This is a genomic window from Pseudomonas mendocina (genome assembly GCF_003008615.1).
Classification (GTDB): domain Bacteria; phylum Pseudomonadota; class Gammaproteobacteria; order Pseudomonadales; family Pseudomonadaceae; genus Aquipseudomonas; species Aquipseudomonas mendocina_C.
The window spans coordinates 4079239-4133039 of record NZ_CP027657.1 but is presented as its reverse complement, the minus strand read 5'-3'; the positions used below and the strand labels follow the sequence as shown (position 1 = coordinate 4133039).

The window sequence follows — 53801 nt, the reverse complement described above, 5'->3', positions numbered from 1 at the left end:
TGGAGTTCATCGCGCGGTTCTCTGGCTGCTGAGCAGACCGAAGCAATCCAGGCTGAGATAACGCCCCTCCTGGTACTCGCACTCGCGGCGCACACCTTCGTGGGCAAAGCCCAGGCCCCGCAGCAGGCCGCTGCTGGCCAGGTTTTCCGTGTCCACCACGGCCTCGATGCGGTGCAGATCCATCGCTTCGAAGCCATAGGCGATCACGGCCTCCAGGCTCTCGCGCATCACCCCACGGCGCCAGTGCTCGGGCATCAGCCAGTAGCCCAGCTCGGCACGACGGTGGCGGCGCTCCCAGTCGTTGTAACCGCAAGCGCCGAGCAGTTCTGCCGGGTTGTCCGGACGGCAGATGCCCCACCAGATGCCCGTGCGTTCGAGCAGCAGTTCGCGGTACCAGTCCATCTGCGCCTGGGTGGCTTCCAGCGTGGCATAGGAAACGCCGTAGTAGCGGATCACCTGCGGGTCGGAAAGGCCAAGGAAGATGGAGCGGATATCCTCCTCGACGATCTCCCGTAAACGCAAACGCCCGGTCTCCAGAACAGGAAACCGGGCGTCTTCGCTGGCTCGAACGCTCTTCGCCGGCTTGCTCAAAGCAGCGCCTCCGCCGCCTCGGCAACGAACAGATAGCCCTTGCTGCGCACGGTCTTGATCAGGCGCGGGTGCATTGGATCGTCACCGATCTTGGGCCGAATACGCGAAATGCGCACATCGATGGAGCGATCCTGGCCGTCGTACTCGATGCCACGCAGGGCGCCGAAGATTTCCTCGCGCGACAGGATGCGTCCGGCGTTGACCGCCAGCAGCCACAGCAGATCGAATTCGGCGCTGGTCAGCTCGATACCCTGCTCACCGAGCCAGGCCTCGCGCATCGCCTTGTCGATGGCCAGCGGGCCGAACTGCAGCCGGCGCGGCCCACCATCATCGCGCTCAGCCTCGCCACCCTGGCGACGCAGCAGTGCACGGATACGCGCCAGCAGCACACGGGGGCGCACCGGCTTGCACACATAGTCATCGGCGCCCATCTCCAGCCCGAGCACCTGATCCATGTCGTCGGTGCGCGCCGTCAGCATCAGGATCGGCCCCTTGTAGCCAGCGCGCACCTTGCGGCAGATGGTCAGGCCGTCCTCGCCCGGCAACATCAGGTCGAGCATCACCAGATCCGGCTGCTCGGCGAGAATCCGCGCCGCCGCCTTGGCACCATCGGCTTCGATGGCGACACGCAGGCCATTACCCTCCAGGTATTCCCGGGTCAACTGCGCCAGGCGCTGGTCATCCTCGACGATGAGGATCTGCCACGCTTCTTGTTCCACACCCACTCCCCTCTGCACCAGGCCACGGTCGGAAAACGACGCCCATTCTAGGGTCTGGCCCTGCTCTGCGCGAGCGGCAGGCGCAGCGACCTGCAGAACCATCAACGGTAAGCACAGCACATGCCAAAAGCACTATATATAGTGGTAGTCTGTGCGCTGCCGAACAGCTTCGACATCGCACTGAAATCCACCCGTCATGGGCGACGAACGGTCACCCACAGGCAGAGCCAGAAATGACGGGGGCTTGCCCGCCAACACCCACAAGGCACTCACACCTTATCCACAGGTTGTTCTTCGCCGAGTACCTTGCATTGCCTCACACAGCGCACTATCTTGTATCCCCATCGCGAAGCACCCACCAGATATTGGGTTGAAGCGAAATACCGGATACAAGAATCACGTATCGCGCAAGCCCTTTTCGCAGCGTTTTCCAGTGATTACACCGACAGATTCAAGCAAGCCCAGGCCAAGCCTGGGCTACAGCCGCGGAGCATTTCCTCGAAGGTGCCCGTGAGCTGGTCAGGCAACGGACATATTCGTTGACCGACCACTATATGTAGTAGGCGGGGTGTGGTAATGCCCCGCTTTGACTTTTGCGCCAGGACGGCATCCGAAGTCGTGCCCTACCTGCCCGCTCTTGCAACACCCCGTGCCCGGCCTCGCTGCCGCGTGCGGCTCAGTTGTTAATGGAATGAACGGCGGACAGGGCGCGGTTTCTAATCGTGACGTCCAACCAGAAAATTACAGAACACGGAGATCCCCATGCAGACCGACATCACTCGCGAGAACCCGCAGGCCGTGGCGCCGCAGACCGACGATTCCTCCCAGAATCTGGCTGCAACCGCTCCCGGCCAGCTACGCGTGATCAAGCGCAACGGCACCGTCGTCCCCTACACCGATGACAAGATCACCGTCGCCATCACCAAAGCGTTCCTCGCAGTGGAAGGCGGTACCGCCGCTGCCTCTTCGCGCATTCACGATACCGTCGCGCGCCTGACCGAACAGGTCACCGCCACCTTCAAGCGCCGCATGCCGTCCGGCGGCACCATCCACATCGAAGAAATCCAGGATCAGGTCGAACTGGCCCTGATGCGTGCCGGCGAGCAGAAAGTCGCCCGCGACTACGTGATCTACCGCGAAGCCCAGGCCAGCAAGCGCAAGAACGCCAATGCCGGCAGCGAAATCGCCCAGCCGCACCCGAGCATCCGCATCACCGCCGCCGATGGCAGCCTGCAGCCGCTGGACATGGGCCGCCTGCAGACCATCATTCGCGAAGCCTGCGAAGGTCTGGCTGAAGTCGACGGTTCGCTGATCGAGCGCGAAACCCTGAAGAACCTGTACGACGGCGTGGCCGAGAAAGACGTCAACACCGCCCTGGTGATGACCGCCCGTACCCTGGTCGAGCGTGAGCCGAACTACAGCTACGTCACCGCCCGCCTGCTGATGGACAACATCCGCGCCGAAGCCCTGACCTTCCTCAACATCACTGGCAGCGCCACTCACCACGAGATGGCCGACCTGTACGCCAAGGCCCTGCCGGCCTATGTCGAAGCTGGCTCGCAATTCGAACTGCTCGACCCGAAACTCAAAGAGTACGACCTGGAGAAGCTGGGCAAGGCGCTGAACCACGAGCGTGACCAGCAGTTCACCTATCTGGGCCTGCAGACCCTGTACGACCGCTACTTCATCCACAAGGACGGCATCCGTTTCGAACTGCCGCAGGTGTTCTTCATGCGCGTGGCCATGGGCCTGGCCATCGAAGAGCCGAAGAACCGCGAAGACCGCGCCATCGAGTTTTACAACCTGCTGTCCTCGTTCGACTACATGGCGTCGACCCCGACCCTGTTCAACGCCGGCACCCTGCGTCCGCAGCTGTCGTCCTGCTACCTGACCACCGTCCCGGACGACCTGTCGGGCATCTACGGCGCCATCCACGACAACGCCATGCTGAGCAAATTCGCCGGCGGTCTGGGTAACGACTGGACTCCAGTGCGCGCGCTGGGCTCCTACATCAAGGGCACCAACGGCAAATCCCAGGGCGTCGTGCCCTTCCTCAAAGTGGTCAACGACACCGCCGTGGCGGTCAACCAGGGCGGCAAACGCAAGGGCGCGGTCTGCGCCTACCTGGAAACCTGGCACATGGACATCGAGGAATTCCTCGAGCTGCGCAAGAACACCGGTGACGACCGTCGTCGTACCCACGACATGAACACCGCCAACTGGATTCCGGACCTGTTCATGAAGCGCGTCTTCGAAGACGGCAAGTGGACCCTGTTCAGCCCGTCCGAAGTACCGGATCTGCACGACCTGACCGGCAAGGCCTTCGAAGAACGCTACGAGTACTACGAAGCCCTGATCGAGTACGGCAAGATCAAGCTGTACAAGACCATCCAGGCCAAAGACCTGTGGCGCAAGATGCTCTCGATGCTGTTCGAGACCGGCCACCCATGGCTGACCTTCAAGGATCCGTGCAACCTGCGCAGCCCGCAGCAGCACGTGGGCGTGGTACACAGCTCCAACCTGTGCACCGAGATCACCCTGAACACCAACAAGGACGAGATCGCCGTCTGCAACCTGGGTTCGGTCAACCTGGTCAACCACATCGTCGACGGCAAGCTGGACATCGAGAAACTCGGCCGCACCGTGAAGACCGCTGTGCGCATGCTCGATAACGTCATCGACATCAACTACTACAGCGTCGACCAGGCACGTAACTCCAACTTCAAGCACCGTCCGGTCGGCCTCGGCCTGATGGGCTTCCAGGACGCCCTGTACCTGCAGCACATCGCCTATGGCTCCGACGCTGCCGTCGAGTTCGCCGACAAGTCGATGGAAGCCATCAGCTACTACGCCATCCAGGCTTCCTGTGACCTGGCCGAAGAGCGCGGCGCCTACAGCACCTTCGAAGGCTCGCTGTGGAGCAAGGGCATCCTGCCGCTGGATTCGCAGCAGATCCTGATCGAGGCCCGTGGCCAGAAGTACATCGACGTCGACCTGTCCGAGTCGCTGGACTGGGCACCGATCCGCGAGCGCGTGAAGAAAGGTATTCGTAACTCGAACATCATGGCCATCGCGCCGACCGCGACCATCTCCAACATCATTGGCGTGTCGCAGTCCATCGAGCCGACCTACCAGAACCTGTACGTGAAATCGAACCTCTCCGGCGAATTCACCGTGATCAACCCCTACCTGGTTCGCGACCTGAAGAACCGCGGCCTGTGGGACAGCGTCATGGTCAACGACCTGAAGTACTACGACGGCTCCGTGCAGCAGATCGAGCGCATCCCGCAGGATCTGAAAGACCTGTACGCCACCGCGTTCGAAGTGGAAACCAAGTGGATCGTCGACGCTGCCAGCCGTCGCCAGAAGTGGATCGACCAGGCTCAGTCGCTGAACCTGTACATCGCCGGCGCCTCGGGCAAGAAGCTGGACGTGACCTACCGCATGGCCTGGTACCGTGGCCTGAAAACCACCTACTACCTCCGTGCCCTGGCCGCCACCAGCACCGAGAAATCCACCATCAACACCGGCAAGCTCAACGCAGTGTCCGCTGGTGGCGACGAAGGCTTCTCGGCCAAGGCTCAGGCTCCGGCTCAGCAGGCCGCACCGGCCCCGGCGCCAGTACCGAAAGCGTGCGCCATCGATGAACCCGACTGCGAAGCTTGTCAGTAAGGCTGGCGCGTGGATCTGAGCGGCATTCGCGGCGTTACCTGCTAGAGCGGCCCCCATCACGTACATGCGTACGCTCAGGGGCTCCACTCCAGCAGGTGCCTTGCGACTACTCGCTCAGCTACACGCTCGATAGCTGAATGAAAAGCTGAAGCAACACACGGTTAATCCCCTCTCCCGCTTGCGGGAGAGGGTTAGGGAGAGGGCAAAGCTCTTCCGTAGGAGCGGCTTCAGCCGCGAAATTCGCGGATAAATCCGCTCCTACAGGGCCACCCCTCCCCACCAATTCCCGCCCCTCCTCCTCCGGGTCGAGTGGCAACGGTCAGCCAGCAATCCATCGCCTGCTGACCAGTGGTACCCGTTTACCCTTGCGCGCATCACGCAACGGAACATAATTCAAATTATCTGTATATCCATACAGGCCGGTTTATTCACCGGCCCTCACGCAGGAGCCAAGCCATGCTGAGCTGGGATGAATTCGACAAGGAAGACGGCGCAGAAGCAGCCGCCGCAAGCAAAGCCACCGCACAAAGCGCCGGCACCAACTTCGACAAGCTCGACAGCGAAGCTGCCGGCTCGGTCGAGCAGGCACGCGCCGTTGACGCCAACGACTCCGACGCCGTCGCTCGCGCCAAGAAAGCCCTGAACGACCTCGACATTCAGGAAGGCCTGGACGACCTCGAAGGCGCCTCCGCGCGCGTACAGGTCGGCGACAAGCAGATGATCAACGCCCGCGCCGACCTCAACCAGCTCGTACCCTTCAAGTACGACTGGGCCTGGCAGAAGTATCTGGATGGTTGCGCCAACCACTGGATGCCGCAGGAAGTGAACATGAACGCCGACATCGCGCTGTGGAAATCCACAGACGGTCTCAGCGAAGACGAGCGCCGCATCGTCATGCGCAACCTCGGCTTCTTCTCCACCGCCGACAGCCTGGTTGCCAACAACCTGGTACTGGCCGTGTACCGCCTGATCACCAACCCCGAGTGCCGCCAGTACATCCTGCGCCAGGCCTTCGAGGAAGCGATTCACACCCACGCCTACCAGTACTGCATCGAATCGCTGGGCATGGATGAAGGCGAGATCTTCAACATGTACCACGAGATCCCGAGCGTCGCGAAAAAAGCCTCCTGGGGCCTCAAGTACACCCGCTCGATCTCCGATCCCAAGTTCCAGACCGGCACCCCGGAAACCGACCGCCAGTTCCTGCGTAACCTGATCGCTTACTACTGCGTACTGGAAGGCATCTTCTTCTACTGCGGCTTCACCCAGATCCTCTCCATGGGCCGCCGCAACAAGATGACCGGCACCGCCGAGCAGTTCCAGTACATCCTGCGTGACGAGTCCATGCACCTGAACTTCGGCATCGACGTGATCAACCAGATCAAGATCGAAAACCCGCACCTGTGGGACGCCCAGATGAAGGACGAAGCGACCCAGATGATCCTGCAGGGCACCCAGCTGGAGATCGAATACGCGCGTGACACCATGCCGCGCGGCGTACTGGGCATGAACGCCGCGATGATGGAGGACTACCTCAAATTCATCGCCAACCGCCGCCTGACCCAGATCGGCCTGAAGGAAGAGTACCCGGGTACTACCAACCCCTTCCCGTGGATGAGTGAGATCATGGATCTGAAGAAGGAGAAGAACTTCTTCGAGACCCGAGTGATCGAGTATCAGACTGGTGGGGCGTTGAGCTGGGATTGACACAGTAGATTTTTATAAATAAAAAAGGCCGCTTTAAGCGGCCTTTTTTATTTCTCAGGAACTGGAACACCACGAACATGGAAAGCGAAGCAAAAAGACTGCTAATTAAAAAGATAGAAGAACTGCAAAATATAGCTGCCTCTCAATGGGAAGGCCGCGAGCAAGAGGCAGTTGTCTATATAACTCGCGAATTAGAAAAAACTGTAGGAATTGGCCTGAGCAGAGAGACAAAACAGTCAACTGCCACACAAGAAGGCTACTTCTATGTGGCAAGAGGCGCTGCAGCCGCATTCAAATTACTGCTACCTAAAATACAGGATATCCCAGGTCCAATCCCTTGGATGCCAAGTGACGCAAGGCTAAGCGCGCACACTTACTCCTACCTCACAAGCCTAGGAAAACTATCCCACTTATTAAGACTCGCCTCGCTGGAAGCCACAGGTCTATCGAAGACGCATGTCAGCGAAGACAAGTCTGTAGTAGAAATATCAATAGATACAAAAGCCTCTTTGGTAGAACGCGCCCAAACAACGCTTCAAAAGTTAGCACTAGCGAGCGAAGCGCCAAAATCTAAAAGCGGCGAATTGTTAAAAATTGAGAACAAAAAAATAACTCGAAAAATGTACAGCTACGTGGACTGCGCTAACGAATGGTTTATCAAATATGACAACGACTTTGAGCTAGTGAATTTATATAGAAAAAAAGCCGCTATTTACGGACATAACTTCCTAGAGCGCGAAGCTCTTCCTGACGACTCAATCATTGGAGACAGATCGTTTAAAGAGTGGAAGCTTATTTGCGAACAAGCGCTGGGAAGAATCCTGAGCCATATTGACTTTGCAAAAACCCTGAAAACTAAACACCCACATATCTCGTTAGAAAACGTAAACACACTGTATGTTAGAAAAGAAGATATATCAGACGTATGGATAGAAGCAGGGTTAAAGCCTGAACTAGTAAAAACAACCATTGAAGCATTGACGGTCACATCTCAAAGCATTACCGAATGGGAAAGAGACTTTGAAACACCCTGTCCTTTTTACATTGAGTACGGTAAGGACTTCTTCCTCTTGCCCTGTTTTGGCGCTCTCTCAAATCCTTATTACGCATTATTTAGGCATTTGCGAGCCACATACACGGCTGATTGGGATAGAGCTGTAGACCGTAGAGAGGATCAATTTAGATCCGACTTGGAAAAAGCATTCCCCAAGTCCCATTACTCAATCCCCGCCACAGGATTCAAGCTAAAAAGAAAAGATAACTCAACACTAACTGACATAGATGCAGTCATTATAGACAGGCATAGCGGCGACATTGCCCTTATCCAATTAAAATGGCACGACATATACGGCCGCTCAACCTCTCAGCGAAAAAGCAGAAGTACGAACATTTTACAAGCAAACAAATGGGTTGATTCTGTAAACACCTGGGTAGGTTCCAGAACCAGCACTGAAATAAAAGGTTCGTTAGGAATCAATGTAAACTCACATTCCAACTCAAACTCACGACCCATAATATATGTCATAGCTAGATATACAGCTCGTTTCGGAGACATTACCAACCAAGATGAGCGCGCAGTGTGGCTAGGATGGCATGAAATATTGTTTGCATCGAAGAAGCTAGAAAAGAAAAATAGACTAACGAACATCCCGTTATTCATAAATAATATTCAAAATGAATTTACTCACTCGCCAACAAATGAAGAATTCCACTTTCAAGATATAACCGTGAAATTAAAAGAAAAATCATAATCGCAAGAGCTACCCGAGAAAGGAGATGGGGACAGACCGCCGTGAAAAAGGGGACAGATTTATTTTCTCTGTCGTTCACACTTACCGGTTTCGCCCTTACGGCGAGTCACTTGACTCGCTTCGCTCGCCCTTCGGGCCAGCCTGCGGCTGTTACTCCGCTGCGCTCCGTTTCTCTTTGCTCGCGCGAAAGAGAAAGTAACCAAAGAGAAAGCGCGCCCGGCATCCGGGTTTCGCTGCGCTCAACTCCCCTCGCTCCGGCACTGCTCCGAGGGTCGTCGCGAAGGGCCATCCCTGGCCCATCACTCCTCGTTTGGCATCCATGCCAAACGCCCCTCTCCACAGCACCTCCACTCGGCCTCCTGACGGGATTCGGGGATCGCGGTGCATGAGCGTTTTGTGGAAGGCAGAGCAACAAACAACAGCAGAGGGCTCACTCCAGCAGCAAGAAAGCGGCCCGGATAGCCATCACAAAAGAGGATCTGCTATATCTTCGTTGTGGTTCGTTGAATGACCTTCGCCGGAGGATGTTATGCCTGGATGCAAGAAGTGTGGGATCGAAATCGCCCTGAGCTTTTTTTACCGGCACTTGTCGAAGTGTGCTCCAGACACCTTCGCGGAACTCCCTCCGCACGCAAAGTATTGGGCTCCGCACGAGTTCGTCAAGAGAGGCTACTTCAACCAGTTCCCAGGAATTCAGGATCCGCTCAAGCTGAAAAAGGACGTCATCTGGGAGGCCCTCGGCGAACCCTGGATTCGCAAGAGCGTCGATACGGCGCTTACCAAAATCCTCTCATCACCCCACAAGCTTCAGGACTTCGATCACGTCGCCTTCAAAACTCGCATATTCATCTCGCAGGACGTGATTCAGCCTAGCGTCTACTACCGCAAGATGAGCCAAGGGGAGTGGGACGCGGTCAAGAATCTCCCTAATCCATTCCAGGGCACGTTCAACCATATCAATACCGACCATTATCGGTACTGGATGTCGTCTTCTCTGCGAAAAGTTTCCGCATTCGGCAACGCGAACGCCACGGATGCTGAGGGCATAATCGTGAAAATCACGTTCAGCCAGGATCCGCTCCTCAAGTTCGCCCTCAGACTCGCTGCTCACCAGAAGTCCGGCGTCCAGGCAGATGCCAGCAAAGTAGCCGTCCACCGAGAAGGATTTGCCGAGATCGGCAACATGAGTACCGATACCGATCTGGCAGAGGTGCTAGTGCCAACGAGGTTGCACCACAACCTGGGCTTCACGAGTGCGCAGGCAGCCGAGCTGAATGGAATCAAGCAATCATTTGTAAGCCTGTAATTACGGGTCTGTAGATATAACTCTGCCGTAGCGTGCGCATCTGCCAGTCCGAGCAATCAAAAAATGGGACAGATTTATTTGCTACGTCGCCCTCTTCTACTGGTTTCGCCCTTACGGCGAGTCACTTGACTCGCTTCGCTCGCGCAGAAAGTAACCAAAGAGAAAGCGCATCCGGCATCCGGGTTTCGCTACGCTCCACTCCCCTCGCTCTGGCGCTGTTACGAGGGTCGTCGCGAAGGGCCATCCATGCCAAACGCCACTCTCCACAGCACCTCCACTCGGCCTCCTGACGGGATTCGGGGATCTCGTCGTCTGATCTGGCGGTGCAGGTAAATCAAAAGAAAAAGCAGAGCCAAGGAACCCCTGAAAAAGTCGTCATTCCCGCGCAGGCGGGAACCCAGAACCTGCGAGCGTCCTGGGCTCCCGCCTTCGCGGGAGTGACGATAAATGACATTTTCAGAACATCCCGAAAGCATCGTGGCGTTGCCGCGATACTCGGGCTCTTTAATGTTGGAACGCCAATCTCACAGACGACGCCAAACGCCCCGTCAGGAGGCCGAGTGGAATCGTTGTGAAACGAAGCGCAGCGCAGTAAAAACCGAAGGCTGGCCCGCAGGGTGAGCGCAGCGAATCAACCCGACGAAGTCGGGCCGGATGCCAGGGGCAAAGACCTCTTGGTTAATTTTGGCGGGGCCGGCCATCTAGGCGTTTGCCAGAAGTGACCCGCCGTAAGGGCGAAACCGGTGTCAAGAACCACAAATCAGCGGCGGGTTCACTCCGTAGCTAGTCGCCAGAACAAACGCAGAGCGTTTTCCTCCATCGAATGCCCTGCCTACATTTTGCGGAGCAGATCCAGCAGCACCGCGAACAGATGCAATACGCTGTTCCAGCTCCGCAGCAATAGCCCTCCAGGAAAATGATGCATGGAAGTTCGCTTACTGTCCGAACCGGAGTTCGGCAACGTCCAGTTCTACAGAATCATTACCCTCCTCTTCCTGCTGGTCATGACAGGCATCACGCTGAAGGGAGTGGCAAACGATGAATTCGCCCTTCTTTCTGCCCTACCCTGCGTCATATTGGTAATGGCGTGCCGCTTCATCGTGGAATGGCTCAGGGTCGACAAAAGCCAACCGGCGTTCATCCACGCGGACGAACTGGTGCTGTGCGGCGAGACCAACAACCGCCGGATTCCTCTGGCGAAGATCAGCTCGATCAAGGCCAGACACAGCATCTTCATGGTGCGCCGCTATCGCTCCTGGTCGGAGCACGTAGCATTTCTCGAACTAACCCTGAATAGCAGCGAGCGCCTCTACACCCTCGCCGAAAGTGCCGTCTTCGAAATGCCTCCGGCCAAGGGTACGGTGAAGGCAATCGAAGCGGCGATCCTCTCCGCCAAGATGAAAGACACCGCCCAGCGCCAGCAGGACGGTAGCAAATAGACCGCACACCAGCCGCAGCGGATGAAAAAGTACCTCTCCCCCTACGTAACGATTCATTCGGCGAAACGATCAAGGCTCTTCAGTCGCCAGAGAAACATTGATGTAGAAAAACGTTATCTCTGGCCAGGAATCACGTTTGTTTACAGGCGTCTCCTCGGATCCCATGCCGAGCATGTACCCCAACTGCGTCGTTTCATCACGATAAAAGTAAGGCGTTGAATCCCAACCACAACAGATGTATCGAAGCGCTGGCTGACCGAAGTGACGACTCATGTACTGTTCGGCCTCACGTGCATCCGAGCCCTTTACGCGATAGCGGGCGACGAAAGGCTTTCCCTGAGCATCGATATCTTGAGTGCACTCCAGAAGCTCCACAAACCCGGGTTTATCACTGAGCTTCGCGAGAAAGTCCTCGCAGCGCAGTTCCGCTTGCGCACAACCAACCAGCGCCGACAGCACCAGAAAAAGAAGCCCGCTGATCAACCGATTCATTCACTTATCCATAACCAGCGTTCCAATAGATTTCCCTTTTCCTTCTTTCATGCCCTTATCAACAGACAGGTAGCCGTGCGTAGCAAGCAGCCCGGACTCCACCCTGCAAAGCGTTACAATGACGCCCGCCGATTCATGAGACCTGCCTTGCCATGTTCACCCTCACCCACCTGAACACCCCACCACCCGAATCCCTGAAAAGCCAGGTGCTGCAAATGGTGGTGGATTACTTCAGCGATATCAGCCCGGTGCCGCTGACGCCCAGCAACCCGCTCTATCAGTTGTACCAGTACGTGATCGGCTACGAAGTGCATCTACATCTTCAGGCCATGAATGGTGAAGCGGATAGCCCCGCGCAGTTGCTGCTGGCTCTGGATGATGAAGACCCGTCCCAGGTGCTGGGTTTCACTCTTTATCTACCCAGCCAGGATGACCCCGAAGCCTGCACCCTGAGCTATATGGCCGTACAGGCCAGCCACCGCCAGCTTGGTGTCGCAAGGGCCATGCTGCGGCAACTCATCGAGCGCAGGCCGCATGTCGAACTGACGTGCGTGGCAAGCAAGGTGCCCTACTTCGAAACGATGGGGTTTCAGGTGCTGGCCGCGCATGGCTCGCAGGTGCTGATGAATACCCGTGACCAGCGCTCCGACGGTATGGTGGCGGTGCAGGATCTGGCTCCGGTGTTTCAGTCCACCGAAGTGCGTCAGATTCACGCCTACCTGCTAAAGCAGCACGGTAAGCAGGCAATGAGTGAGGCAGAAACACAGCGTGACCATTACCTCGATCAGTTGGCCTACGAGGCTCAACAACTCGTACGCGAGCGTCTCACGCCAACCGTTCACTAGCAGAGTTTGGCACCGTCATCTGCATCAGCCGCCGCGGTCGGTAGCAGGCAGCGCGGGAACGACCGCCAGCTCGCGCAGGATATCGACGCTAGGTATCCGTAGAACGCCCGAACGATACGCTTTGAAGCCATAGGCAGTGGCCCGATAAACACAGGGCACTGACTGCCTGGCGTCCAGCAGCTCACGCAGCTCCTGCGCCTGCAGAACGCGCTGGCTACGCCCCTCATTAAGGTTCTCGACGAACATGATCGACGAGTGAAAGACGAAGGGGGAAACAGTCGGCCCTGCTGCAAGAAGAAGAAATAAGTCCCGTCGCTACATACCGCTCAGAGCTGTGCACGTTGGTACTCGTGACGCGGTGCGTCACGGGCTGCATTCCTACGCGGAGCGTGGGAACGATCATTGACCGCTAGCCTTTGCCTTTCTTCTTGGCAATCGCCTTCACCCGCACCGCAGCCTTCTGCACGCAGGCCATCTTCTCGGGGCGTTTCATGCCCCGCCATTTGCGGATTTCCTCGCGCGTGCGCCCGCAACTGACGCACAGCTCGCTGTTGAGCTGACACAGCGACACGCAGGGGTTCTCAATGTCCTTGGCCACGTTTGCCCCTTGCCGGCTGCTCGACCGAAAACGCGACATGCGCGGCGACACTGGAAACGCTGATGCCCACTTCATCAAAGGCGGCCAACGTCAGGGCCAGCATTCTCTCCTTGTCCGGGCTGGCGAGTGCCCGTGCCTTGTTGGCCTCGGTATCGAACATCCAGGTCACCACCAGGCTCTGCGGAAACTGCTCGTAGTCGACATCATGGGTCAGCCACTGGAAGCCGACGATTTCGCTTTTTGCCGTTTCGCAGGCAATGGTCAGGGTGCGGATAAGCTCGCGCTCGATGCCGGCGTATTTTCGTTTCGACGATGCCATAAGGCCCTTCTGGGTCTGAGTTCGTTGCAGCGCCATGTTACCCGAGGGACTTAACGCCAAAGGAAAAGGACACGGATTGATTTTCACCCGAGCCCTTTCGACTTATGCTCGCGCGCACAGCGGCGCAACGCCCGAAACGGCCCTGATCATTCAAGGAAGAAAAGATGCGAAATATCATTCTATTGAGCCTGTGCCTCGGCCTCGTAGCCTGCAGTGCCAACCCACAGCACCTGTATCAGGAACAAGTCGTCAACGCCTCGACTCCGCTGGCGAAAACACCGGAGGAGGCCCTTCGCAATACCTCCGCCCAGCCCATGCAGATTGCGCCCGGCTGGCGCCCCGAGCAGTGGAAGATCACCGCCGAGGAACCTCGCCTGCTGATCAACGGCACGCCATCGAACTACCGGGTATTTTCGGTTGACCTCAAAGCCGGCAAGCCCTTCCAGATCAAGGTGAACTCGTGGTGCGTGAACGCCTGCCTGGGCTTCAGCAAGTACGTGCTGGCACCCTATCTGATTCTGCTGGACGACGAGTCGAAGGTGGTGGGTCAGGGCTTTGGCCAGGTGCGTGGCATCGTCGGTGTCATCGATCAGGATCTGACTGGGCAGGTCGACCGCGACGGCACCTACTACCTGATCGTCGCGGCAGACAACCGCAACCCTGGCAAACAGGTGCTGATCGACAACGTCATGGTGGTGGGCAGCAGCGTGCCGGCCAACGGCCCCCGCATCCAGGTCGGCATGGGCAGTTATCCCTTCGGCAGCGTCGCCCCCTTTCTGGTCGCGCCGCAATAGCGAGTGGCTCGGATAACGGCAGGATTAGAACCGCGATAAAACGCCCCAGCCCTCACTAAAGACATCAGCAATGTATTACCCACGAGAAGAAAAAAGAGATTTCCTCGCCACGCTCTCCACACTGTCGTTGATCGCGATCGTTCCCCTGGCCATTCTTGCCCTCATGAGCAACCACGGTGCGACCTCGCTCTTCATGCTGCTCGGCAGTCAGCAGGCGCAGGCCAGCATTACCGAGATACAGAGCACACCCAACCCTGACCTGAACATCATCACCTACAGCTATGACGCTGACGGAACAACGTTCACGGATACCTACACCCAGAACAGGCAGAACGACCCCGCGTCATACGCCATCGATGACACGATCGCGGTGATCCACTCCACCTGGTCACCCTCGATCAAGATGACGCAGGCCAATTACGACGCCAGCGGTACGGACGCCAAGGTTTTCATCGGCTGCACAACGGCGATCATCCTGTTGCTGTGCCTGTCTTTCTTTGCCCTGACGCGGCAGAGAAAGCATGCAGCAGAAGATTTCTATTATTGACCGCCCATGCGCCGCTCATGGCCGCACAGCCAAGCGCCACGCCCCTTGCACAGCCATCCATACGACGGGAGTTCCGATGCCCGGCATTACACATGTCGCCGATACCTTTCAGGCGTTCCTGAACGATCTGCAAGATCGCCGCACCCCAGCCCTGAAGCAGCTATCCAAGCTGCGCAACGGCTTCGAAGGCTGGTTCAAGATCGAGCTTTATCTGTGGCTGGCTGAACGCTACGGGCTGCAGCCTCAGACGGATGTCGGGGTCGAATACAAAGTCTGGCTGGATCAGCGGCGTGGGCAGATGGATCGCGAAACCAAGCAATGCGACTTGTGGGCGCGTGATGCTGAGACCAACGGCTACCACTACATCGAACTGAAGGTGCCGTTCGCCAACCACAACCGCGGCAAGATGCTTCTCAGCGCATCTGATGATTTCTGGTACATGTCACGCCTTCTCGCGGCCGACCAGTCTGCAGCGACCGGCAGTGTGATCCTGATAGGCGTGGGATTTGACGAGCAGACCTGGAAGCTGGCCATCGACGAAGCGATCACTTACGCAGGCAACGACCCGGCATGTGTACAGCGCAAGACAGGAACCGTGCGGCTGGAGGACGAGCGCTCCCTGCAATGGGCGGTGATGACCAAGTTATACCTGCCTCGCCGCAATACCGAGCGAGACAGGTAGCCGTCGCACCAGGCTCAGCCATACATGCCTGGAGAGGCTGCCGAGCCTCTAGGGAGAGTCTGAAATAGTCGTCATTCCCGCGCAGGCGGGAATCCAGACTCCCGCGGTACCTGGACTCCCGCCTTCGCGGGAGTGACGGTATGGGGCTTTTTCAGAGTTTCCCTAGCGCTTGGCGATGATATAGACCGCATGGACGATGCCTGGGATGTAACCCAGCAGCGTCAGCAGGATGTTGAGCCAGAACGCACCGCCAAAACCCACCTGCAGGAACACACCCAGCGGCGGCAGGATGATAGCGATCAAGATGCGGATAAGATCCATGGCAAAGCTCCTTCTTGGCGTCCAAGACGCGGTCAGAACCATAGACCCTTGACTCAGGAGAGCGGTTCCCACGGCTGCGCTGGCCCCTTCCCGGCTAAGGAGAAAGACCATGGCAGAGCGGCCGAAGGAGGGAAGCCGTGAAGGTGCCCACCCTGCTCGTCGCGCCGGTGGTTGCCAGCAGAGTGCTATATCGGCAGGATTCGGGGGATAACAACAAGGAAGCTGAGTCCATGACTCCTCAAGACTATGACCGTCAGCGCATGCAATCCAACTTCCTCGAATCGCTGCTTGCGGTGTTGGTGATCGGGCTGTTCGTCCTGGCCATCTTTGGCATGGGAGGCGAGCTGCTGGTTGCCATGGCCGTGGTGATTGCGGGTGTACTGGTCAATCTCTATCGCCTGCACCATTCGATCACCGACTATTCCTGCCCCTCATGCGGGGAGTTGCCCCATGAGCGTGTCGACGAACGCGCCGGCCGCCAGCACGACCCAGCAACGCCCAACTGCCTGCACTGCGGCAAGGAGCTGTCGGAGTGACGTTGTCGGGCACCGCATGGAATGCCCTGCCCACCCCATCAGCGCTTGATACAGGCGAACAGTGCATTACCCGATGCGGTATCCCAGGGCATCAGCCGCTGGTAATCATGTTCCAGCACCTGCACCTCGAAGTGCGGCTCCAGTAGCGCCTGCAACTCGGCGAAACTCACTGCCACCATGGGATGCTCATCGTCCCAGACCTCGGTCTGCCCATCCACGCTTCGCTCGATGCGCAGTCGTAGCGCTTGGTGCTCGCCCTCGCCGCGGTAGTACCAACCGGAGCTGAAGCGAAACTGGCCCTCGGCATAACGCGCGCTGTGGGAGACGAACGAGGCGTTGTCGATGCGCTGCTTGTCCACCGCGTTGAAACAGAACACCCCACCGCTCGCCAGGGCGCCATGCACGCTGGCGATGCAGGCCTTGAGTCGCTCGATACTGGCGCTGTAGTGGATGGAGTAGAGAAAGCAGGTGATCAGATCCAGCGGCGTTTCCACGCTGAAACCGCACATGTCCTGCAGGTCGAAGCGCGCCTCGGGGCAGCGCACGGCGGCGCGGTCGAGCATCGGTTGATTGATGTCGAGGCCGGCGCTGGCGTAACCCGCATCGAGGAAGTGCCGCACATGCGGGCCAGTGCCGCAGGCCAGGTCGAGGTGACGCTTGCCGCCATTGCCGAACAGTTGCTGCAGGCGATGGATGCAGTGGCTCTGCGCCTGATAGTCGATATCCGCGCACATCAGGTCGTAGTAACCCGACAGGTCGGTGTAGAGGGCATTGCCGGACATGATGACCTGCCGGGATGTCGAGGGGCGCGCATCATAGCTCAAGCAAAGCGTCGATAGCGCATGCTTTCGACGTGCTGGCGCCCCCGCGCGGCGCTACCGATTCAGGGCATGCGCACCGTCAGGCTGACCAGCTTGAGCACGATGGGCCGAACCAGCATTACGCAGACGAACGCCACCGGCATCGCCAGGCTGTAGGCGCTCAGCACGGCTTGCAGATAGCCGTCGCCAATCCCCTTGTTGGCAGCGGTGATCACCAGCGACATGAGCATGGCCATGATCGCTGACATGAAGAAGGCGAACGCCACGGGCATGGCGCGGGCAGGCAGCTTCCAGCTTCGCGTGGCAGAGGGAGTGAGTTCGAGATCGGACATGGGCGCGGTACCGGTTGGATGAAGTGCGAGGCACTCTAACGAGACCAGGGATTGCCGCGGTAGAGGGGCAAAGGTAAGTTAAGTATCAAGCTTAACTTACGGATCGATCGAGTATTGGAAAGCAAAAGCACGGATACCCTGCGCGGCCTGGAGAGTTTCGTCAAAGCCGTGGAAAGCGGCAGCATTGCCGCTGGCGCCAGGCTACAGGGCATCAGCGCCGCGGCAGCGAGCCAGAACATCGCCCGCCTGGAGCAGAGCCTGGGCACACGCCTGCTGACCCGAACCACTCGTAGCCTGGCGCTCACCGATGCCGGTGCGCTGTACTTCGAGCGGGTGCAGAGCGTGATCCAGGAACTGGAGCTGGCCCGCGCCGCCGTGGCCGACCTGCAGGATGAGCCCCGTGGCCTGCTGCGCATCGCCGCCAGTGCCGCCTTTGGCCGCCACGTGCTGGCACCGCGGATCCCCGGCTTCATGGCTCGCCATCCACGCATCCGCTGCGAACTGCTGACCACCGACGCCAGTGTCGACCACATCCAGGAAGGCGTGGACGTCAGCATCCACATCGAACAGCAGTTGCAGGACGGCCTGGTCGCCCGGCACATCGCCACCGCGCAGACTCGTTTCTGCGCCGCCCCGTCCTACTTGCAGCGTGCCGGACGACCGAGCGAGCCGGAGGATCTGCGCGATCACGACTGCCTGCTGTTTCGTATCGCTGTCGACGGACGCTTCCTGCGCTGGGGCTTCGTGCGTGACGGTCTGCACTTCGATGCACAGGTCAGGGCCAGCATGAGCAGCAACGACATCGACGCCCTCGCCCTATGCGCGGCAGCAGGTGGAGGCGTCACCCGCCTGGCCTCCTTCGTCGCCGATCCCTACCTGGCACGCGGCGAACTGGTGGAGCTGTTCTCTTCCGCGACGCCCACCCGCAGCCGGGCGACCAGCGCACCGCTGGATTATTACCTGTGCGTGCGTGATCGCTACGAGCTGACGCCCAAGGTTCGCCTGTTCATGGATTACCTGCTGCAGGCCTTGCCGGCAGAACTGAAGCCGCGCCCTGGCGGCAACTGGCGAGACGCGTCGGACAGCGCAAACGACTAGCCGGAGGTCGACTCCAGACAATTGCACCACAGCCTTGCGGCCTAAGGTGGGAAACCTTTTGTCTGAATCAGGAGCCTGACATGGCCAACAAACCGATCACCGTCCTGCGCGACACCCAACCGATGCCCGTCGTCGACGCCTGCAAATGGGAGCGCATCGAGGGTGAGCCGCACACCGTCAATCTCAACGCCTACACCTCCGATGACGGCAGCAAGATCATGGGCACCTGGATCTGCACACCGGGCAAATGGCGCGTGGAATACGTGAAGTGGGAGTACTGCCACTTCCAGGAAGGCTACTGCATCATCACCCCGGACGGCATGCAGCCGATTCACCTCAAGGCCGGCGACATCTTCGTGGTCGAGCCCGGCATGAAAGGCACCTGGGAAGTGGTCGAGACGGTGCGCAAGTACTTCGTGTTCGCCTGACGCGGCCTGACAGCGGCAACCTTGCTTGAAAAACCCAGGAACCTGGCCTATTCACAACGGTCAGTGCTACTCCGCCGATCCGGCGGTTTCCAACCACGGACGACCCACAAGGTCTTTCAGCAAGGAATTCTCATGAATCGACTCAAACTGCCGCTGTTCACCCTCGCCTGCGCCCTGCCCCTGGCAGCCTGCGCCGCCACGCTCGAGGCACTCAAGCCCTATCCTGCCGCCGCCGACGGCTACAGCCGCCATGTAATCGAGCTGCCAGCGCAGGCCGACGAAGCCGAGCACAAGGTGGAGATCATCGCCGGCAAGACCCTGGAAGTGGACTGCAACCAGCAGCGTCTAGGTGGCCAGTGGCAGGAAAAGACCGTGGAAGGCTGGGGCTACAGCTATTACGAGCTGGGCCAGGTCGGCCCGGCGATGAGCACGCTGATGGCCTGCCCGGACGGCAGCCGTAAACCGGCCTTCGTACGCGTTGGCGGCGAGCCGCAACTAGTGCGTTACAACAGCAAGCTGCCGCTGGTGATCTACGCCCCATCGGACGTCGAGGTGCGCTATCGCATCTGGTCGGCCGGCAGCGACGTCACCCAAGCGCCGCGTCAGTGACAGGCGGCTCGCGCGACAGCCTTTCCCGTCACCGATAGCCCATCGACACAGGTTGCCCAGCGCGGCTTATGAAAATAAGCCGCGCTGACGCCTTTATCACGCTGACTCCAACTCCCTTGCTGGTTATGCTCCGGCTTATCCCCAGCAAGCATCTGTAGCGGAACCAGCCATGGATATCGAACACCTCTTCGCCGAACTGCATAGCCTGCCCAGCATCCCCAAGGTCGCGCAGGAGCTGATCCAGCAGTTCGACAACCCCAGCGCCAATCTGGAAAGCGTGGCACGCAACATCGAACGTGACCCGGTGATCGCCGCCAAGGTGTTGCGCCTGGCCAACTCGGCACGTTTTCGTGGCGCCCGAGAAGCCACCAGCGTGGAAGACGCTGCCATGCGCCTGGGCTTCAACACCCTGCGCACGCTGGTGATGGCCTCGGCGGTGACCGGCGCGTTCAAGGTGGACACCGGCTTCGACCTGAAGGCCTTTTGGCTCAACAGCTTCCGCGTGGCGAGCATCGCCCGCACTCTGGCCAGGCAGTTGCAACTCGACGCCGACGCCGCTTTCACCTGCGGGATGATGCACAACATCGGCGAATTGCTGATCCAGGCCGGCGCGCCGGACTTTGCCCGCCGCCTCAACCGCCAACCGCAGCGCGAAGCCGCCGCTCATGCCGCCGAGGAAACCCTGCAACTGGGCTTCGGCTACCCGGAAGTTGGCGCCGAACTGGCACGCCGCTGGCAATTGCCGCAACTGATCCAGCACGCCATCGGCTACCAGGCCCGCCCCAGCCAGGCGCCGGACGACGGGGTCTATGCCCGGCTGGTGGCGCAATCGGTACTGATCGGCGAGACCATCGAACTCGACGGCGTCAGCGAGCAGGCTCAACAGAGCCTGGAAGGTCCACTGTTCGAGGAGGTCGACCTGGGCAAACTGTTCCAGGCGCTGCCCGCCGTACTCGAGGCAGACAAGGCATTCGCCGAGTTGCTGGGGTGAAATGAGGTCTGTCTGGCGACAGCCCGTCGCTTCGCTCAGGGCGCTGGCGGGAGCTGGTCAAGAGCAAGCAGGGAAGAAGATGAAAAACCGCGCCAGGCGTGAATGCGTGCTCAGCGTTAGCCTGATTTCTTGTCGGTATCGGCCTTGGCTGCAACGGCCAGGGCCATGACCACTTCACGCACCACTTTGCGCTGCGGCATCGGCAGGCCCAGAAAGGCCTCGATGACCTCACGTTCCTGATAGAACTTCGGATCCTCCCAACGACCACGCTGCTCACGCACGGTAGCCGCGGCGCGCTCACCGAAGCGCAGCACCTGCGGTTCGACACGCAGCCACTCGGCCAGTACCTGCAACTTGTCCTGGGAAGGGATCGCCTCACCACGCAGCCAACGTGAAACGGCCTGGAAGGTCACGGAGCGCCCCCAGTAGCGCGAGTTGAACTCACGCTCCAGCACGGCTGGGCGATCTGGATAGCCAGCCGCGATCATGGCACTGCGCAAGCGCTGGGCGAATTCTGTTTTCTCGGTCATGGACGCGGACGTTAAATTCCGCTTCCATGCTTGATTGAACATTCAGTTGTATTTTAAATGAAATTCATGATTTCATCGTTATTCGGAAGGTTTTATTTCGTGCACAAGGAGGCGCCATGATCAGTCCACTCAACCCCAGCTTCGAAGATATCCGCCTCACTGTGCAGCGGGCTGCGGATGGTCGTTTCTGGTTCGCCGCGCAGCCCGTCTGCCAGGCACTGGAACTGGCCGACGAACACGCGGCGCTGCTGAGCCACTGCCGCCCCGAAGGCATCTTGTTCGGCAACGAAGAAACGCCGCAGGCCATGATCGATCTGGAGAATCTGCTGCGCCTGAGCCTGCACAGCACCAGCCCACGAGCCGAGCGCCTGCGCGAGTGGTTATGCCAGGCCCTATTGCCGCACCTGTTCAGCAGCGCCAACCTGCCGAGCTACCGGCAACTGAACGCGGCAGACAAGCGCCTGCGCGTGCTCAAATGGCACGACGACTGGTGGATGTCGGTGAACGATGTGATGCAGTTGTTCGGAAGTCGGCCGGAACTGCTTGGACTGAACGATGAACACCGTTGCGGCTGAGCGCAGTGGGGCGGGGTGAATTCAGGAATGTGATGAAACCATCGTTATTCCCGCGAAGGCGGGAACCCAGAGATAGCGGTGGCACCTGGACTCCCGCCTTCGCGGGAGTGACGGTCATGGGCCTGCCAGGGTTGCCATGACGGCGCTTGGCTCCGTCACGACATGCAGCACTGCTTGTACTTCTTGCCGCTGCCACAGGGGCACGGATCGTTGCGACCGACCTTGGCGTCATCGCGGCGTACCGGCAGCAAGGGCTGCAGGTTCTGCTGCCAGTATTCGTAGAGTTCGACCGCTGCCGGCTCGATCATCGCCGTGCTGGCATCGTATTCGGCGTCGGACATGGCCTTGAGCGTTTCCGTGCCGCTTTCGTCACCGTGCAGGGCGATCAGCTTCAGCGCCGCTGACGCAGCCTCGGGCAATGCCTCTTCCAGCCAGCCGGCCACCGCAGCGCCACGCAGATAGCCCGAGCACCACTCCGAGACGATCAGTTTCTCGCCCTTGCCGTTGCTGTCCGCCAGGAAGATCGCCTCGTAGTCGTCCGGCTCCTCGCTGAGCATGTAGGTCGCCTCGCTCATCAGCTCGACAGCCAGCTTCATGAAGCGCTCGCCATCCTTGTCGCTGGGCCACTGCGGCGGCTGATCGGCCCAGATCGCCGAGTACCAGACGGCGGGCGCGACCTGGCGCGGTGCCGAGACGATGGCGGCAAAGAAGCCGTCCAGCTCGCTGGCGGACAGGATCGAGTCATCGTTGCCGTACTTGAGCAGCCACTGATCGAGCTTCTCCAACCCTCTGTTGTCCATCGCCACGCCTCACGCTGAAAAAAGGGCGTTACTGTCCCACAGATACGTGGATTCAGACAGCCTGAGCCGCCGTCCGGCATATCGCGGATGCCCCCGCCGCGATGGCCCGGTACAATGCGCGCCCAACCGTGCCTCAGCCCTAAATAGAAAAACCATGTCCTTGCCCAAGAACCACCTGGAACTGCTCAGCCCTGCGCGTGATGTCGAGATCGCCCGCGAGGCCATCCTGCATGGCGCCGACGCCGTCTACATCGGCGGCCCGAGCTTCGGCGCGCGGCACAATGCGTGCAACGAAGTGAGCGATATCGCCGGGCTGGTGGAGTTTGCCCGCCGCTATCACGCGCGGGTGTTCACCACGATCAACACCATCTTGCATGACGATGAGCTGGAGCCGGCACGCACGCTGATCCATCAGCTCTACGACGCGGGTGTGGATGCGCTGATCGTGCAGGACATGGGGGTGATGGAGCTGGATATTCCGCCCATCGAGCTGCATGCCAGCACCCAGACCGACATTCGTACCCTGGCACGCGCCAAGTTTCTCGACCAGGCTGGCTTCTCCCAGCTGGTACTGGCGCGCGAACTGAACCTGCAGGAAATCCGCGCCATTGCCGATGAAACCGATGCCGCCATCGAGTTCTTCATCCACGGCGCGCTGTGCGTGGCCTTCTCCGGCCAGTGCAACATCTCCCATGCGCAGACCGGGCGCAGTGCCAACCGTGGCGACTGCTCGCAAGCCTGCCGCTTGCCCTACACCCTCAAGGATGAAAAAGGCGGCGTGATCGCCTACGAAAAACACCTGCTGTCGATGAAGGACAACAACCAGAGCGCCAACCTGCGCGCCCTGGTCGAGGCCGGCGTGCGCTCGTTCAAGATCGAGGGCCGCTACAAGGATGTGGCCTACGTGAAGAACATCACCGCCCACTACCGCCGTGAACTCGACGCGATTCTCGAGGATCGCCCGGACTTGGCCCGCGCCTCCAGCGGCCGTACCGCGCACTTCTTCGTGCCTGATCCGGACAAGACCTTCCACCGCGGCAGCACCGACTACTTCGTCACCGAGCGAAAGGTGGACATCGGCGCCTTCGACTCGCCGACCTTCACCGGGCTGGCAGTAGGCAATGTCGAGAAGGTGAACAAGCGCGACCTGATCGCCGTCACCCACGAGCCGCTGTCCAACGGCGACGGCCTCAACGTGCTGGTCAAACGCGAGGTGGTCGGTTTCCGCGCCAACATCGCCGAACTCAAAGGTGAGTTCGAAGAAGACGGAGAGAAGCGCTACCGCTACCGCGTCGAGCCCAACGAAATGCCCGAGGGGCTGTTCCGCCTGCGCCCGAATCACCCGCTCTCGCGCAACCTCGACCACAACTGGCAGCAAGCCCTGCAACGCACCAGTGCCGAGCGCCGCATTGGCGTGAGCTGGAAGGCCGAGCTGCGCGAGGATGCGCTCAAGCTCACCGCCACCAGTGAGGAAGGTATCAGCGTCGACGTCGCCCTGCCCGGCCCGTTCGGCACGGCCAACAAGCCGGAACAGGCACTCGACGGCCTGCGCGACCTGCTCACCCAGCTCGGCACCACCATCTACCACGCCCAAAGCGTGACGCTGGATGCACCACAGGCGTTCTTCGTGCCCAACTCGCAGCTCAAGGCACTGCGCCGCGACGCCATCGAGGCGCTGACCGAAGCGCGCGTCGCCGCCCACCCGCGCGGCCATCGCAAGGCCGAGACCGAACCGGCACCGGTGTACCCGGAATCGCACCTGTCGTTCCTCTACAACGTCTACAACCAGAAGGCGCGTGACTTCTATCATCGCCACGGCGTACAGCTGATCGATGCCGCCTACGAGGCGCACGAAGAGCCCGGCGAAGTACCGGTGATGATCACCAAGCACTGCCTGCGCTTCTCCTTCAACCTGTGCCCGAAGCAGGCCAAGGGCGTCACCGGCGTGAAGACCCGCGTCGCACCGATGCAGCTGGTGCACGGCGATGAAGTGCTGACCCTGAAGTTCGACTGTAAGCCGTGCGAGATGCATGTGATCGGCAAGATGAAGGGCCATATCCTCGACCTGCCGCATCCGGGCAGCGCCGCGACGCAAGTGGTCGGCCACATCAGCCCGGATGATCTGCTCAAGACCATTCGCCAGAAACCGGGCTACAGCCACTGATCCGAGGGTGCGCCAGGCGCATCCTCGGCAGGCTCCAGCAGTGAAGGCCTAATGCAGCTGTCGGGCGAAGCGCTCCACGGCACCGAGCACCTGCTTGGCACCCTGACGAATCTCCACGATCACATCACCCGCCTGATTGGCCAGCTCCAGGCCGGCCTCGGCCTGGGTGCGGCTGTTGGCCATGTCGCGCACGGCGGCGTCCACCAGTTTCTGGTTGTCCTGCACCACCCCGACGATCTCCTCGGTGGCCTTGCTGGTGCGGCTGGCGAGCTGGCGCACCTCGTCGGCGACGACGGCGAAGCCACGGCCCTGCTCCCCTGCCCGCGCGGCCTCGATGGCCGCGTTCAGAGCCAGCAGGTTGGTCTGCTGGGCGATACCGCCGATGGTCTGCACCATGGTACTGATCAGCACCGACTGCTTGCCGAGGGCCTCGATACCTTCGGAGGCCGAAGTCATCTGCTCGGCGATGCGCTGCATGGTCTGCACCGTCTCGGTCACCACCTGATCGCCGCGCTGGGCGGTGGTGTCGGTGCGCTGGGAAATGCCGTAGGCGGTGTCAGCCGCGTCGTTGACCTCTTCTTCGCGGTTGACCTGATCGGTGATCACCGTGGCGAACTTGACCACCTTGTACAGACGATTCTGGGTGTCGTGCACCGGGTTGTAAGTGGCTTCGAGCCAGACCACGTGGCCGTGGCTGTCCACGCGCTTGAAGCGCCCGGCAACGAACTCACCGCGGTTCAGTTGTTCCCAGAAGCGTGTGTACTCGGCGGAGGATGACTCCTGCGGTTCGCAGAAGATGCGGTGGTGTTGGCCCCTGATCCGATCCAGGCTGTAGCCCATGGCACTCAGGAATTGCTCGTTGGCGGTGAGCACGTGGCCCTGCAGGTCGAACTCGATCACGGCGGTCGAACGCAGCAGTGCGTTGATGAAATCCTCGTTCTCGCGCGCCTTGTTCATGCTCTCGGTTATCTCGCTGCCGATGCACTGAACGCGTTGCACGACGCCCCGTTCGTCCGCCAGAGGCATCCAGGAAGCCTGCACCCACACCAGCGCGCCATCGCTGCGCAGGAAACGATAGCGATCACTGATCGAATGACCGGAAACGATCGCCGCGCTGAGATCCTTGTAGCACGGCAGATCCTTGACGTAGGCCGGCACGAAGTCGCTCAGCGGGCGCCCTTTCAGTTGCTCGGGCGCATAGCCGACGAAACGGGCGAACTTGTCGTTGCAATCGACGATCCGCCGCTGGGGATCGATCGACAGCATGATCTTCTGCGCCTGTATGCCTTGGACGAGCTGCTTGTACAGCGACAGCTCGGTGTCTTTCTGCTGCAACTCCTTCTTCAACTGGTTACCGAACATGTGCCTTCTCCAAGCAGTCCTCTTCCTGTGAACGGCCGACCTGCGAATCAATCGAGGCCGGCGTCAACTCAAGCATAGAAGGCGATTGGCAAAGCGTGAAAAGCGGTGCGTCAAGCAACCGTGCCGAGCACCTCGACTGCCCGCACGTCCAGATCGCGCCGCAGGTAGTCCATACGCCGTTCGTGGAACGCGCGCATATGCGGCAGCGCCATGTGCTCGGCCAGCGCCGCCTGCGAAGCCCAGACCTCGTAGAAGATGAACAGCGTCGGATCCTGCGCATCGCGCAGCATGTGGTACTCGATGCAGCCCGGCTCGGCGCGGCTGGGGTCGATGTAGGCGCGGAACAGGCGTTCGAAGGCCTCGGCCTGCTCGGGCTTGGTATGGGCGTGAAGAATGAAGGCGTGCATGTTGGCTCCTGCCGTGAAGGAATGGCCACACTCTAGCGCACGCCAAGTCGCCACTTTCATGACTATCAGTCAACAATCCTTTGCCTGCGAGCGGCTGTTTCAACAACAGGTCGATGGTTAATCTGCTCCCATCATTTCCGGGAGTCACTCATGAAAAAGATCCTGCTACTCAACGGCGGCAAACAGTTCGCGCATTCCGAAGGCCGCTACAACAGCACGTTGCACGACGCCGCCGTGGCGTATCTCGACCGCGCCGGTTTCGACGTCAAGACCACCTTCATCGACGGCGGCTATGACGTGGAAGAAGAAGTGCAGAAAATCCTCTGGGCCAACGTGGTGATCTATCAGATGCCCGGCTGGTGGATGGGCGCACCGTGGACGGTGAAGAAGTACCTCGACGAGGTCTTCACCGCCGGCCATGGCAGCCTCTACGCCAACGATGGCCGTACCCGCTCCGATGCCTCGCAGAAGTACGGCAGCGGCGGGCTGATCCAGGGCAAGCAATATATGCTGTCACTGACCTGGAACGCGCCGGTGCAGGCCTTCGAAGACCCGACGGATTTCTTCGAAGGCAAAGGCGTGGACGCGGTGTACTTCCCCTTCCACAAGGCCAACGAGTTCCTCGGCATGAGCGCCTTGCCCACCTTCATCTGCAACGACGTGATGAAGGTGCCGAACATCGAGCAGGATGTGGCGCGCTACGAACAACACCTGGCCAAGGTATTCGGCAGCAACTGATGCTTGCGGGGGTTCATTGCCCGCCGAACACTGCCGTCCAATAGATGCCGGCGTCGCTCTGCGGGTCGCTGCCGTAGGCGGCGCCAAGTGCATCGAATTGCGGGTTCATGATGTTGGCGCAATGGCCTGGGCTGGCCAACCAGCCTTCGACCACCTTGCCCGGGGTATCCAGCGCGGCGGCAATGTTCTCGCCCACCCGACCGCCGCTGTAACCCGCCAGCTCCGCGCGATCCCCGGGCGTACGGCCATCACGCCCCTGATGCGCAAAGAAGTTGCCATTGGCCATGGCCCGGCTATGCGCCTCGGCTGCGCTGCCCAGTTCTGCACTCCAGGCAAGCGGTGCAGCGGCGGCAAGGGCCTGGTTGCCGCACTGGCGCGCCTGGGCCCGAGCGGCGTTGATCTGCTGCAAGAGCTTCTCCCCTTCACTCTGCCAGTCACCCAAACGGCCGCTGAGCAGTGGTCGCGCTAGGAGAATGCGCCAATCACGCCCCTGCTGGCTGACGCCGATATCGATGAACTGCGGATCGAGCAGCACACGACAGAAGCTTTCGCTCAGCGCCTGCATCGCCGATTGGACATCGCGCGGGCCAGATAGAGTAATGGCCTGCACGTTGACCAGCGGATAGCCAGCTGCACTCAAAGATTGCTGCAAGTCGCCGGTGCCGTCGGCCGGCAGCACCAGACGTGGATCATTGGCCAGCGGCGGTAGCGGCTCGGAGGCCTGCACACCGCAACGCTGAACCTCACTGCGATAGGCGTTGATCGCATCGATCAGTGCCCCGCCCTCGGCGGCCTGCAAGCCAGACGCAGCCGCCAGTGCCAGCACGGCCAACAGGCAGCGACTCCATCGCCATTTCATCATTGTTGTTGTCATACCGCTCTCTCCCCACTAACGTCGTGATTCTGACGCACCATCCGGCGCTGGATCATAGCCGGCTTCCCGCGCTTGCCGAAGCCCCGTGAATACGGGCATCCGAGAACAGCCGGCAGGCTTCCTGCATAGCCACTTACTGTCATGCATCACTTCGCCTCCTCCGTTGTAGAGAACACCTGATGCCCGGTCACTACGCACAGAACGAACAACACCGCCGCTTGGTTCTCAAGGCTCTGCTATGGATCACGCTGGGCGGTGGTTTGTTCTTCTCGGTAATCAATCTGTTGCATGACAACTGGCTGTTGGCGCTTCTGGAGATCGCTTATGCCGGCGTCTCGCTGTATCTGCTGCTCATCCTCGACCGAACACGCAACCTGCAGCTATTGACCGCGATCTACCTGTTGCCGTTCTTCAGCATCATGATGGTGGCGCTGGCCCAGCCTCATACCAGCTTCGCCGTGTTCGGCTGGATCCAGACCATCCCGATCATCTGCTACCTGCTACTGGGCCTGCGCCTGGGCATGTATGTTTCGCTGCTGTTCGTGGGCATTGGTCTGTTCGTCTTCAGCCGCCGCTTCTCTTCCGAGCAATTGCTGCAGAACGTGGAGATCATCGCCAACCTCGGGCTGGCCAGCCTGGCAGTGATGGTTTTCGCGCACATCTACGAGCGCAGCCGAATCGGCAACGAGAAGCGCCTGACCGAGCTGGCCACCACCGACGCACTGACTGGTCTGCCGAACCGGGTGAAGCTGGCGGAAGTGTTCGAGCGTGAACGCGCGCATGCACTGCGCAACGGTACGCCGCTTTCGCTGATATTCATCGACATCGATCATTTCAAACAGATCAACGATCAGTTTGGCCATGAGGCAGGCGATCGCGCCCTGGATCACTTCGCCAAGGTGCTGGCGCAGCGTCTGCGTATCAATGATCTGTTCTGTCGCTTGGGTGGCGAGGAGTTCGCCGTGCTGTTGCCTGGCAGCACCGTCGGGCAAGCGCGGGAGATCGCAGAAAGCCTGCGCTTGCGCCTGGCGACGGCGCCGCTCGAATTGGCCAGCGGATCACTCAGCATGACGCTGAGCGCGGGCGTCGCCAGTTTCGGCGCTGACGGGCATTCGCTCGACGAGTTGATGCTGGCAGCGGATCGACGCACCTACGCCGCCAAGCGCGCCGGGCGCAATCGGGTCATCAGCACAGAAGACGCTGGCGACACCCAGCCGGCACTGAGCTGAGGCACGGGCAGCTCAGGCGTAAACGCTGAGGCCGCCCTTCTCCTGCAGCCACTGGCGATAGGTTTCCAGCGAATCGGTCTGCTTGTCGCCATTGTGCCCGGCGATACGCACGCTGCCGTCCAGGCCGGCATCCACCATTTTCTGCACCTGCGCCAGCAGCTTGGCGGCATCGTCGCGATCGAGCGTGGTCACGTCCGGCAGTTGAATCACCGAAGGCGTCGAGGGCTTGCTCTCGGCGCTGCGCTGTATGCCGCTGCTGGAGGATGCACTGCCGCCGTTCATTGCCCGCAGCAATCCGCCTTCACTGCGCGCGACCACTTGCTTGGCAAAGCGTCGCAGGTCGCCCAGGGGATCCTGGCTGCTCTGGCCTTCGCTCTCAGCGCTGCCTGTAGTCGAACTTTTGTTGAGCTGACTGCCGTAGTAACTGAGCATGGCAGGCGTGCTGTTGTTGATGCTGGTCATGGGGCCTCCGCCAAAAGCGTTTGCCTCATGCAAAGCAGATTCCGGGCCAGGCGCTACAGGCCCCTGATTACAGGGGTTGCACGCTTCCCTGCGGCAGTGATTTGCCACCTTCAGGCAAGGCTTTGCCCGTGCGTATCACCCCAGCAGGTCGACCATCACCGCATTGCTGTAGATCAGGCAACCATCCTCGGCGCTGTAGCCAACCAGGTGGAATTGGCCGCGCCCCTCCTCACCACCGAGGTAGACCCGCCACTTGCACTCGCTCAACGGGCCGAAGCCATCCGGCATGACCAGCTCCAGCGTCTGCGTGTCGGCATCGATCATCATGTCGCGCGTGCCGCTGCGCTGCAGCTGCTCCTCGGCTTGCTCCAGGCGCAGGTGTTCCGGCTCGCTGACATAGAACTGCAGGGTGCCGATGGGGATGGATTTGCTGTCGTTGTCGGCCTTACGCCAACCGTCGATGCTCAGGGTGTTCATCTGCAAGTCTCCTCAGTGAAACCTGAGTTCAGGGCAAACGCCCGCTTACAGAAGGTGGGACAAACGAGATGCAGGCATGACTCATGACAATGGACGAACGGCCTACCGTTTGCTTGTCGAGTCGATTGCGCTAGGCTCTGCACCTCAATTGAAAGGAGGTACTCCCATGGCCCGCGCCACTGCCCGCCACATCCTGGTTGCCAGCGAAGACAAGTGCAACGAACTGAAAGCCGCCATCGAAGGTGGTGCCGACTTCGCCCAGTTGGCGAAAGACAATTCCTCCTGCCCGTCCGGTCGTAGCGGCGGCGACCTGGGTTCTTTCGGCCCCGGCCAGATGGTCAAGGAATTCGATACCGTGGTGTTCAGCGCACCGGTCGGCGTCGTCCAAGGCCCGGTGAAAACCCAGTTCGGTTACCACCTGCTGGAAGTTACCAGCCGCCAGGACTGATTCTCAGCAAAGGAAGGGCCGCATCTGCGGCTCTTCTCTTGCCCAAGCCTTTTTCAGTACCCACGTAGTAGGGCTCTGGGTTTCACCATGAAGCGCGGTATTCGGCTCACTTCCATCCTGCTGGTGTTCATCTGCTTGTCCCTGGCGTTGCTGACGGCCTGGCAGATCTGGTTTTCCCGTGAGCGCGCATTGCACGAGCTGAACGTGGCTAACCTCAACCTGGTTCAGGCCCTGGACAACTACAGCGAAGGCGTCATTCGCCAGTCCGAGCTGGTGCTGCTGGATCTGGCTGAACGACTGGAGCAAGAGGGCAAGGATCATGTGCACCTCGAACGCCTGCAGACCGTGGTGCAGGAACAAAGCCGCGTCCTGCGACTGGCCAGCACCATCATCATCTACGGCGCCGATGGCAACCGCCTGCTGGTCTCTCGGGGCGACATCAACTCTCGCCCCAATGCCGAGGATCGTGAATTCTTCATCCATCACCGCGACACGCCGTCCACCGATACGTTCATCGGTCCCACCATCAAAAGCCGCCTAACCGGCGAATGGGTGTTCACCGTAAGTCGACGCCTGAACGATGCCAGCGGCCAGTTCTCCGGCGTCGTCGCCATCACCCTGAGCGTTGAGCATTTCCTCCACTTGTTCGGCAGCCTCAACCTGGGCACCCAAGGGACGATGAGCCTGTCGACCAGCGATGGCCGGATTCTATTTCGCCACCCCTTTCGCGAGCAGGATATCGGGTTGAACTGGTCAGACTCGCCCATCATGGAAATGCTACGCGAACACAACCCCGTGACCGCCTTGCAGACCTCACGCATCGACGGAACCGAGCGTGTGTATGCCTTCCGCCGCAATGATCGCCTGCCACTGATCACCGCCGTCGCTCTTGGCCGTGACGAGGCGTTGGCCGCCTGGCGTCGCGATGCCGAACTGTTCGCCACGCTGATTCTGCTTCTGCTGCTCGCCGTCAGCATCATCGGGCAGCGCCTGATCGTCGACATCCGCCGTCGCTCACGCGCCGAACGCCAGTTGCTCAGCGCCCGGGAAGAGTTGCTCGATGCCAATGCCCGCCTGGAGATACTGGCCTCGCAGGATGCACTCACCGGCCTGGCCAACCGCCGCAGTTTCGACCAGGCGCTGGAAGTGGAGATTCGCCGGGCGCAGCGGCGTGGTTCATCCCTGTCACTGATGCTGCTCGATATCGATCTGTTCAAGCGCTACAACGACCACTATGGCCACCTGGCCGGTGACGAGTGTCTGCGCACCGTGGCCGATGTACTCAAGCAATGCGTACGCCGTCCGGGGGATCTGGCGGCGCGCTACGGTGGAGAAGAGCTGGTGGTGATCCTTCCAAACACCACGCGTGAAGGTGCAGAAGCCGTCGCGCGTGCCTTCATGGATGCGCTGGAACAGCGCAACCTGCCTCACCAGGACAGCCCGTTCGCCAGGGTCACAGCCAGTGTCGGCGTGGCCAGCCTGACGCCTGACGCGCAAGACAGTACTCACTTGGCGCTGAAACTGATCGAGGCGGCCGACCAGGCCCTCTATCGAGCCAAGGCCGAAGGTCGCAACCGTCTGGAAATTGCGCAGTTGCATATGGCTCCAGAGAGGTGACAAGTCGGCCGAAGCGGTTCAGCATCGCTTCGAACTGTCAGCCACGGAAGATCGGTCACGATGAGCAACGGCACCCCGCACCCTCTGCAGCAACTGGCCCAGAACCTGCTCGGCAAACCTCTGCACGAACTCGAGCCGGAAGAAACCCACGTACTCGAACAGATCCGTCAGCGCCGCCCCATTAGCCGCGATGCTGCCGACGCCTCGGATGAAGAGTCGAGCTTCGGCGAGCGCCTGTCGGACAAGGTCGCCGCAGTGGGTGGTTCCTGGACGTTCATCATCTGCTTCGCACTGACCATGCTCGGCTGGATGCTGATCAACACCGACGTCCTGTCGCACTTCGGCATGGCCTTCGACCCCTACCCTTACATCTTCCTCAACCTGATGCTCTCGACCCTGGCAGCGATCCAGGCGCCGATCATCATGATGAGTCAAAACCGCCAGGCGGCGAAGGATCGCCTCGCCGCACGGCTGGACTTCGAAGTGAACCTGCGTGCCGAGCTGGAGATCATGCGCCTGCACGAGAAGATCGATCAGAAGATCCAGCAGCGCCTGGATCAGATCCTCGAACGCCTACCGGAAAAGCGCCCGCACGACTGAGCCAGTGATCGTAGGGTGCGCCATGCGCACCAGCACCTGTTTCAGCAATACGCCCTAAGGCAGCGTCGGCTCGCGCCGGCGCCAGCTATCGAGCAAACGCCCGCCCCAGACATTGATCAACAGCCCCACCATCACCAGCGCCGCGCCGATCATCTGCAACGGCCCCAGGCGCTCGCCCAGCAGCAGCGCCGCCGAGCTGATGCCCACCACCGGCACCAGCAACGAGAACGGCGCCACCTGGCTGGCCGGATAGCGCGATAACAGGCGGCTCCACAGGCCATAACCGAGAATGGTCGCACCGAACGCCAGGTAAGCCAGCACCAGCATCGAATCCAGGTTGAGCGTGCGCAGCGACTGCCCGATCAGCTCCGGCCCCTCCAGCCACAGCGACAGCGCCAGGAACGGCAGCGGTGGGATCAGGCTGCCCCAGACAACAAGACCAACCAGATTGACCTTGCCCAGCTTGCGCGTGACCACATTGCCCAGCGCCCACATCGAGGCCGCAGCGATGGTCAGGGCAAAACCCGCCAGGGTCATGGTATGCCCGCCCTGCAGGCCGATCAGCACCAGGCCGCTGGCCGCCACTAGCAGACCGAACAGGTTGCTGCCGCGCAGCCGCTCACCGAGAAACAGTGCAGCGAAAAACAGGGTGAAGAAGGCCTGCGATTGCAGCACCAGCGACGCCAGACCGGCGGGCATGCCGACGTACATGGCGTAGAACAGGCAGGCGAACTGGCCCAGCGAGATGGTCATGCCGTATGCCAGCATCCAGCGCAGCGGCACTTGTGGCCGACGCACGAAGAGAATCGCGGGAAATGCGGCGAGCATGAAGCGCAGAGCGCCCATCAACATCGGCGGCATGCCGTGCAGGCCGACCTTGATCACCACGAAGTTCAGCCCCCAGACGACGATCACCAGCAGCGCCAGCAGCAGATCCTTGGGTGACATGGAAACAGTCCTAGAACGAAGGGCACTCATTAGACCCGCATGGCCGATAATGCGGCAGACACAGTGCCAGAAGAAAAACACCGCACAGTGCGCTGATCGCCCCCTGATCGCCTGCAAGGCGTTCAGTCAGCACATGGCCTTTGCTACTCTGCGCCCTCCCCCTCGCTCGTAATGCCTCATGACCCTGCACGACTTTCTGCTGTTCGCTCTGCCGGCGATCTTCCTTACCGGGCTGTCCAAGGGCGGTTTCGGCGGCGCTCTGGGCGGCATCGCCGTACCGCTACTGGCACTGGCGACCTCACCGAAACAGGCAGTGGCGGTCATGTTGCCGATTCTCTGCCTGGCCGACGTGGTGGGGCTGAAGGCTTACTGGGGCAAATGGGATACGGCCAACCTCAGGGTCATGCTGCCCGGTGCCGTGATCGGCATCGTCATCGGCTCGCTGACCTTCGGCTTCTTCGACGAGCGCGCCATCGGTCTACTGATTGGCGCCATCGCCATCCTCTTCGTCGGACTCGGCCTGGTGGTCGGCAACCAGGCGCCACGCCCGCTGCACAAAGGCCGCGGTACGCTGCTGTCCACACTGGCCGGCTTCACCAGTTTCGTCGCCCATGCCGGTGGCCCACCGGTGATGATGCACCTGTTGCCGCAGCAGTTGGAGAAGGTGCGTTTCGTTGCCACCATCAACCTGTTCTTCCTGCTGACCAACGCGGCGAAGCTGTTCCCCTATGCCGCGCTGGGCCAGTTCACCCAGGAAAACCTGCTGCTGAGCCTGATGCTCGCCCCCATCGTGCCGCTGGGCGTATGGAGCGGCCTGTGGCTGCAATCACGGGTCAACCACCTGTGGTTCTACCGCATTGCCCGGCTGGGCATTCTACTGGCCGGCATACAACTGATCTGGCGGTACCTCTAAGAGCCTGTTCATTATCTTTAGGCTCATTTTCGATGGTTTTGTCTGCGAACGGGTGTAGATACCTACAAGCTGGTGGGCTAACCCCCTTGAGAGTTTCGCGCTACGGTAGGGTGGGCTTCAGCCCACCAATTTCGTAAGCAGCAGAGAAAGATCGTGAACAGGTTCTAAACCAGTAGAGTGCGCCGCGCGCACCGCTCTCGATCAAGGTTCGGCTGTGCGCCACAGTTCAGGCCAATCGCCAGGGTTACCACCGGCACAGCGATTCAAGGTGCTGAATGACGCCAGTTGAAAGCGCTCGCCATCAAAGCGCCAACTCCCCGCGTCTCCGCAATCGGCAATTCCCCGCCCCTTGTACAGATAGGCCAGCTCACCGGTCTTCGGCTCGTAGCTGACCCAGCCTGACAACCCATCATGATCCAAAGGCAGCGGCTCAAGCTGCAAATCCTGCTCCGCGTAAGGCGGCTGGCGGTCGACGCGAAAGACAGCGAAGTCGCAGTTGTAAGCCGCGCACCAGGTGCGAATGATGACCAGCGCTTCGTGGTCGCTAAGCGCGAAGGCTTCGGCTTCGGGCTCGCTGTCCATGTCCTCCTCGCTCCACTGGCTGCGCGTCTGCGACATCACCGCCTCGGCGATGGCTCGGCTTTCGTCTTCGCCAAGCGGCGTAACGCCGGGATAAGCACGTAGACGCGGCGCCTGCGGCGCATCCGGTACCTCGCTGTCAGCACGGGTACCAGGGCGATACAAGGCGCTGCGGGTTTCCACCCGGCCCTGCACGGCATTCATCAACAGCAGCGCGGCGGAAAGCCCGCTGAGCGACACCTGCACTTCTTCCTCGCCCTTCACGTCCATGCGCAATTGCTCACCGTTGCGCAACTCGGTCAGCAATGCCTGAGCGCTGGCGCCCTCGGCCATCAGCAATGCTTCGCCGTCACGATTCACCTGCTGCAGCGCAGCGGCGTTCGCCAAGGGTTTGCCATCGAGCAGCAAGGGGGAAAACTCACGCTGCTCGGTATCGCGCAGGTAGAGCCTCAGAGGCGCCTGCGCGCCAGCATCACGCTGCAGGTGAAGGCCCAGCGGGTTGTAATTGAAACTCTCGGGGGCGCTCAGCGCCTGGCAACCGCGCAGGTTGTCACAGGCTACCACCCAATCCTTGATTTCCCGGTACAGCGGCACCTGCTCGGGCGCCGCCTGGGTCATCCCCGTGGCCAGCATCAACCCGGCGACCAGCGTCCAACGCGACATGGGCAACTCCTTTTGGCGAATGCGCAGGGCCGCCATGTTGCGTCGCCCGGATCAGCCAGGCAAGCGCCATCAGAGGTTCAGCAGTGCGCGCAACTCCCTGGCCGTCGGCATGCGCGCCGAGACCCCGCTGTTGAAATCGAAGGACTTGGCGCTGACCAGCGGCCCAACCACTACCGGGTCGAAACCGGCATCCGTCACCAGGCGTGCAGCTACCTCGAGCGCGGCCTGATCATCGGCCGCCAGGGGGATGGCGAGCTTTTCGCCGTCGCGATGAGCCTGGCTGCGCAGGTTGTAGGCGGCGATGGCGTTGAAGGCTCGCACCAGGCGTACGCCCGGCAGGAATTTCTGCGAGGCCAACCCGGCGCCCATCGCCACGGCCTCCTCGGCCATCGGCCCGTCACGACCTGGGCGCGGGTTGCCGGCGTCCAACACCACCTTGCCCGCCAGCTCCGTGGCGCAGTCACGGCCGATCTGTGGCGTAGCCGCATAAGGTACCGCCAGCAGGATCACCTCGCCAAAGGCCGCCGCCTCGCATGGGGTGCCCACCCACGCACGCGCGCCCAACTCCTCGGCCAAAGGCTGCAAACGCTCGGGATTGCGCGAGGAGATCATCACCTCATGCCCCGCCTCGACCCACAGTCGCGCCAACGGGCTACCGATGTTGCCGGTACCAATGACACCAATGCGTTGTGGCACCTCCTGCGCCAGGCTCGACGTGACGCCCAGCGTCAACCATGCAGACAACAGGACGACGCCCACGCGATGAAATAGACGAAACACGATGGCCTCCCGACTCACAGCAAAAAGACAAGCATAGGTAAGCCAGTACGACGATCGACCGATGATTCGCTACAACCTGTTACGCTCCAGCGACTATGCTTCATACGGTGAATGCGCTTTGCAGACGGCCCAGGGGCCGAGGAGGTGGTAGTGACCAGTACGTATATGTCCAGTCAATGATCCATTTCCCGGAGTCACCACCATGAGCAAGAGTCAGGATTCACATAAGGAAAGCAAGAAGAAGCCCCAGAAGACCGCGCACGAAAAGCGCGAAGCCAAGCGTACGAAGAAACAGGGTCAGACCTTGCTGGGTAGCCACTCGACCCACGCCTGACCTGACCCTCACCCGGCGCAGGCCCACTGCGCCGGGTGCTGTACACTCCGGCCGAAATTGCAGGTGCCGTCAGCCGCACAAGGCACTAGAATCCGCAGCCTATCCGATCGTCACGCCACGACCTGCGCTGACGCCGTCTCACCTATCGGCCAGGAGACCCCAGATGGGCGCCCAATGGAAAGCCAAACCCAAAGAAGCCGCCGCCAATGCCCGAGGCAAGATCTTCGGCAAGCTGGTGAAGGAAATCATGCTCGCTGCGCGTAACGGCGCCGACCCGGACATGAACCCCAAACTGCGCTTGGCCGTGCATCAGGCCAAGAAAGCCTCGATGCCCAAGGACACCCTGGAACGCGCCATCAAGAAAGGCGCAGGCCTGTCCGGTGAAGTGATCAACTACGAGCGCACCCAGTACGAAGGCTTCGCCCCGCACCAGGTGCCGCTGATCGTCGAGTGCCTGACCGACAACGTCAACCGCACTGTCGCCGAGATTCGCGTGCTGTTCCGCAAGGGCCAACTCGGGGCCTCCGGCTCGGTCAGTTGGGACTTCGACCACGTTGGCCTGATCGAAGCCAGCAGCGACGACGGGGCTGACCCGGAACTGGCTGCCATCGAAGCCGGCGCCCAGGATTTCGTCCCCGATGACGAGGGCGCGACTCTGTTCATCACCGAGCCGACCGACCTCGATGCCGTATGCAAGGCGCTGCCAGAGCAAGGTTTCACCGTCAACTCGGCCAAGCTCGGCTATCGCCCGAAGAACCCGGTGACCAACCTGACGCCGGAGCAGATGGAAGAAGTCGAAGCGTTCCTCGAGGCCATCGACGGCCACGATGATGTGCAGAACGTCTACGTCGGCCTGGCCGGCTGATGATCGCAGGGCGTCCTGAATGGGCGCCCTACGCTTCCCTTATGAAAACCACTCTTCATATCGCCGCTGCCTGCCTGTTCGACGAACAGGGCCGGCTGTTGCTGGTGCGCAAACGCAATACCCGTTTCTTCATGCTTCCAGGCGGCAAACGCGAACCAGGCGAGGATGCACTGACCGCGCTCGAACGTGAGCTGTTCGAAGAACTCGAACTGCGATTGGGCGCTGGTGCGTTGCAAGCCTTCGGCCAGTTCCAGGCGCCCGCCGCCAACGAGGCCGACACCTGGCTGCAGGCGGATATCTTTCGCGCCGCCCTGCCCCATGCCGTTCAGCCCGCTGCCGAGCTGGAAGAACTGCGCTGGCTCGACACCACACAGCACCTCCCCGATGACCTGGCGCCACTACTGCGCGAACAGGTGTTGCCGGCTCTGGCACGGCTTCAATCCCTGGCGGCGACCTCGTAAGGCCGCCGCACAGCGACGTCAAGAACTGCTCCCGGCATTTTTTGTGGCCTGCCATCCTTGGTGGCCACCCGTGCGGGCCGTCGGCGGAGCCAACGTCAAAAATCGCTCCCGGTGATTTTTTGATCCACGACAACGCAGACGACAGCACCAGCGGTTAGGCTGCGCCGATAAACAGAACCATTCGCCTTGCCTGCAAACCCCATCGGAATCGAGGTTTGCCATGAGTATCACGTCCGCCCAGATCTGCCAGGCCGCCGACCAGTTGCAGGGTTTCGTCGGCTACAACGCCAAGACCGGCCACTACCTGCTGCGTTTCTCCGAAGACAGCTTCGGCCTCGACGTACCGGCCGAGACCATCACCCCCACCTGCGAGTATGTCTGGCACGCCGACGAGGGCGAGCTGATGCGCCTGGATCGCCAGCGCCTGGCCTGGCTGCAGGAGCAGCGTATCGACGACCGAGTGAATCTCAGCGAACCGCTGCGGGTTTATCTACGCCGCAACGACCTGCCGGAAATCCGCGCCGAACGCCGCCGTCTGGCACCGGCCTGAATCATCTTGGCGATAGATGCCAGGTAGGGGGCGTCATTAGTTAGCTGAGTATGAACCGGGGACAAGGTATTGCTCATCAGCGGTACTGGACTGGTTCGATTTGAGCGTAAAAGTCGCGTCGTTGACAGCGGGCTACTGGGTGATCGAATCGAGACAACGAAATGACGATCACCAACCCGCTACGCCTGTATGCCGGCTGAACGCCATACGCATCGCACTCTTGGCAATACCAGAGCGTTCAGTCAGACGTATCATCACGCTCGGACTCGGCGTCTTCGCGATTGCGCGCCTTGCCACGCGGGTTCGGCCCAGCCACGGCGGGGAACCGCGACGACGCATAGCGCACCACCAGAATCGCCAAGGCCAGCAACAGGATCGCCCCCGATACCATCACCACGCCCCAACTCGGCTTGTGCGTGTGGGAAATGTCGGAAATCAGCAAACGAGTCAGCGCGGTGATCGCCACGTAGATCATGAAGCGAATCGGCATGTGGTTGGTCTTGAAGTAGATCCCCACCATCGCCGCCAGCTCAAGGTAGATGAACAGCAGCAGGACGTCATCGACCGTGATATGCCCCTTTTCCAACATGCCAAGAAAGGCCATCACCCCCGCCCAGGCAGTGATCGCACCGATGGCGAACAAGGCCAGATAATGGAAAGCCTCCATCAGCAGGTTGCCCAGGGACTCAGCCAGACCATGCATGCTCGTGCGCAGGCGCTCCACCCAATTCATTACGTAGTTCTCTCCCGAAACCGGCATGACGGCTCGAACGCCCAGGATAGGCACTCGCCAACGAAGATCATGCAGGAAAAAGACCAGCCTCAGAATGATGCGGGGATGTGACGAAAAGACACAGGCGGGATCATATTCAGCGAGAGCATTACCGAGAACGACCTGGATTACCTAAACACCCACCCCACGACCTGTAGCCTCAGGCCAGGCATAGCAATGTTTACCGGCCTCCTTGGCGCGATACATGGCCGTATCGGCGGCTGCAATCAGGCGACGGCGATCCTCGCCGTGTTCGGCATAGCGCGCCAGGCCGACACTTACCCCGACACGCATACTTGAATGCCGCTCCAGCAAAGGGCCATCCAGTGCGTCGATCAGTCGCTGCGCCAGACGTTCGACTGCCGCGGCATCACCAGCCGCGATCACGGCGAACTCATCCCCCCCGAGACGCGCCAATACCTCGCCCTCACGAACCACTTCCTGCCAGCGCGCGACAACCGCTTTGAGAGTGGCATCGCCTGCGGCATGCCCAAGTTGATCATTGATCGGCTTGAAGCCATCCAGATCGAGGTACAGCAGTGCGACATGACGCTCACCGCGCCGGGCCAGAGCCAGCGCCTGATCCAGAGCCTCGTTGAATGCACGGCGATTGGGTAAATGGGTCAGGCTGTCATGCTGCGACTCGAAAGCCAGTCGCTCGAGCAATTCGGCGCGCTCACGTAGATCGCGACGTAAATCGCTGAACAGTAACGTCAGCAGCGCCACCATCAATAGCGCCCCACCACCGCCGCCCCATAGCGCCAGACCCGAGCGCCACTCAAGGTCAGCCTTCTGCTCCCGAAGCGACAGAGCCACGCCGCGCTCGACATTGCCGATGCGCTGGCGCATCTCATCCATGTACAGCTTGCCGTCATTTGCAGCCAAAACGCGCTGCGCCTCGTACTGGCCTTGCTCTCTACGCAAGATGATGGTCTGCGCTAACTCGTCACGCTTGAGCTCGCTGAGCCGCGCGATAACCTTCAGATCAGCCGCATATGCCTGCAGAGTCGGATTATCCAGCATCTCGTGCAGTTGCTCGTCCAGTCGCCCAACGGCCTGCTCGTAAGGCACCAGGTACTGCTGATTGCCAGTCAGCAAATAGCCACGCTGGCCAATCTCGGCATCCTGCAAAGTGGAAAGCAGTGTCGACAAACGATAGAGAGATCGATACAAATCCTGTACAGACTGTCCACTGGAGAGGCTGACCTGACTCCCCCAGATAGCTCCGACCAGCAACATCAGACTCAGGTAGAAAAGCGCCACGAGTGCCAGTAGCTTACGCTCGACACGACCAATCGTTTTCAACATGGAGACCTCATGCCATAGGCAATACAGAGGTTTTCGCAGGGCGCTTACGAGGACTATAGGTCTGCGTTGACGAACAGTACAAGCGCCGCACCGAAAACATCTGAAAAGAAGTACGGTAGCGGCCCAATCATATACAAGACATGTACATCAATCGCATTTCAAGCGCGATGATGACGTTCGAGGAGGGACGGCGCACTCCCACCACCTTTCCCACACCTCACACGATCTCGTGTTCCGAAATGCAGACGTTATCGAGTGCAATACTGGCCAAACGGCAGCGAGTCATTTATCCTGCCGAATACTGTACAAAAAACCAGTTAAAACCAATACGCATGAAGGCAGACGAGGTGATGAATGGCCGTCGAAGTGGTGTACCGCAGCAGTCGCGATCCGGAGCGCTTGTTTATGGATAAAGCCGAAGCCGACCGTTACGACAAGATGCTGGAGCTGGCCGAGCGCCTGAGTGAAGTCCTGCACAAGGCGGTTCCTTCTCTCAGTGAAGAGCAGGGCGAAGAACTTGGCATCTTCATGGCCAAGAACCGTGAGATCTTCGCCAAAGCGTTCAAGAGCCAACCTGATGCCCTCGACGAGCTGGAAGAGAACGCTACCAGCGAATAACCCATTCACCTTGCCTCGCTGCCCTGCCGGGGTGGCGAGATCTCTTTGCTGTGTCCCGCCTGTCACGATGCTCGATATTGCGCCGCGGCCTGCTCCAACCAGTTGGGCAGATCACGTCGCCTGACCTTTTCATTTTTCGCGCGCGCCAGTTGCTCCAGCATGTACTGACGCTTACCAGCATCGCCCTCTGCCAGGGATAATGCCAGGTCACGGTCGCTCCACTGACGAATACGCCGGAACAGCCACCAGTGGAAATACAGACCGGCAGCGGTGGTAACGACGATAATGAAATAATCCATGGCAATCCCCCTGTCGCAACACGCTAATCCAGCCCGGTTGCGCCGCCAAGTGCAGCGTTGCCGCAGGGCAAGGAGTCAGCCTCATGATTCGATGCAAACGGGTTTATCTGAAGGCCGAAGCGAATGACGGCCGCCGTGTGCTGGTCGACCGCCTATGGCCACGAGGCATCGCCAAGGACGCACTCGAACTGCATGACTGGCTGCCCGATGTGGCGCCCTCGACTTCACTGCGCAAGGCATTCGGCCACCGACCAGAAGCATTCGATAGGTTCCGCGATGCCTATCGCCAGGAACTCAACGGCCATCCCGAATACTGGAAAACGCTGCTGCACTGGGCCTCTCAAGGCACGTTGACGCTGCTCTATGCAGCGCGTGACGAACAGCACAACAACGCTCAGGTGCTGGTGGAGTTTCTCGAAGACGAATTGCAGCGACAGACTTCGCCCAGCTCTCCCGTGTGCTATCAGGGTGAACTCGACGACGATTGACCGTCTCGATTGGGCGCGCTAGCCTTCAAACTTCTGCACAACGCTCGTCTCTACCCCATGATCATTTTCGCGCATCGCCTCAATGACCTCGCCAGTGCCGCTTACCGCGCCGCTGTCGACGGCTGTGCGCCACCGCCTGCCTGTCACGCCGGCAATCCACCGCCGCCGGCTTCCGTCTAAGCGGGCACGCCCCGCACCTTCTCTGCTCCGTTTGCCATCGGCCTTGCCGAGACGCGCCTGTGCGCGCGTGCGGAGCTCATGCGGATTTTCGACAGGTGTTCCACCATGCGTTTCCATTCGACTTCTCTGTCCCACTACAGCGCAACGGCACTATTCGTGCTGCTCTGGTCTGGCGGTGCGATCTTCGCTCGCCTTGGTCTCTATCACGCCTCCCCCTTTGCCTTTCTCGTCTTGCGTTTCACCCTCGCCTTCGCCGCACTGGCGCTGATTGCTGGGTATTCAGGCGTATGGCTGCCCAAGCGAGGTTTGCGCTGGCCAACCGCCAAAGCCGGCCTGCTGATGATCGGTGGTTACAGCTTTTGCTACCTGCTGGCACTGGCCGAAGGCATCACACCCGGCGTGCTCGCAACGGTCTTGGGTGTGCAACCCATCCTCACGCTGATGCTGCTGGAGCGGAGCGCTTCACCCCTGCGCTTGCTTGGCCTGTTAACGGCTCTGTCCGGACTGGCGCTGATCGTCGCCGACAGTCTGCTGCAAAGCGCGATCTCAACCTCCGGTGTCCTGTATGCCCTCGGCGCCCTGCTCTGCATCACCTGCGGCAGCATCGCTCAGAAGAGCGTGCAGCAGGCACCCATGCAGGCGTTGCCCTTACAGTACGGTCTCTGCCTGCTTGGCAGCCTGACCCTGCTGCCGAGCCAGGAATGGCGCGTGCAATACGATATCGGGCTGATCATGCCGCTGGTGTGGATGGGCCTGGTGATCTCGGTCGGCGCACAATTGCTGCTGTACCGCATGATTCAGGCCGGCAACCTGGTCAATGTCACCAGTCTGTTCTATCTGGTGCCGATGACTACCGCACTGCTCGATTACCTGCTGCTGGGTAATCAGCTGTCATCCGCGGCATTGCAGGGCATGGTGGCGATCCTGCTGGGCCTCGCGCTGGTCTTCCGTTTCGCCCCGAAGCCCACATAAACACACTGTCGCTAGGCGCCATAGAGCAGTCGCTCGGCCAAATGGTCGGCGACTCGAGCGGGCGAGCGTTTTTCAGCCTGGGCGTGCGCGTATATCTCGGTCAACCGCCGGCTGATTTGCGCCAGATGAGCGGTGATCGCCGTGAGCTCCTCACCGCGGTGACGCAATGCCACGTAGATCAGCCCGCCAGCATTGAGCACGTAATCTGGCGCGTAGAGGATACCGCGTGCCTCCAGTTGGTCGGCAATCCCGGCATGAACCAACTGGTTGTTGGCAGCGCCCGCCACCGCTGCACAGCGCAGATGGGCGACCGTCTGCGCATTCAACACACCACCGAGGCCGCAAGGGGCAAGAATGTCGCAGGGGGTGCTGAGCAGGGCCTCACTGGCAACCGGGTGCGCACAAAGCTGCTCGACGGCCAGTTGCACGCGGCCTGCATCCAGATCGCTGACCAGCAATTCGGCGCCGGCCGCGTGCAGTGCTTCGGCCAAGGCGAAACCAACATTACCCAGCCCCTGCACGGCAATGCGCAACCCTTCCAGGTCATCACTCCCCAGGCGCGCCTGTGCAGTCGCACGAATTCCGGCGAACACTCCCAGCGCAGTATGGGGTGACGGATCGCCCTCGCTGAAGGTGCTGGTTGCATGGTTGGTGTACTGAGCGATGCAGTCCATATCAGCGCTGGAAGTACCGCTGTCGACGGCAGTGATGTAGCGCCCATTCAAGGTTTCGATGAAGCGCCCGAAGGCCTCGAAAAGCGCTGCGCGACTTTTTACATGCGCGGGTCGGATGATCACCGCCTTGCCGCCACCGTGGTCAATACCGGCCAACGCCGCCTTGTAGCTCATGCCCCGAGCCAGGCGTATGGCATCGTCGATGGCGCTCTGTTCATCCGGATAGGCCAGGTAACGGCAACCGCCAAGTGCCGGCCCGAAGCGGGTGTTGTGAATGGCGATAACGGCCTTGAGACCGCTGGCCGGATCCTCGGCCAGGTGCAGGGCCTCGAGTCGGGCGGCTTCCATCATGCTGAACATGGGCGAGCTCACGGTTGGACATCTGGGCTCAGTATAGGAGAGCCTCGCTGGACGATAGCCTCACCAGCGGCTACAAAAGCAGAAGTCAGCGGAGAATGCGATGAGCCCACGCCAAGCCTGCTTAGAGTGTCTGCAACGCGACCCACCTGCTCTGTTAGAGGCTGCACTGTGGATAGCAGCCGAACACGACGACCAGCTTCAGCCTGCGCATGTGCTGAATGATCTGCACAGCCTGCTACTGCAAGTCAGCGCCGGGTTGCCCGCCCTGCCTGCACGCGAACTGGCTCAGCCATTGCTACGCCGACTCGCCGAACTCGATTTTCAGGAAGACGATGAAGGCATCACACGCCCACGCCACGCACTGATCCACGAAGTGCTGCGCCACCGACGCGGCCAGCCGTTGCCCCTTGCCCTGATCGCACTGGAACTGGCACAGCGTCTGGACATTCCACTGCAAGGCGTGAACTTCCCTGGGCATTTCATGCTACGTGTACCAGGTGCCGATCATCTGCTAGATCCCTGTGGCGGGCGCCGCCTGTACACCCGTGACTGTCGCGATCAGCTCTACCGCCAACTGGGCCCGGCTGCTGAACTCAGCGCCGTGCATCTGCAAACGGCCGATGCTCACGCCATGCTGCAGCGTCTGTCGCGCAACCTGCGCCTGCTCCACCTGCAACAGGATAACCCTGAGGCAGCACTCAAGGACGCCGAACGCACCCTGCAACTCGGACAACCGAATCTGGTCGACCACCTGGCCAGAGCGGATGTCTACCGAGCGCTCGATTGTCCGCAGGGCGAGCGCTACGACCTCGAACACGCATTATTGTTCTGTGAAGAAGAAGGTCTACGCCTGCAGTTGAGCCAGCGCTTACGCAGCCTGGCAAGCGTGCCAGCGATGCACTGAGACTCGCTGCGCACGCCCTACAACAACCAGGCTCTCAGGCAGAAGCTGGCAGGCCATGGAAGCTGAAGTAATAACGCAGGGCATCGATCATCTCGATGTAGTCGGCAGGCGGAACCACCAGAGCGAAGCCAGAGTCGTAGCTACCAGGCGTGACATCTTCACGGCACCACTGACAGTTGGCAGAGAAGTCGATGAAATGCATGCCTTGCTGGCCTGGAATCTTCAGCCGCATATCGAAACGGGCGCCCACCAGCATCGGCAACTGACTGATCAGCATCAGGCCGTCCAGCGAGACATTACCGATGAAACCCATCGGTTTGTCGGTGATGCGATTGAATACCTTCAGGTAGTAGGGCAACTGATGGCGTTCGATTCGACGTTGGCTACGCATAGTGGCAAATCGCTACAAAGGGTATTGAGTATGGCCCTACTACGGCCGCTTAACCACCTTCAAGTACAGCGTTGGGCTATTCGCTCGCGCAACTGACGACGAGCGGTGTCGGTCTCTTCATCACTGTAGTAAATACGCTCGCCACTGGCATCGGTGCGGTAATAACTGAAACCTTCGGGAATCTGTGCCAGACGTCGACGCAGATCCTGGCATTCCGAGGCGCGCTCCGCACGCTGTGCAGCTGCAGTCGCCGCAGCTTGCTGTTGCTCCTCACGGCGCGCGTCGTGGAAGCGCTGAGCGCGTGCCTCACGCTCGCGCGTATGTTCGTCGCGCTCTACGACCTGAGGCCTCACTTCCACAGGCTCGGCACCAGCCACGGGGCGCTGACCGAAGTGCACCCGCCCCTGCTCATCCGTCCAGCGATAGATTTCCGCCGTCGCCAGAACTGGCAACAAGGCGACAATCAGCAATGCACGACGCATGTTCATCCTCCATGAGAGACACGCGCCAGCTTATACCGCCGCGCAGCACCGAGAAACGGCGCACGACAGGTGGCCTACAAAGTGGCCGGGCTGACCTTGGCCGCCGGTGCAGGGCTGTGGTGGCCCAGTTGCTCAAGGGTCTGCAGACGCGCGCGGGCACGATAGGCGTACTCGCTGGCCGGGTAGCGCGTGATGATGAACTGGTAGGTCTGAGCGGCATCAACGAACAGACTCTCGCGCTCCAGGCACTGGCCACGCAGCAGGGAAATTTCCGGCTGCAGGTAGCTGCGCGAGCGGCTCTTGCGCTCGGCCTGCGACAGCTCCAGCGCGACCTGCGCACAATCACCTTCGTTATAGGCACGATAGGCATTGTTCAGGTGATGATCGAGCGATACACGGGTACAACCCGTGGCAGCCAGTGCCACGGCCAGAATGATCAAGGTACGCATGGGCAATTCCTCCGATGTGCAGTGTATCGACAGCCCTGGGGAAAACTAAACAACGACAAACCTCCGATGGGTTTTGCTGCCCACGCCTTGGCGCTGCCCAAGGCAGCTGACTAGACTGCGCGGCATCGGCCCGTCCGGCCAAGGAGTCCGCATGCCGCTCGTTCGCCTGCTTCCCCTCGTTATCGCTGCCAGCCTGGTCAGTGCCTGCGCCCCGACCACACCGCTGTTCATCGCCCAACTCACCACCAACGAAGTGGTCGAGTACAAAGCGCTGAAGACCAAGCGTATGACCGCCGCCATCGAGGAAGAAGGCGACCTGTTTACCTACAGCGCCATGGCCATCCGTGACGCCCACAGCGACAAAGCCGAAGCGCTGTACCTGGACGGCTACCGCGACCGCCAATTGAGCGGCGAAGTGCGTGCCATCGCCCTGTACCAGATCGGCCTGATCTACATGAATCGCTTCAACGAACAGCGCGACGACCCCAAGGCGCTCAACTACTTCTACAAGGTACTCAACGAATTTCCGGCCAGCCAGGCCGCCAACCGCGCCGAGGAGCGCATTGCCACGATCCGCCAACGCGACGACGAGCCGATCCACAAGACCTCGCGCGAGCTGCTGGCACACTGGCAGCCCAGCCAGAACCTCGATCTGTACAAACCCAGCCTCGACCCGGACATGACCCTGCTATCGCGCCGCGCCGTGCTCAAGGGCCGCGTCGACGAAGCCGAGCAGCTTTACATGCTCGGTCTGGCCGATCCGCACGTACCGGCCGACATCAAAGAAAAAGCGCTGTACCAACTGGCGCTGATGCACATGGCGCCAGACAACCCGGCGGCCAACCGCGACAAGGCCGTCGCCTACCTGCGTCGCCTGCTCGTGCAGTTTCCCGATGGCGAACTCAACGCCAAGGCCGCCCGCCATCTCGACCTGGCGCTGAACCCGGCAATACGCTGACGCACATCAAAGCCCAATCGCGCCGCCTGGTCTGTAATGTATCGACAGACTCCCAGACGAGGCCGTTGCCATGAAATTCGAACGACTGCTGGTCGTCATCGACCCGGAACACGAGCAACAACCCGCCCTGCAACGCGCCGCCGCACTGGCGCGCAAAACCGGCGCAGAACTGCACCTGCTGCAAGTCGACTACCACCCGGGCCTGGAAGCCGGCCTTCTCGACAACCGCCTGCTCACCCGTGCCCGCGAAGCCATGCTGCTGCAGCGCCGCGAGGAGTTGACCGCTCGCGTCGCCGAGCTGGGTGCCGAAGGCCTCAAGATTGCGGTGGAGGTTCGCTGGGGCAAGCGCCGACACGAGGAAATCCTCTCTCGCGCTGCCGTTCTGCAGCCGGACATCTTGTTCAAATCGACCCACCCCAGCAGCGCGCTGCGTCGCCTGCTATTTAGCGACACCAGTTGGCAGCTGATTCGGCGCAGCCCGGTACCGGTGTGGCTGGTGCACGACGCGCAGTGGAACGGTCAGCACCTGTGCGCGGCGCTCGACCCACTGCACAGCGCCGACAAACCTGCCGCCCTGGATCACCTGCTGATTCGCACCAGCCAGGCCCTAGAGGCACAGCTCGGCCTGCAGGCCGAGTACCTGCATGCACAGGCGCCACTGCCCCGCTCGCTGATGTTCGACGCCGAAGTAGCGCAGGAATATGAAGACTACGTGACCACCTCTACACGCGAGCATCGCCAGGCGTTCGACGCGCTGATCGCCCAGCACGCCATCGACAAGGCGCAGGCCCATCTGCTGGAAGGCTTCGCCGAGGAAGTCATCCCGCGCTTCGTGCGCAAGCACAATATCGACCTGCTGGTGATGGGCGCCATCGCCCGCGGCCATCTGGAAAACCTGCTGATCGGTCATACCGCCGAACGGGTGCTGGAACGGGTCGAGTGCGACCTGCTGGTGATCAAACCAAGCGGCAAAGAGTAGTGCACAGGAACAATGACTACAGCGTAAGGCCGTAGTAGCCTCCCCGGCATAGTTCACTAGGGAGTTCGTGCATGACCTTTCGCCGTACCAAAATCGTCGCCACCCTGGGCCCGGCCAGCAACTCGCCGGAAGTGCTCGAGCAACTGATTCTCGCGGGCCTGGATGTGGCCCGCCTGAATTTCTCCCACGGCACGCCCGACGATCACAAGGCCCGCGCCCAACTGGTGCGCGAGCTGGCGGCCAAGCATGGGCGCCACGTGGCACTGCTCGGCGACCTGCAAGGCCCGAAGATCCGCATCGCCAAATTCGAGAACAAGCGCATCGAGCTCAAGGATGGCGACCTGTTCCGCCTCTCCTCCAGCCACTCGCGCACTGCCGGTACCCAGGAAGTGGTCGGCATCGACTACCCGGCGCTGATCCAGGACTGCGATGTCGGTGACGAACTGCTGCTCGACGATGGCCGTGTGGTCATGCGCGTCGAACTCAAGGGCGCCGACGAGCTGCATTGCCGCGTACTGATCGGTGGCCCGCTGTCCGACAACAAGGGCATCAACCGCCGCGGCGGCGGCCTGACCGCACCGGCCCTGACCGAGAAAGACAAGGCCGATATCAAAGTCGCCGCCGAAATGGATCTGGACTACCTCGCCGTATCCTTCCCGCGTGATGCCGCCGACATGGACTACGCCCGTCGCCTGCTCACCGAGGCCGGTGGTACTGCCTGGCTGGTGGCCAAGATCGAGCGCGCCGAAGCCGTGGCCGATGACGAAGCCCTCGACGGTCTGATCCGCGCCAGCGACGCGGTGATGGTGGCCCGTGGCGACCTGGCCGTGGAAATCGGCGACGCCGAACTGGTCGGCATCCAGAAGAAAATCATCGCCCACGCCCGTCGCCTGAACAAAGCGGTGATCACCGCCACCCAGATGATGGAGTCGATGATCCACAGCCCGATGCCGACCCGCGCCGAAGTGTCCGATGTGGCCAACGCTGCGCTGGACTACACCGATGCCGTGATGCTCTCTGCTGAAAGCGCCGCCGGCGAATACCCGGTCGAAGCCGTACAGGCCATGGCCCGCGTGTGCCTGGGCGCCGAGAAACACCCCACCAGCCAGAAATCCAGCCACCGCATCGGGCGCCAGTTCCAGCGTTGCGACGAGAGCGTGGCGCTGGCGACCATGTACACCGCCAACCACTTCCCGGGCGTCAAGGCCATCATCAGCCTGACCGAAAGTGGCTACAGCCCGCTGATCATGTCGCGCATCCGCTCCTCGATCCCGATCTTCGCCTTTACCCCGCATCGCGAAGCCCAGGCCCGTGTGGCGTTGTTCCGCGGCGTCTACACCGTGCCATTCGACCCGGCCTCGCTGCCGGCCAACAAGGTCAGCCAGGCGGCGGTGGATGAATTGCTCAAGCGCGGCGTGGTCGAGCCGGGCGACTGGGTGATCCTGACCAAGGGCGACAGCTACCATGGTACCGGTGGCACCAACACCATGAAGATCCTGCACGTCGGCGATCAGATGGTCTGATGAAGCGTTGAACGAAAAGAGGCCGCTCCATGAGCGGCCTCTTTTGTTTCGCCATTCTGCTTCTATCGTAGGGTGCGCCGCGCGCACCACGAAACGCAGCTGCTTGCTGCGGTGCGCACAGCGCACCCTATGTGCTCAAGCCTTGGGCAGCGTCACACCCGTCTGGCCCTGGTACTTGCCGCCACGATCACGGTAGGAAACCTCGCAGGCCTCGTCGGACTGCAGGAACAGCATCTGCGCCACGCCTTCGTTGGCGTAGATCTTCGCCGGCAGGTTGGTGGTGTTGGAGAACTCCAGGGTCACGTGGCCTTCCCATTCCGGCTCCAGCGGCGTGACGTTGACGATGATGCCGCAGCGCGCATAGGTGCTCTTGCCCAGGCAGATGGTCAGTACGTCACGCGGAATACGGAAGTACTCGACGGTGCGAGCCAGGGCAAAGGAGTTCGGTGGAATGATGCAGACGTCGCTCTTGATGTCGACGAAGCTCTTCTCGTCGAAATTCTTCGGATCGACGATGGCCGAATGGATATTGGTGAAGACCTTGAATTCGTCGGCGCAACGTACGTCGTAGCCATAGCTGGAAACGCCGTAGGAGATGACGCGGCTGTCGTCGGCACCACGTACCTGGCGCTCGACGTAGGGCTCGATCATCCCGTGTTCCTGGGCCATGCGGCGAATCCACTTATCCGATTTGATGCTCATGGCGGGGAGTCCTGAGTTGGGCTATTGCGAAAAAAGTGAGCGCATCTTACCGAGGCCAGCGCCACGCTTCAAAGACTGCGGCACCCGGCACTGAGGATTATTTGCAAAAAAGCTGCATCGAGCATTCGCACTCGGCGATAAAAACACGTATGGTGTCCCCACTGTGCTGCATGTGTCACCGCGAATCGCTACTAGATGCCTAGATTTCGATCCAAACATCGTCCGACTCCTAGTACTCGTTGCACTCAGTCCCGGCCTGGGCTTTTCCAGGGCTGTTATTACTTTTGTTAGGAGACATCACATGTCCAATCGTCAGACTGGCACCGTTAAGTGGTTCAACGATGAGAAAGGCTACGGCTTCATCACCCCGCAATCCGGTGACGACCTCTTCGTACACTTCAAAGCCATTCAGAGCGATGGTTTCAAGAGCCTGAAAGAAGGCCAGCAAGTTTCCTTCGTGGCCACCCGTGGTCAGAAAGGCATGCAAGCTGAGGAAGTTCAGGTTATCTAACCTGCACTGTCCTGCTTGAAAGAAAGCCCCGCCTAGTGCGGGGCTTTTTCTTGCCTGCTCGAATTGCACCCGACTGAATTCTGATCTCTCCTCTCCCATTTATTGGGGGCACGCCTAGTGGAGAGGGGCCCGGGGAGGGCTCGCCAGGCCAACACCGAGCCGCCTGCGCTCCCCTCTCCCACCCTTCGGGCACCCTCGGCTTTGGCATCCTGCGTCGCTCTAACTCCTGCATCCATGCAGTTGTCTCCCACAAGCGGGAGAGGGCCATCAGATGGCCGCTTCGCGGCCGCTCTTAGTCCTCGCTGATCTCGATGCTCGGCATGGCTACCGTGCCGGCCAGGGCGATGCGCGCACCAACCTTGCGCGCCAGATCCTGGTAGATCATGGCGATCTGGCTTTCCGGATCGGCCACCGTAGTCGGCTTGCCGTCATCGGCCTGCATGCGGATGGCCATCGACAGCGGCAACGACGCCAGCAGCTCGACACCATACTGCGCAGCCAACTTCTCGCCGCCGCCCTCGCCGAACAGGTGCTCGGCATGCCCGCAGTTGGAGCAGATATGCACCGCCATGTTCTCCACCACCCCAAGAACCGGGATGTGCACCTTGCGGAACATCTCCACGCCTTTCTTGGCATCGAGCAGGGCCAGATCCTGCGGCGTGGTGACGATCACGCTGCCCGCCACCGGCACCTTCTGCGCCAGAGTGAGCTGGATGTCGCCAGTACCCGGCGGCATGTCCACCACCAGATAGTCGAGGCTGTCCCAGGCAGTCTGGGTGATCAGTTGCAGCAGCGCACCACTGACCATCGGCCCGCGCCAGACCATCGGTGTGTTGTCGTCGGTGAGAAAGGCCATCGACATCACCTGCACACCGTGAGCCTCGAGCGGCACGAACCATTTCTGATCCTTGACCTGCGGCCGGGTGCCAGCAGGGATGCCGAACATGATGCCCTGACTGGGGCCGTAGATATCGGCATCGAGGATGCCCACACGCGCACCTTCACGAGCCAGCGCCAACGCCAGGTTGGCGGCCGTGGTGGATTTGCCCACGCCACCCTTGCCCGAAGCCACGGCAATGACATTTTTCACGTTGCCCAGCGCCGGTACCTGGGCCTGGCCCTGATGCGACTCGATCACGCAGTCGATCTGCAACTGCGCCGCCTCGACGCCATCGAGGTTCTCCAGCGCCATCTGCAGCATCTGCGCCCAGCCGCTCTTGAACAGGCCGGCCGCATAACCCAGCTCCAGGCGCACCCGCACCTTGCCGCCCTGGATGTCCACTTCACGCAGGCAACCGGCACTGACCGGATCCTGATCGAGATGGGGGTCGACAAGTTGACGCAGGCAGGCTTCCACCGCTTCGCGGGTAACGGCACTCATGGATGGCTCCGAAAGGTTGAGTGAAACAGGCGGGCATCATACCGCAGGCTGCCGAGGACGACCCCGCCTGCGTCAATCCATCCAGTGTGTACAGCAGGGTCGGCGCAGGTGGCTTGCAACTGCCCGCTGCTTTATAGTTGCCGACTCCCTTTGTTTTACCAGTGCAGCCGATCATCATGAGCGAAGCCCGCAAGATTCTCGTTACCAGCGCCCTCCCCTATGCCAACGGTTCGATCCACCTCGGGCACATGCTCGAGTACGTGCAGACCGACATGTGGGTACGCTTCCAGAAACTGCGAGGCAACCAGGCCATCTACGTCTGCGCCGACGATGCACATGGCTCGGCAATCATGCTGCGTGCCGAGAAGGAAGGCATCACGCCGGAACAGTTGATCGATGGCGTGCGCGCCGAGCACATGGCCGACTTCGCCGACTTCGGCGTGGATTTCGACAACTTCCACTCCACTCACTCGCCTGAAAACCGCGAGCTATCGGAAGCGATCTACAAGGCGCTGAACGAGAACGGCCATATCGCCACTCGCTCAGTAACCCAGTATTTCGATCCGGAAAAAGGCATGTTCCTGGCTGACCGCTTCATCAAGGGCACCTGCCCGAAATGTGCGGCCGAAGACCAGTACGGCGACAACTGTGAGAAATGCGGCGCCACCTACGAACCAACCGAGTTGAAAGATCCACGCTCGGCGATTTCTGGTGCCGTGCCGGTACTCAAAGACTCCAAGCACTTCTTCTTCAAGCTGCCACAGTTCCAGGACATGCTCCAGAAATGGACACGTTCCGGCACATTGCAGGAGGCAGTCGCCAACAAACTGGCCGAGTGGCTGGACAGCGGCCTGCAGGAGTGGGACATCTCGCGTG

At 60.6% G+C, this 53801-nt stretch carries 64 protein-coding genes (2 of these 64 only partly in view); 35 read left to right on the top strand and 29 right to left on the bottom strand.

The window, feature by feature from the left end; translation table 11 throughout:
* The 3 genes in view from C7A17_RS19255 to C7A17_RS19245 are tightly spaced (each overlapping or abutting the next) and all read right to left on the bottom strand, a layout consistent with a single transcriptional unit that may run on beyond the window.
* On the bottom strand, nt 1-10 hold the 5' portion of the coding sequence (locus tag C7A17_RS19255) for an ATP-binding protein (protein ID WP_106739532.1). Its footprint begins 1598 nt before the window's first position; only the first 10 of its 1608 coding nucleotides appear in the window; its start codon is at nt 8-10; the stop codon falls past the left edge of the window.
* The gene (locus C7A17_RS19250; RefSeq protein ID WP_106739531.1) at nt 7-591 is read right to left on the bottom strand and encodes a GNAT family N-acetyltransferase; all 585 of its coding nucleotides are present in this window, start codon (nt 589-591) and stop codon (nt 7-9) included. Before C7A17_RS19250 ends, C7A17_RS19255 begins: the two co-directional genes overlap by 4 nt.
* Complete coding sequence (locus C7A17_RS19245) at nt 588-1310, bottom strand: response regulator (RefSeq protein WP_106739530.1); 723 nt, start codon at nt 1308-1310, stop codon at nt 588-590. The genes C7A17_RS19250 and C7A17_RS19245 overlap by 4 nt, the downstream gene beginning before the upstream one ends.
* Nucleotides 1311-2072: 762 nt before the next feature.
* Here C7A17_RS19245 and C7A17_RS19240 point away from each other — a divergent pair.
* The 5 genes from C7A17_RS19240 (at nt 2073) to C7A17_RS19220 (ending at nt 11185) form a co-directional block, all read left to right on the top strand.
* Entirely contained in the window at nt 2073-4982 is a 2910-nt protein-coding gene (locus C7A17_RS19240; protein ID WP_106739529.1) for a ribonucleoside-diphosphate reductase subunit alpha, read from the top strand.
* 456 nt (nt 4983-5438) lie between these two features.
* The gene (locus C7A17_RS19235; protein WP_106739528.1) at nt 5439-6689 is read left to right on the top strand and encodes a ribonucleotide-diphosphate reductase subunit beta; all 1251 of its coding nucleotides are present in this window, start codon (nt 5439-5441) and stop codon (nt 6687-6689) included.
* A gap of 77 nt (nt 6690-6766) precedes the next feature.
* Entirely contained in the window at nt 6767-8440 is a 1674-nt protein-coding gene (locus C7A17_RS26820; RefSeq protein WP_158704686.1) for a hypothetical protein, read from the top strand.
* Nucleotides 8441-8969: 529 nt separating this feature from the next.
* Nucleotides 8970-9746, top strand: a complete 777-nt coding sequence (locus C7A17_RS19230) for a hypothetical protein (protein WP_106739527.1) — start codon at nt 8970-8972, stop codon at nt 9744-9746.
* Between the two features lie 923 nt (nt 9747-10669).
* The gene (locus C7A17_RS19220) at nt 10670-11185 is read left to right on the top strand and encodes a hypothetical protein (RefSeq protein ID WP_106739525.1); all 516 of its coding nucleotides are present in this window, start codon (nt 10670-10672) and stop codon (nt 11183-11185) included.
* Nucleotides 11186-11254: 69 nt separating this feature from the next.
* Here C7A17_RS19220 and C7A17_RS19215 read toward each other — a convergent pair whose 3' ends face one another.
* Complete coding sequence (locus C7A17_RS19215) at nt 11255-11677, bottom strand: DUF4952 domain-containing protein (protein ID WP_106739524.1); 423 nt, start codon at nt 11675-11677, stop codon at nt 11255-11257.
* A gap of 152 nt (nt 11678-11829) precedes the next feature.
* Here C7A17_RS19215 and C7A17_RS19210 point away from each other — a divergent pair, with 152 nt between their 5' ends.
* Nucleotides 11830-12522 (top strand): GNAT family N-acetyltransferase, encoded by a 693-nt coding sequence (locus C7A17_RS19210; RefSeq protein WP_106739523.1) that lies wholly within the window; start codon nt 11830-11832, stop codon nt 12520-12522.
* Between the two features lie 24 nt (nt 12523-12546).
* Here the strand turns inward: C7A17_RS19210 and C7A17_RS19205 are convergent, their stop codons facing one another.
* The 3 genes from C7A17_RS19205 to C7A17_RS19195 form a co-directional block, all read right to left on the bottom strand.
* Nucleotides 12547-12768: a hypothetical protein gene (locus C7A17_RS19205; RefSeq protein ID WP_106739522.1), complete on the bottom strand. Its 222-nt coding sequence runs from the start codon at nt 12766-12768 to the stop codon at nt 12547-12549.
* A gap of 163 nt (nt 12769-12931) precedes the next feature.
* Entirely contained in the window at nt 12932-13120 is a 189-nt protein-coding gene (locus C7A17_RS19200) for a DUF1289 domain-containing protein (protein WP_106739521.1), read from the bottom strand.
* Nucleotides 13104-13526, bottom strand: a complete 423-nt coding sequence (locus C7A17_RS19195) for a hypothetical protein (RefSeq protein WP_394337047.1) — start codon at nt 13524-13526, stop codon at nt 13104-13106. Before C7A17_RS19195 ends, C7A17_RS19200 begins: the two co-directional genes overlap by 17 nt.
* Before the next feature lie 77 nt (nt 13527-13603).
* On the opposite strand from C7A17_RS19195, the gene C7A17_RS19190 reads away from it, so the two are divergent.
* From C7A17_RS19190 to C7A17_RS19180, 3 genes are all read left to right on the top strand, one after another.
* Nucleotides 13604-14233 carry a hypothetical protein gene (locus tag C7A17_RS19190; RefSeq protein ID WP_106739519.1) on the top strand — a complete coding sequence of 210 codons (630 nt, stop codon included), beginning with the start codon at nt 13604-13606 and terminating at the stop codon, nt 14231-14233.
* 70 nt (nt 14234-14303) lie between these two features.
* On the top strand, nt 14304-14780 hold the full coding sequence (locus C7A17_RS19185; RefSeq protein ID WP_106739518.1) for a hypothetical protein: 477 nt from the start codon (nt 14304-14306) through the stop codon (nt 14778-14780).
* Nucleotides 14755-15462 (top strand): hypothetical protein, encoded by a 708-nt coding sequence (locus C7A17_RS19180; protein ID WP_234035820.1) that lies wholly within the window; start codon nt 14755-14757, stop codon nt 15460-15462. The genes C7A17_RS19185 and C7A17_RS19180 overlap by 26 nt, the downstream gene beginning before the upstream one ends.
* A gap of 162 nt (nt 15463-15624) precedes the next feature.
* Here C7A17_RS19180 and C7A17_RS19175 read toward each other — a convergent pair whose 3' ends face one another.
* Nucleotides 15625-15783 carry a YqaE/Pmp3 family membrane protein gene (locus C7A17_RS19175; RefSeq protein ID WP_009615518.1) on the bottom strand — a complete coding sequence of 53 codons (159 nt, stop codon included), beginning with the start codon at nt 15781-15783 and terminating at the stop codon, nt 15625-15627.
* A 230-nt stretch (nt 15784-16013) separates the two neighbouring features.
* Between C7A17_RS19175 and C7A17_RS19170 the strand changes: the two genes are divergently transcribed.
* Nucleotides 16014-16319, top strand: coding sequence for a hypothetical protein (locus C7A17_RS19170; protein ID WP_158704685.1), 306 nt, complete (start codon nt 16014-16016; stop codon nt 16317-16319).
* Between the two features lie 38 nt (nt 16320-16357).
* Here the strand turns inward: C7A17_RS19170 and C7A17_RS19165 are convergent, their stop codons facing one another.
* Both C7A17_RS19165 and C7A17_RS19160 read right to left on the bottom strand, forming a co-directional pair.
* A complete protein-coding gene (locus C7A17_RS19165; RefSeq protein WP_106739515.1) occupies nt 16358-17101 on the bottom strand; it encodes a class I SAM-dependent DNA methyltransferase in 744 nt (247 codons plus the stop codon).
* A 101-nt stretch (nt 17102-17202) separates the two neighbouring features.
* Entirely contained in the window at nt 17203-17472 is a 270-nt protein-coding gene (locus tag C7A17_RS19160; protein ID WP_106739514.1) for a DUF2798 domain-containing protein, read from the bottom strand.
* Nucleotides 17473-17586: 114 nt separating this feature from the next.
* Between C7A17_RS19160 and C7A17_RS19155 the strand changes: the two genes are divergently transcribed.
* The 4 genes from C7A17_RS19155 to C7A17_RS19140 all read left to right on the top strand — a co-directional run bounded on the left by C7A17_RS19155 (nt 17587) and on the right by C7A17_RS19140 (nt 20598).
* Entirely contained in the window at nt 17587-18570 is a 984-nt protein-coding gene (locus tag C7A17_RS19155; RefSeq protein ID WP_394337046.1) for a LysR family transcriptional regulator, read from the top strand.
* A gap of 80 nt (nt 18571-18650) precedes the next feature.
* On the top strand, nt 18651-18998 hold the full coding sequence (locus C7A17_RS19150; RefSeq protein WP_106739512.1) for a cupin domain-containing protein: 348 nt from the start codon (nt 18651-18653) through the stop codon (nt 18996-18998).
* A 132-nt stretch (nt 18999-19130) separates the two neighbouring features.
* Nucleotides 19131-19607: a serine protease inhibitor ecotin gene (gene eco / locus C7A17_RS19145; protein ID WP_106739511.1), complete on the top strand. Its 477-nt coding sequence runs from the start codon at nt 19131-19133 to the stop codon at nt 19605-19607.
* A 169-nt stretch (nt 19608-19776) separates the two neighbouring features.
* Nucleotides 19777-20598, top strand: coding sequence for an HDOD domain-containing protein (locus C7A17_RS19140; RefSeq protein ID WP_106739510.1), 822 nt, complete (start codon nt 19777-19779; stop codon nt 20596-20598).
* Nucleotides 20599-20714: 116 nt separating this feature from the next.
* On the opposite strand, the gene C7A17_RS19135 is transcribed toward C7A17_RS19140, so the two are convergent.
* Nucleotides 20715-21128 carry a transcriptional regulator gene (locus C7A17_RS19135; RefSeq protein ID WP_106739509.1) on the bottom strand — a complete coding sequence of 138 codons (414 nt, stop codon included), beginning with the start codon at nt 21126-21128 and terminating at the stop codon, nt 20715-20717.
* Between the two features lie 116 nt (nt 21129-21244).
* On the opposite strand from C7A17_RS19135, the gene C7A17_RS19130 reads away from it, so the two are divergent.
* The gene (locus C7A17_RS19130) at nt 21245-21703 is read left to right on the top strand and encodes a BRO-N domain-containing protein (RefSeq protein WP_106739508.1); all 459 of its coding nucleotides are present in this window, start codon (nt 21245-21247) and stop codon (nt 21701-21703) included.
* A gap of 155 nt (nt 21704-21858) precedes the next feature.
* Here C7A17_RS19130 and C7A17_RS19125 read toward each other — a convergent pair whose 3' ends face one another.
* Complete coding sequence (locus C7A17_RS19125; protein ID WP_106739507.1) at nt 21859-22503, bottom strand: YecA/YgfB family protein; 645 nt, start codon at nt 22501-22503, stop codon at nt 21859-21861.
* Nucleotides 22504-22657: 154 nt separating this feature from the next.
* On the opposite strand from C7A17_RS19125, the gene C7A17_RS19120 reads away from it, so the two are divergent.
* Nucleotides 22658-24667, top strand: coding sequence for a peptidase U32 family protein (locus C7A17_RS19120; RefSeq protein ID WP_106739506.1), 2010 nt, complete (start codon nt 22658-22660; stop codon nt 24665-24667).
* A 48-nt stretch (nt 24668-24715) separates the two neighbouring features.
* Here the strand turns inward: C7A17_RS19120 and C7A17_RS19115 are convergent, their stop codons facing one another.
* A complete protein-coding gene (locus C7A17_RS19115; protein ID WP_106739505.1) occupies nt 24716-26029 on the bottom strand; it encodes a methyl-accepting chemotaxis protein in 1314 nt (437 codons plus the stop codon).
* Between the two features lie 110 nt (nt 26030-26139).
* Nucleotides 26140-26436 (bottom strand): putative quinol monooxygenase, encoded by a 297-nt coding sequence (locus tag C7A17_RS19110; RefSeq protein ID WP_106739504.1) that lies wholly within the window; start codon nt 26434-26436, stop codon nt 26140-26142.
* 150 nt (nt 26437-26586) lie between these two features.
* On the opposite strand from C7A17_RS19110, the gene mdaB reads away from it, so the two are divergent.
* Nucleotides 26587-27174, top strand: a complete 588-nt coding sequence (mdaB, locus tag C7A17_RS19105) for an NADPH:quinone oxidoreductase MdaB (protein ID WP_106739503.1) — start codon at nt 26587-26589, stop codon at nt 27172-27174.
* Nucleotides 27175-27187: 13 nt separating this feature from the next.
* Here the strand turns inward: mdaB and C7A17_RS19100 are convergent, their stop codons facing one another.
* The gene (locus C7A17_RS19100; RefSeq protein ID WP_106739502.1) at nt 27188-28048 is read right to left on the bottom strand and encodes a CAP domain-containing protein; all 861 of its coding nucleotides are present in this window, start codon (nt 28046-28048) and stop codon (nt 27188-27190) included.
* Between the two features lie 179 nt (nt 28049-28227).
* Between C7A17_RS19100 and C7A17_RS19095 the strand changes: the two genes are divergently transcribed.
* On the top strand, nt 28228-29277 hold the full coding sequence (locus tag C7A17_RS19095) for a GGDEF domain-containing protein (RefSeq protein WP_106739501.1): 1050 nt from the start codon (nt 28228-28230) through the stop codon (nt 29275-29277).
* Nucleotides 29278-29289: 12 nt separating this feature from the next.
* On the opposite strand, the gene C7A17_RS19090 is transcribed toward C7A17_RS19095, so the two are convergent.
* Together C7A17_RS19090 and C7A17_RS19085 are read right to left on the bottom strand one after the other, a co-directional pair.
* Nucleotides 29290-29739: a hypothetical protein gene (locus C7A17_RS19090; RefSeq protein WP_106739500.1), complete on the bottom strand. Its 450-nt coding sequence runs from the start codon at nt 29737-29739 to the stop codon at nt 29290-29292.
* Nucleotides 29740-29874: 135 nt separating this feature from the next.
* Entirely contained in the window at nt 29875-30216 is a 342-nt protein-coding gene (locus C7A17_RS19085; protein ID WP_106739499.1) for a hypothetical protein, read from the bottom strand.
* A gap of 166 nt (nt 30217-30382) precedes the next feature.
* Between C7A17_RS19085 and C7A17_RS19080 the strand changes: the two genes are divergently transcribed.
* From C7A17_RS19080 to C7A17_RS19070, 3 genes are all read left to right on the top strand, one after another.
* The gene (locus C7A17_RS19080) at nt 30383-30664 is read left to right on the top strand and encodes a peptidylprolyl isomerase (RefSeq protein WP_003462270.1); all 282 of its coding nucleotides are present in this window, start codon (nt 30383-30385) and stop codon (nt 30662-30664) included.
* 87 nt (nt 30665-30751) lie between these two features.
* Nucleotides 30752-32281: a sensor domain-containing diguanylate cyclase gene (locus tag C7A17_RS19075; protein ID WP_106739498.1), complete on the top strand. Its 1530-nt coding sequence runs from the start codon at nt 30752-30754 to the stop codon at nt 32279-32281.
* Nucleotides 32282-32341: 60 nt separating this feature from the next.
* Nucleotides 32342-32881 carry a DUF1003 domain-containing protein gene (locus C7A17_RS19070; RefSeq protein WP_106739497.1) on the top strand — a complete coding sequence of 180 codons (540 nt, stop codon included), beginning with the start codon at nt 32342-32344 and terminating at the stop codon, nt 32879-32881.
* Between the two features lie 54 nt (nt 32882-32935).
* On the opposite strand, the gene C7A17_RS19065 is transcribed toward C7A17_RS19070, so the two are convergent.
* Nucleotides 32936-33829 carry an EamA family transporter gene (locus C7A17_RS19065; RefSeq protein ID WP_106739496.1) on the bottom strand — a complete coding sequence of 298 codons (894 nt, stop codon included), beginning with the start codon at nt 33827-33829 and terminating at the stop codon, nt 32936-32938.
* Nucleotides 33830-34007: 178 nt separating this feature from the next.
* Between C7A17_RS19065 and C7A17_RS19060 the strand changes: the two genes are divergently transcribed.
* A complete protein-coding gene (locus C7A17_RS19060) occupies nt 34008-34742 on the top strand; it encodes a sulfite exporter TauE/SafE family protein (RefSeq protein ID WP_106739495.1) in 735 nt (244 codons plus the stop codon).
* A 201-nt stretch (nt 34743-34943) separates the two neighbouring features.
* Here C7A17_RS19060 and C7A17_RS19055 read toward each other — a convergent pair whose 3' ends face one another.
* Both C7A17_RS19055 and C7A17_RS19050 read right to left on the bottom strand, forming a co-directional pair.
* Nucleotides 34944-35984 carry a DUF1176 domain-containing protein gene (locus tag C7A17_RS19055; RefSeq protein WP_106739494.1) on the bottom strand — a complete coding sequence of 347 codons (1041 nt, stop codon included), beginning with the start codon at nt 35982-35984 and terminating at the stop codon, nt 34944-34946.
* A 69-nt stretch (nt 35985-36053) separates the two neighbouring features.
* Entirely contained in the window at nt 36054-36764 is a 711-nt protein-coding gene (locus C7A17_RS19050) for an NADPH-dependent F420 reductase (RefSeq protein WP_199796343.1), read from the bottom strand.
* Nucleotides 36765-36966: 202 nt separating this feature from the next.
* On the opposite strand from C7A17_RS19050, the gene C7A17_RS27210 reads away from it, so the two are divergent.
* The 4 genes from C7A17_RS27210 to C7A17_RS19035 all read left to right on the top strand — a co-directional run bounded on the left by C7A17_RS27210 (nt 36967) and on the right by C7A17_RS19035 (nt 38974).
* Nucleotides 36967-37098 carry a hypothetical protein gene (locus C7A17_RS27210; protein WP_267895730.1) on the top strand — a complete coding sequence of 44 codons (132 nt, stop codon included), beginning with the start codon at nt 36967-36969 and terminating at the stop codon, nt 37096-37098.
* Between the two features lie 163 nt (nt 37099-37261).
* Nucleotides 37262-37963: a YebC/PmpR family DNA-binding transcriptional regulator gene (locus tag C7A17_RS19045; protein WP_106739492.1), complete on the top strand. Its 702-nt coding sequence runs from the start codon at nt 37262-37264 to the stop codon at nt 37961-37963.
* Between the two features lie 41 nt (nt 37964-38004).
* Nucleotides 38005-38424 carry an NUDIX hydrolase gene (locus tag C7A17_RS19040; RefSeq protein WP_106739491.1) on the top strand — a complete coding sequence of 140 codons (420 nt, stop codon included), beginning with the start codon at nt 38005-38007 and terminating at the stop codon, nt 38422-38424.
* A gap of 220 nt (nt 38425-38644) precedes the next feature.
* Nucleotides 38645-38974, top strand: a complete 330-nt coding sequence (locus tag C7A17_RS19035) for a DUF2025 family protein (RefSeq protein ID WP_106739490.1) — start codon at nt 38645-38647, stop codon at nt 38972-38974.
* Nucleotides 38975-39212: 238 nt separating this feature from the next.
* On the opposite strand, the gene C7A17_RS19030 is transcribed toward C7A17_RS19035, so the two are convergent.
* On the bottom strand, nt 39213-39707 hold the full coding sequence (locus tag C7A17_RS19030; RefSeq protein WP_106739489.1) for a phosphate-starvation-inducible protein PsiE: 495 nt from the start codon (nt 39705-39707) through the stop codon (nt 39213-39215).
* A gap of 171 nt (nt 39708-39878) precedes the next feature.
* Nucleotides 39879-41054 carry a diguanylate cyclase domain-containing protein gene (locus tag C7A17_RS19025; RefSeq protein ID WP_106739488.1) on the bottom strand — a complete coding sequence of 392 codons (1176 nt, stop codon included), beginning with the start codon at nt 41052-41054 and terminating at the stop codon, nt 39879-39881.
* A gap of 354 nt (nt 41055-41408) precedes the next feature.
* On the opposite strand from C7A17_RS19025, the gene C7A17_RS19020 reads away from it, so the two are divergent.
* A complete protein-coding gene (locus C7A17_RS19020; protein WP_106739487.1) occupies nt 41409-41672 on the top strand; it encodes a YebG family protein in 264 nt (87 codons plus the stop codon).
* Nucleotides 41673-41734: 62 nt separating this feature from the next.
* Here the strand turns inward: C7A17_RS19020 and C7A17_RS19015 are convergent, their stop codons facing one another.
* Nucleotides 41735-41971, bottom strand: a complete 237-nt coding sequence (locus tag C7A17_RS19015; RefSeq protein ID WP_106739486.1) for a hypothetical protein — start codon at nt 41969-41971, stop codon at nt 41735-41737.
* Between the two features lie 83 nt (nt 41972-42054).
* Here C7A17_RS19015 and C7A17_RS19010 point away from each other — a divergent pair, with 83 nt between their 5' ends.
* A complete protein-coding gene (locus C7A17_RS19010; protein ID WP_106739485.1) occupies nt 42055-42459 on the top strand; it encodes a DUF488 domain-containing protein in 405 nt (134 codons plus the stop codon).
* A gap of 285 nt (nt 42460-42744) precedes the next feature.
* Entirely contained in the window at nt 42745-43611 is an 867-nt protein-coding gene (locus C7A17_RS19005; RefSeq protein WP_106739484.1) for a DMT family transporter, read from the top strand.
* An 11-nt stretch (nt 43612-43622) separates the two neighbouring features.
* On the opposite strand, the gene C7A17_RS19000 is transcribed toward C7A17_RS19005, so the two are convergent.
* Entirely contained in the window at nt 43623-44645 is a 1023-nt protein-coding gene (locus C7A17_RS19000; RefSeq protein ID WP_106739483.1) for a Leu/Phe/Val dehydrogenase, read from the bottom strand.
* A 100-nt stretch (nt 44646-44745) separates the two neighbouring features.
* Between C7A17_RS19000 and C7A17_RS18995 the strand changes: the two genes are divergently transcribed.
* Nucleotides 44746-45549: a SirB1 family protein gene (locus C7A17_RS18995; protein ID WP_106739482.1), complete on the top strand. Its 804-nt coding sequence runs from the start codon at nt 44746-44748 to the stop codon at nt 45547-45549.
* A gap of 34 nt (nt 45550-45583) precedes the next feature.
* Here the strand turns inward: C7A17_RS18995 and C7A17_RS18990 are convergent, their stop codons facing one another.
* From C7A17_RS18990 to C7A17_RS18980, 3 genes are all read right to left on the bottom strand, one after another.
* Nucleotides 45584-45940 carry a PilZ domain-containing protein gene (locus C7A17_RS18990; RefSeq protein ID WP_106739481.1) on the bottom strand — a complete coding sequence of 119 codons (357 nt, stop codon included), beginning with the start codon at nt 45938-45940 and terminating at the stop codon, nt 45584-45586.
* A gap of 59 nt (nt 45941-45999) precedes the next feature.
* Nucleotides 46000-46422, bottom strand: a complete 423-nt coding sequence (locus C7A17_RS18985; protein ID WP_106739480.1) for a DUF4124 domain-containing protein — start codon at nt 46420-46422, stop codon at nt 46000-46002.
* Between the two features lie 74 nt (nt 46423-46496).
* Complete coding sequence (locus C7A17_RS18980) at nt 46497-46871, bottom strand: tetratricopeptide repeat protein (protein WP_106739479.1); 375 nt, start codon at nt 46869-46871, stop codon at nt 46497-46499.
* 151 nt (nt 46872-47022) lie between these two features.
* Between C7A17_RS18980 and C7A17_RS18975 the strand changes: the two genes are divergently transcribed.
* The 3 genes from C7A17_RS18975 (at nt 47023) to pyk (ending at nt 50331) form a co-directional block, all read left to right on the top strand.
* Entirely contained in the window at nt 47023-47829 is an 807-nt protein-coding gene (locus C7A17_RS18975) for a tetratricopeptide repeat protein (RefSeq protein WP_106739478.1), read from the top strand.
* Nucleotides 47830-47899: 70 nt separating this feature from the next.
* Nucleotides 47900-48808 (top strand): universal stress protein, encoded by a 909-nt coding sequence (locus C7A17_RS18970; protein ID WP_106739477.1) that lies wholly within the window; start codon nt 47900-47902, stop codon nt 48806-48808.
* A gap of 71 nt (nt 48809-48879) precedes the next feature.
* Nucleotides 48880-50331, top strand: coding sequence for a pyruvate kinase (pyk, locus tag C7A17_RS18965; protein ID WP_106739476.1), 1452 nt, complete (start codon nt 48880-48882; stop codon nt 50329-50331).
* 135 nt (nt 50332-50466) lie between these two features.
* Here the strand turns inward: pyk and dcd are convergent, their stop codons facing one another.
* Nucleotides 50467-51033: a dCTP deaminase gene (gene dcd / locus C7A17_RS18960; RefSeq protein ID WP_004423764.1), complete on the bottom strand. Its 567-nt coding sequence runs from the start codon at nt 51031-51033 to the stop codon at nt 50467-50469.
* Between the two features lie 301 nt (nt 51034-51334).
* Between dcd and C7A17_RS18955 the strand changes: the two genes are divergently transcribed.
* Entirely contained in the window at nt 51335-51544 is a 210-nt protein-coding gene (locus C7A17_RS18955; protein ID WP_003245585.1) for a cold-shock protein, read from the top strand.
* A 292-nt stretch (nt 51545-51836) separates the two neighbouring features.
* On the opposite strand, the gene apbC is transcribed toward C7A17_RS18955, so the two are convergent.
* On the bottom strand, nt 51837-52925 hold the full coding sequence (apbC, locus tag C7A17_RS18950; protein WP_106739475.1) for an iron-sulfur cluster carrier protein ApbC: 1089 nt from the start codon (nt 52923-52925) through the stop codon (nt 51837-51839).
* A 176-nt stretch (nt 52926-53101) separates the two neighbouring features.
* Between apbC and metG the strand changes: the two genes are divergently transcribed.
* Nucleotides 53102-53801, top strand: partial view of a methionine--tRNA ligase gene (gene metG, locus C7A17_RS18945; protein ID WP_106743042.1) — the 5' portion only. Its footprint extends 1337 nt past the window's final position; the window shows 700 of its 2037 coding nt (coding positions 1-700); its start codon is at nt 53102-53104; its stop codon lies beyond the right edge, outside the window.

Coding starts and splice junctions, on each gene's coding strand:
- C7A17_RS19240 (WP_106739529.1), top strand. CDS start 2,073: ATGCAGACCGACATCACTCGCGAGAACCCGCAGGCCGTGGCGCCGCAG.
- C7A17_RS19235 (WP_106739528.1), top strand. CDS start 5,439: ATGCTGAGCTGGGATGAATTCGACAAGGAAGACGGCGCAGAAGCAGCC.
- C7A17_RS26820 (WP_158704686.1), top strand. CDS start 6,767: ATGGAAAGCGAAGCAAAAAGACTGCTAATTAAAAAGATAGAAGAACTG.
- C7A17_RS19230 (WP_106739527.1), top strand. CDS start 8,970: ATGCCTGGATGCAAGAAGTGTGGGATCGAAATCGCCCTGAGCTTTTTT.
- C7A17_RS19220 (WP_106739525.1), top strand. CDS start 10,670: ATGGAAGTTCGCTTACTGTCCGAACCGGAGTTCGGCAACGTCCAGTTC.
- C7A17_RS19215 (WP_106739524.1), bottom strand. CDS start 11,677: ATGAATCGGTTGATCAGCGGGCTTCTTTTTCTGGTGCTGTCGGCGCTG.
- C7A17_RS19210 (WP_106739523.1), top strand. CDS start 11,830: ATGTTCACCCTCACCCACCTGAACACCCCACCACCCGAATCCCTGAAA.
- C7A17_RS19205 (WP_106739522.1), bottom strand. CDS start 12,768: ATGTTCGTCGAGAACCTTAATGAGGGGCGTAGCCAGCGCGTTCTGCAG.
- C7A17_RS19190 (WP_106739519.1), top strand. CDS start 13,604: ATGCGAAATATCATTCTATTGAGCCTGTGCCTCGGCCTCGTAGCCTGC.
- C7A17_RS19185 (WP_106739518.1), top strand. CDS start 14,304: ATGTATTACCCACGAGAAGAAAAAAGAGATTTCCTCGCCACGCTCTCC.
- C7A17_RS19180 (WP_234035820.1), top strand. CDS start 14,755: ATGCAGCAGAAGATTTCTATTATTGACCGCCCATGCGCCGCTCATGGC.
- C7A17_RS19175 (WP_009615518.1), bottom strand. CDS start 15,783: ATGGATCTTATCCGCATCTTGATCGCTATCATCCTGCCGCCGCTGGGT.
- C7A17_RS19170 (WP_158704685.1), top strand. CDS start 16,014: ATGACTCCTCAAGACTATGACCGTCAGCGCATGCAATCCAACTTCCTC.
- C7A17_RS19165 (WP_106739515.1), bottom strand. CDS start 17,101: ATGTCCGGCAATGCCCTCTACACCGACCTGTCGGGTTACTACGACCTG.
- C7A17_RS19160 (WP_106739514.1), bottom strand. CDS start 17,472: ATGTCCGATCTCGAACTCACTCCCTCTGCCACGCGAAGCTGGAAGCTG.
- C7A17_RS19150 (WP_106739512.1), top strand. CDS start 18,651: ATGGCCAACAAACCGATCACCGTCCTGCGCGACACCCAACCGATGCCC.
- eco (WP_106739511.1), top strand. CDS start 19,131: ATGAATCGACTCAAACTGCCGCTGTTCACCCTCGCCTGCGCCCTGCCC.
- C7A17_RS19140 (WP_106739510.1), top strand. CDS start 19,777: ATGGATATCGAACACCTCTTCGCCGAACTGCATAGCCTGCCCAGCATC.
- C7A17_RS19135 (WP_106739509.1), bottom strand. CDS start 21,128: ATGACCGAGAAAACAGAATTCGCCCAGCGCTTGCGCAGTGCCATGATC.
- C7A17_RS19130 (WP_106739508.1), top strand. CDS start 21,245: ATGATCAGTCCACTCAACCCCAGCTTCGAAGATATCCGCCTCACTGTG.
- C7A17_RS19125 (WP_106739507.1), bottom strand. CDS start 22,503: ATGGACAACAGAGGGTTGGAGAAGCTCGATCAGTGGCTGCTCAAGTAC.
- C7A17_RS19120 (WP_106739506.1), top strand. CDS start 22,658: ATGTCCTTGCCCAAGAACCACCTGGAACTGCTCAGCCCTGCGCGTGAT.
- C7A17_RS19115 (WP_106739505.1), bottom strand. CDS start 26,029: ATGTTCGGTAACCAGTTGAAGAAGGAGTTGCAGCAGAAAGACACCGAG.
- C7A17_RS19110 (WP_106739504.1), bottom strand. CDS start 26,436: ATGCACGCCTTCATTCTTCACGCCCATACCAAGCCCGAGCAGGCCGAG.
- mdaB (WP_106739503.1), top strand. CDS start 26,587: ATGAAAAAGATCCTGCTACTCAACGGCGGCAAACAGTTCGCGCATTCC.
- C7A17_RS19100 (WP_106739502.1), bottom strand. CDS start 28,048: ATGACAACAACAATGATGAAATGGCGATGGAGTCGCTGCCTGTTGGCC.
- C7A17_RS19095 (WP_106739501.1), top strand. CDS start 28,228: ATGCCCGGTCACTACGCACAGAACGAACAACACCGCCGCTTGGTTCTC.
- C7A17_RS19090 (WP_106739500.1), bottom strand. CDS start 29,739: ATGACCAGCATCAACAACAGCACGCCTGCCATGCTCAGTTACTACGGC.
- C7A17_RS19085 (WP_106739499.1), bottom strand. CDS start 30,216: ATGAACACCCTGAGCATCGACGGTTGGCGTAAGGCCGACAACGACAGC.
- C7A17_RS19080 (WP_003462270.1), top strand. CDS start 30,383: ATGGCCCGCGCCACTGCCCGCCACATCCTGGTTGCCAGCGAAGACAAG.
- C7A17_RS19075 (WP_106739498.1), top strand. CDS start 30,752: ATGAAGCGCGGTATTCGGCTCACTTCCATCCTGCTGGTGTTCATCTGC.
- C7A17_RS19070 (WP_106739497.1), top strand. CDS start 32,342: ATGAGCAACGGCACCCCGCACCCTCTGCAGCAACTGGCCCAGAACCTG.
- C7A17_RS19065 (WP_106739496.1), bottom strand. CDS start 33,829: ATGTCACCCAAGGATCTGCTGCTGGCGCTGCTGGTGATCGTCGTCTGG.
- C7A17_RS19060 (WP_106739495.1), top strand. CDS start 34,008: ATGACCCTGCACGACTTTCTGCTGTTCGCTCTGCCGGCGATCTTCCTT.
- C7A17_RS19055 (WP_106739494.1), bottom strand. CDS start 35,984: ATGTCGCGTTGGACGCTGGTCGCCGGGTTGATGCTGGCCACGGGGATG.
- C7A17_RS27210 (WP_267895730.1), top strand. CDS start 36,967: ATGAGCAAGAGTCAGGATTCACATAAGGAAAGCAAGAAGAAGCCCCAG.
- C7A17_RS19045 (WP_106739492.1), top strand. CDS start 37,262: ATGGGCGCCCAATGGAAAGCCAAACCCAAAGAAGCCGCCGCCAATGCC.
- C7A17_RS19040 (WP_106739491.1), top strand. CDS start 38,005: ATGAAAACCACTCTTCATATCGCCGCTGCCTGCCTGTTCGACGAACAG.
- C7A17_RS19035 (WP_106739490.1), top strand. CDS start 38,645: ATGAGTATCACGTCCGCCCAGATCTGCCAGGCCGCCGACCAGTTGCAG.
- C7A17_RS19030 (WP_106739489.1), bottom strand. CDS start 39,707: ATGAATTGGGTGGAGCGCCTGCGCACGAGCATGCATGGTCTGGCTGAG.
- C7A17_RS19025 (WP_106739488.1), bottom strand. CDS start 41,054: ATGTTGAAAACGATTGGTCGTGTCGAGCGTAAGCTACTGGCACTCGTG.
- C7A17_RS19020 (WP_106739487.1), top strand. CDS start 41,409: ATGGCCGTCGAAGTGGTGTACCGCAGCAGTCGCGATCCGGAGCGCTTG.
- C7A17_RS19015 (WP_106739486.1), bottom strand. CDS start 41,971: ATGGATTATTTCATTATCGTCGTTACCACCGCTGCCGGTCTGTATTTC.
- C7A17_RS19010 (WP_106739485.1), top strand. CDS start 42,055: ATGATTCGATGCAAACGGGTTTATCTGAAGGCCGAAGCGAATGACGGC.
- C7A17_RS19005 (WP_106739484.1), top strand. CDS start 42,745: ATGCGTTTCCATTCGACTTCTCTGTCCCACTACAGCGCAACGGCACTA.
- C7A17_RS19000 (WP_106739483.1), bottom strand. CDS start 44,645: ATGTTCAGCATGATGGAAGCCGCCCGACTCGAGGCCCTGCACCTGGCC.
- C7A17_RS18995 (WP_106739482.1), top strand. CDS start 44,746: ATGAGCCCACGCCAAGCCTGCTTAGAGTGTCTGCAACGCGACCCACCT.
- C7A17_RS18990 (WP_106739481.1), bottom strand. CDS start 45,940: ATGCGTAGCCAACGTCGAATCGAACGCCATCAGTTGCCCTACTACCTG.
- C7A17_RS18985 (WP_106739480.1), bottom strand. CDS start 46,422: ATGCGTCGTGCATTGCTGATTGTCGCCTTGTTGCCAGTTCTGGCGACG.
- C7A17_RS18980 (WP_106739479.1), bottom strand. CDS start 46,871: ATGCGTACCTTGATCATTCTGGCCGTGGCACTGGCTGCCACGGGTTGT.
- C7A17_RS18975 (WP_106739478.1), top strand. CDS start 47,023: ATGCCGCTCGTTCGCCTGCTTCCCCTCGTTATCGCTGCCAGCCTGGTC.
- C7A17_RS18970 (WP_106739477.1), top strand. CDS start 47,900: ATGAAATTCGAACGACTGCTGGTCGTCATCGACCCGGAACACGAGCAA.
- pyk (WP_106739476.1), top strand. CDS start 48,880: ATGACCTTTCGCCGTACCAAAATCGTCGCCACCCTGGGCCCGGCCAGC.
- dcd (WP_004423764.1), bottom strand. CDS start 51,033: ATGAGCATCAAATCGGATAAGTGGATTCGCCGCATGGCCCAGGAACAC.
- C7A17_RS18955 (WP_003245585.1), top strand. CDS start 51,335: ATGTCCAATCGTCAGACTGGCACCGTTAAGTGGTTCAACGATGAGAAA.
- apbC (WP_106739475.1), bottom strand. CDS start 52,925: ATGAGTGCCGTTACCCGCGAAGCGGTGGAAGCCTGCCTGCGTCAACTT.